Here is a 56449-nt window from a genome sequence, read left to right as displayed (position 1 = left end):
GATCGACTCGATGTTGATGCCGCGCTCCGAGAGGATGCTCGCCACCTGGGCCAGCACGCCCGGATGGTCCTTGGCCTGGATGCGCAGGTAGTAGGCGCTTTCGCAGGCTTCAATCGGCAGGATCGGGTGGGCCGACAGCGAGTCTGGCTGGAAGGCCAGGTGCGGCACGCGGTTTTCCGGGTCGGAGGTCATGGCGCGGACCACGTCGACCAGGTCGCCCACCACCGACGACGCAGTCGGCTCCATGCCGGCGCCAGCGCCGTAGTACAGGGTCGAACCGGCGGCGTCGCCGTTGACCATGACCGCGTTCATCACGCCATTGACGTTGGCGATCAGGCGGTCGGCCGGGATCAGCGTCGGGTGCACGCGCAGCTCGATGCCTTCGGCGGTGCGGCGGGCCACGCCCAGGTGCTTGATGCGGTAGCCCAGCGCTTCGGCGTAGTTCACGTCAGCGGTGGTCAGCTGGGTGATGCCTTCGGTGTAGGCCTTGTCGAACTGAAGCGGGATGCCAAAGGCGATGGACGCCAGGATGGTCAGCTTGTGCGCGGCATCGATGCCTTCGACATCGAAGGTCGGGTCGGCTTCGGCATAGCCCAGCGCCTGGGCTTCGGCCAGCACGTCGGGGAAGGCCCGGCCTTTCTCACGCATTTCGGTGAGGATGAAGTTGCCGGTGCCGTTGATGATGCCGGCCAGCCAATTGATGCGGTTGGCCGACAGGCCTTCGCGGATCGCCTTGATCACCGGGATGCCACCGGCCACGGCGGCTTCGAAGGCAACGATGACCCCCTTCTCGCGCGCCTTGGCAAAGATCTCGTTACCGTGCACGGCGATCAGCGCCTTGTTGGCGGTGACCACGTGCTTGCCGTTCTCGATGGCCTTGAGCACCAGGTCACGGGCCACGGTGTAGCCACCGATCAGCTCGATGACAATGTCGATCTCCGGGTTGCTCGCAACGTCGAACACATCAGCGGTAATGGGGGTACCGGTAATCTGGCAGTTCGGGTTCTGCGAGCGCATGGCAATCTGTGCCACTTCAATACCGCGCCCGGCACGGCGGGCAATCTCCTCGGCGTTGCGCTGAAGTACATTGAAGGTTCCGCCACCGACGGTCCCCAACCCACAGATGCCTACTTTGACCGGTTTCACTGTGAACTCCCCATTGAACGGCCGGCGCCTTCACCGACCGTGAAACATGCCGTCACCCCATGACGACGGCGTATTGAATTGATTACTTGGCCGCTTGCTGCTGGCCGTCCAGAGCCAGTTTGGCTACTTGTGGTGCGGGCTGATATCCCGGAATCACATGACCGTTTTCAAGCACGATGGCCGGCGTGCCGTTGACGCCGATCTGCTGGCCCAGCTGGAATTGCTTGCTGACCGGGTTGGCGCACTTGGCAGCCTTGATTTCCTTGCCTTCGACCATCTTGTCCATCGCCGCACGGCGGTCGCTGGAACACCAGACTGCCTGCAGCTGCTCGTCACCCGGCGAGCCGAGGCCCTGACGCGGGAAGGCGACATAGCGCACTTCGATACCGCGGCGGTTGAGCTCGGGCACTTCGGCGTGCAGCTTGTGGCAGTACGGGCAGGTGGTGTCGGTGAAGACGGTGATGTGCGACTTGGTCTCGCCCTTGGCAGGGTAGACAACGGTCTCGGCGGCAGGAATGCCGTTGATGAGCTTGGCAACACCCTGACGCTCGGTCTTTTCGGTCAGGTTGACCGGTTTGCCGTCCTGCAGCTGATACAGGTAGCCCTGCATGACGTATTGGCCATCGGCACTGGCATACAGCACACGGCCGCCCTGCAGCTTGACTTCATAAAGGCCATTGAGCGGGCTGCTGCCGACGCTTTCCACCGGCACTTCGAGTTCGAGATTCTGCAACGACTTGCGGATGGCCTGCTCGGCGCTGGCATTGCTGTCAGCCGCGGCAACGGCAAAGGTACTGGCCAGCGCCAACACGGCGGCGGCGAAAATCTGGGTCACGCGCATGGGGAACTCCTGGAGGCGGACAGGGGCCGGAGGGCGTCACCTGCAAAAAAATCGCGGCGACCGTGCGGCCCTTGATGCAAACCGCCCAAGCCTACCACATCACGCTGCTGATGAAGGGGCCTGCAAGGACCGGTCGGCGGAACATGAAAAACATTCATCCACGCGGATGGTGCTGGGCGTGCAATTGCTGCAGCCGTGCCTTGGCTACATGGGTGTAGATCTGCGTGGTGGAGAGGTCGCTGTGGCCCAGCAGCATCTGCACGACGCGCAGGTCGGCGCCGTGGTTGAGCAGGTGGGTGGCGAAAGCATGGCGCAGGGTGTGCGGCGATAGCGGCTTATCGATGCAGGCCACGCGCGCCTGATGCTTGATGCGGTGCCAGAAGGTCTGGCGGGTCATCTGCTCGCCGCGCTGACTGGGGAACAGTACATCGCTGGGGCGGCCGTTGAGCAGTTCGGCGCGGCCATCACGCAGGTAGCGCTCCAGCCAGACCACCGCCTCCTCGCCCATCGGCACCAGGCGCTCCTTGCTGCCCTTGCCCATCACCCGCAGCACGCCCTGGCGCAGGTTGACCTGGTCGAGGGTCAGGCTGACCAGTTCGCTGACGCGCAGGCCGCAGGCGTAAAGGACTTCGAGCATGGCGCGGTCACGTTGACCAATGGCTTCGCCCAGGTCCGGTGCCTGCAGCAGGGCTTCGACGTCGGCTTCCGACAGAGATTTGGGCAAGGGCCGACCGAGTTGCGGCATGTCGACCTGCAGGGTCGGGTCGACCGCCACCAGCTTTTCCCGCAACAGGTAACGGAAAAAGCCGCGCAGGCCTGAAAGAAACCGCGCAGTGGAGCGTGGCTTGTAGCCTTGGTCGAAGCGCCAGGCCAGGTGGTCGAGGATCAGTTCGCGACCGGCTTCCGGCAGCGCTACCGAATGCTCCTGGAGCCAGCCGTTGAACAGGGCAAGGTCGCTGCGGTAGGAGGTGCGGGTGTTGTCGGAAAGGCCTTTTTCGAGCCACAGGGCGTCGAGGAACTGGTCGATCAGGGGGTGGTCTAGGGCGGGCATGCGAGGCTGCTGGGAGTTGGAAGTCGGTCTAGTGTTTCACAGCCGCTTGTGGGTTGTCTGTACTGGCCTCTCGCGGCTAAAGCCGCTCCCACAGGGATATCACCGCCTGCGGGACCTGTGCTATCCCTGTGGGAGCGGCTTTAGCCGCGAAGAGGCCAGTACAGGCGAAAATCAGGCCTGGGGCAGGACCGGCACCGGGCGCTTGTCCTCGTCGATGGCGACAAAGCTGAATACCCCGTGGATCGCCCGCTCGCGGCCATCCAGGTACATGTTCTCAACGAATACATCCACCTGCACCTGCAAACTGGTATTCCCTACCTTGACCACCGTGCCCACCAGTTCGACGATCGAACCTGCCGGGATCGGGTGCTTGAAGTCGATGCGGTCGGTGGACACGGTCACCAGCGGCAGCCGGCAAAACCGCGTTGCGGCGATGAACGACACTTCGTCCATCCAGGCCAGCGCCGTGCCGCCGAACAGAGTGTTGTGGTGGTTGGTGGTGTTGGGGAACACCGCTTTGGTCACGCGGGTCACCGACAACTCGGTGCGGCGCTGGATTTCCTGGTCTCGGCTGCTCATATCCATCACGTTTACAGGTTTCAGAACGCAAAAAAGCAGCCCGAAGGCTGCTTTTTTCTCGCTAGGCGGCCTTGGCCACCGGGCAAACTGTACTCAGGACAGTTTTTCCTTGATGCGAGCGGCTTTGCCGGACAGGTCGCGCAGGTAGTACAGCTTGGCTTTACGCACGTCACCACGACGTTTCACGGCCAGGCTGTCGATCTGCGGGCTGTAGGTCTGGAAGGTACGCTCAACGCCTACGCCGCTGGAGATCTTGCGCACGGTGAAGGCGCTGTTCAGACCGCGGTTACGCTTGGCGATAACGACGCCTTCGAACGCCTGCAGACGGGAACGATCACCTTCCTTCACTTTAACCTGGACGACGATGGTGTCGCCTGGTGCGAAGGTCGGGATTTCCTTGTTCATCTGCTCGGCTTCGAGCTGCTGGATGATCTTGTTGGTCATGCTGTGCTCCTAAGATGGATACGTGATCCACCATCGATACGTTTAACTATCGTCCCGCTCGCGGAGATATTCCTCGAGCAGCTTCTTCTCTTCTCCAGAAAGCGAGCGACTTTCCAGAAGATCGGCGCGTCGTTCGAAGGTCCTACCAAGGGACTGCTTCATCCGCCATCGCCGGATATGTGCATGGTTGCCACTTAGCAACACGTCGGGAACACGCTGATCCGCATACACCTCAGGCCGGGTGTAGTGCGGGCAATCCAGCAGACCGTCGGTGAAAGAGTCTTCCTCCGCCGAGTCCACATGCCCTAAAGCTCCGGGCAGCAGCCGTGTAACCGCATCGATCAGTACCATGGCCGGCAGCTCGCCACCGGAAAGCACATAGTCACCAATCGACCACTCCTCATCGACATGAGCCTCGATAAAGCGCTCGTCGATGCCTTCATAACGACCGGCGATCAGGATCAACGATTCCTGTTCGGCCAGGCCTTTGACCGCCTGCTGAGTCAGCTTGCGGCCTTGTGGCGAAAGGTAGATTACCTTCGCCGCTGCTCCGGTCGCTTGCCTGGCGCTAACCAGGGCGTCTTCCAGAGGCTTGATTTTCATCACCATGCCCGGACCACCGCCAAACGGCCGATCATCCACGGTATGGTGGCGATCTGTGGTGTAGTCCCGCGGGTTCCAGCAAGTCACCTGAAGCAACCCCTGTTTCACCGCGCGGCTGGTAATGCCGTACTCTGTGATGGCCGAGAACATCTCGGGGAACAGCGTGATGACGTCTACGCGAAGGTTACCCATCGGTTAGAAGTCCGCGTCCCACTCAACCCGCATCACGCCTGCTTCCAGGTCGATGTCGAGCACGCATTGCGCCGTGTAGGGCAACAGACGCTCGCGATCATCCAGGCTGCCTGCGCAGGGTTTGACCACCATTACATCGTTCGCACCGGTCTCCAACAGGTGATCGACCTTGCCGAACAGCTGTTCGTCCTGGTTGATGACCTTCAGACCCACCAACTGGTACCAGTAGTACTCGTCGGCAGCCAGGTTGGGCAAAAGGCTCCGCGCAATGCAGATTTCGTGACCACTCAGAAGACGGGCTTCATCACGATCATCGAGGCCTTTCAGCTTTACGACCAGGCCCTTTTGGGAGCCACGACCGCTGACCAGCTCGACCTGCTTTACCTTGCCTTCGTGCCGAAGCGTCCAGCGCGGATAATCCAACAGGTTTTCAATCGGATCGGTAAAGGAATACACCTTCACCTCGCCGCGAACGCCGTGAACCGAAAAAATCTTGCCAACGACGATCAGGTCGTCAGCCTTTTCTGGCGTCGCGTTCATACTTCTCAGGCAGCAGCCTTGGCAGCGTCCTTCAGCAGCTGAGCAACGCGCTCAGACGGCTGTGCACCCTGGCTCAGCCAGTAGTTGACGCGCTCTTGGTTGACCGACAGTTTGACTTCGGCGCCAGCAGCGATCGGGTTGAAGAAACCTACGCGCTCAACGAAACGGCCGTCACGGGCGTTACGCGAGTTGGTCACGGTCAGGTGGTAGAATGGGCGCTTTTTCGAGCCGCCACGGGCCAGACGAATGGTTACCATGTGAACATCGTTCCTATAGTCGGTGCTGCAGTTCATACAGCAGCTGGTACTGCAAATCTGAATGCCAAATAGGCACACGGGTGCCCAAAAGGCCGCATATTCTCGGGGAATACACGGACATTTGCAAATGCCTTTTTCGGCAGAGCCCTGCCCTACCGCCCAGATTTGCCGGTTAAGCCACGCAATCCGTGGCCGTTGCCCCGCCGGAGCGGGGGTTCCGGGCGCCCGCTCATCCAGGAGCAGGCGCCCAAAATAGGGGTTACAGCTTCGGCATGCCGCCGCCCGGCAGCATCCCGCCCAGGCCGCGCATCATCTTGGCCATGCCGCCCTTGGCAGAAAACTTCTTCATCATTTTCTGCATCTGCTTGTGCTGTTTGATCAGGCGGCCGATGTCCTGCACCTGGGTGCCAGAGCCAAGGGCGATGCGGCGCTTGCGAGAACCGCTGATCAGGTCAGGGTCGCGTCGCTCGGCCGGGGTCATCGAGTTGATGATCGCTTCCATCTGCTTGAACTGCTTCTCGGCCGCGCCCTGGGCGTTGCCCATCTGCGACAGGTTGACCCCGCCGATGCTCGGCAGCTTGTCCATCAGGCCGCCCAGGCCGCCCATGTTCTTCATTTGCTGCAGCTGGTCGCGGAAGTCTTCGAGGTCGAAGCCCTTGCCCTTCTTCAGCTTCTTGGCCAGTTTGTCGGCCTTGGCCTTGTCGATGGTCTGCTCGGCCTGCTCGATCAGGCTGAGCACGTCACCCATACCGAGGATGCGCGAAGCGACACGGTCCGGGTGGAAGGGCTCGAGGGCTTCGGTCTTCTCGCCCATACCGATGAACTTGATCGGCTTGCCAGTGATGGCGCGCACCGACAGCGCGGCACCGCCACGGGCATCACCGTCGACCTTGGTCAGCACCACACCGGTCAACGGCAGGGCCTCGCCGAACGCCTTGGCGGTGTTGGCGGCGTCCTGGCCGGTCATGGCGTCGACCACGAACAGGGTCTCGATCGGCTTGACCGCTGCGTGCAGGGCCTTGATCTCGTCCATCATGTCGGCGTCGATGTGCAGGCGACCAGCGGTGTCGACAATGACCACGTCGATGAACTTGAGCTTGGCTTCGCGAATCGCCGCTTCGGCGATGGCCACCGGCTTCTGGCTGATATCGGACGGGAAGAAGGTCACGCCGATGTCGCTGGCCAGGGTTTCCAGCTGCTTGATCGCCGCCGGGCGATAGACGTCGGCGGAAACCACCATCACGCTTTTTTTCTTGCGCTCCTTGAGGAAGCGCGCCAGCTTGCCGGCGGTGGTGGTCTTACCGGCGCCCTGCAGGCCGGCCATCAGTACCACGGCTGGCGGTGCGGCGTTCAACGCCAGGTCTTCGTTGGCCGCGCCCATCAGGCTTTCCAGCTCGGCCTGGACGATCTTCACGAACGCCTGGCCCGGAGTCAGGCTGCGCGATACCTCGGTGCCGACCGCACGGTCCTTGACGCTGTTGACGAAATCCTTGACCACCGGCAGGGCAACGTCGGCCTCGAGCAGGGCCATGCGCACTTCGCGCAACGTGTCCTTGATGTTGTCTTCGGTCAGCTTGGCCTTGCCGGTGACATGGCGCAGCGTCTGTGACAGGCGGTCGGTCAGGTTTTCGAACATGGTGATCCTTTCAGGCCCAGTAAAAGCCGAGGTTTGTCAGGCGCCCGAGGGGGAAATGCACACCCGCCAGGCACAGCAAGGCGGCGATTATAACGAAGTGCAGCGGCGGCGCACACCTCGCTGCCGATCGGTCTGGATGGCCGGTGGCGTTCTATGCCAAACTCCGTGTCTTTCAGGGCTCTGCAACCAGGACTTATGGTTTCCTCACCCAGCCTCATCCCCAACCTGATCGCCGCCGGCCTATATATAGCTGCAGCCATCTACCAGGGCACCTACCTGGCCCAGGGCCGCAAGGCCGACAAACGCCTGCTCGGCCTGCTCGGCGCCCTCGCCGTGGTCGCCCAGGGTGGCGCACTGTTCTTCCAGTTGATCACCCCGCTGGGGCTGAGCCTGGACTTCTTCAGCGCTGCCAGCCTGATCGCCGTGGCGGTCATCACCTTGACCCTGCTGGCCTGCCTGCGTATCCCGGTTGAAAACCTGCTGGTGCTGCTGTTCCCGCTCGGCGCCGTCACCGCCCTGCTGGCCCAGTTCGCCCCGCCCGGCACGGTGCCGCTGATCGATGAAGAACCGGGCATCCTCGCGCACATCCTGTTGTCGATCCTGGCCTATGGCCTGTTCACCATCGCGGTGTTCCAGTCGCTGCTGTTGCTGCTGCAGGACCGCCAGCTGAAGAACAAGCACCCGTCCGGCCTGATCCGCAACTTCCCGCCGCTGCAAACCATGGAAAGCCTGCTGTTCGGCTTCCTCTGGGCGGGCTGGTGCCTGCTCTCGCTGTCGCTGATTTCCGGCTGGCTGTTCCTCGAGAACCTGTTTGCCCAGCATCTGGTGCACAAGACGCTGCTGGCCTGTGTGGCCTGGGTGGTGTTCAGCGTGCTGCTGTGGGGCCGCACGCGCCTGGGCTGGCGCGGGCACAAGGCTATCCGCTGGACCCTGGCGGGTTTCTGCCTGCTGATGCTGGCCTACTTCGGCAGCAAGCTGGTCCGCGAATTCATCCTGCATATCTGACGGCCGCCCATGGACACCCTGCCGTACGCACCGCTACTCGGCATTCTGACACTGGCGCTCCTGTGGTCGGCGCTGTTCACCGCCGTCGACGCTGCCCGCCTGCAGCTCAATGGTGCGCTGCGCAACGGCGATGACGCCGCGCCGACGCTGCCAGCCCAGGCCCTGGTGCTGTGCGCCAGCCTGGGCAAGCTGCTGGTGCTGGGCCTGGCATGCCTGATCGGTCAACGCCAGAGCGGCGAACACGGCTTCTGGCTAGCGGGCCTGGGCGCGGTGGCAGCGCTGCTGGTGTTTGCCGAATTCCTGCCGCGGCGCCTGGCCCGGCGCAACCCGCAGGCCTTCATCAGCCTTGGCCTGAGCCTGCGCCCGTTCCCGCTCGCCCTGCTGCAACCGTTGGCCTGCCTGTTCGATGGCATCGCCAAGCTGATGCTGCGACCGTTCCGCGCGCAGCCCACGGCAGTGGCCTTGCATCCGCAGGAAGACGACGTCTTCGACGAAGACGATGAGCACGAGGCGCCGCGCTACGGCCTGCTGGACGGCTTGCAGTCGCTGGACAAGATCACCGTCAACGACATCCTGGTACCGCGCAACGAAGTCGATGGCATCAACCTCGACGACCCCATCGCACAGATCATCGAGCAGTTGATCGTCAGCCGGCACACTCGACTGCCGGTGTATCACAGCGACATCAACCAGGTCGAAGCGATCCTCAACACCAAGCTCATCAGCCACTTGCTGCCCAAGGCCGAGCTGACCCTGGAGCAACTGCTGGGCGCCTGCTACGAGCCCTACTTCGTGCCAGAAAGCACGCCGCTGCAGATGCAATTGCTGAACTTCCACAAGCAGCAGCGGCGCCTGGGCGTGGTGGTGGACGAGTATGGCGAGGTGCTGGGTATCGTCACCCTTGAAGACATCCTTGAAGAAATCGTCGGCGAGTTCGAAGACGAGCAGAGCCTGGACAACCCGCATGTGCACCCGCAGCCCGATGGCACTTTCGTCATCGAAGGCAACGCCTCGCTGCGTGAAATCAACCGTAGCCTGGGCTGGCACCTGCCTTGCGACGGCGGCCCGAAAACCCTCAACGGGCTGGTTACCGAAGCCCTCGAAAGCATTCCGGAAAGCGCCGTCTGCCTGAAGATCGGCCGCTATCGCCTGGAAATCCTCGAAACAGAGGACAATTGTGCCAGCAAGGTACTGGTATGGACCGTGACCCGATAGCTATACTCGGGTCACGCTTACCCAGCCCCGCCGTTCCGCCCGCTACCCGCACCCGGCGCCACACGGCCAGTCCGCTGTACTGACACGCCCCGCGGTCCTGCTTCAACACCCCGAACAGTGCCCGCTCCCATCCCTACCCGCCTGGGCTGGTGTCAGATGCGCGAACACAACAACAATACGCTCCGGCGTCCGCCAAGCCGTGCCCACCCTCAACGCCGGCACAGGCCACGGACAAAGGCATGGAGCGGAACAGACTGTCAGGGACCTATCAATGACAACCAGCACCTATGCCGAGGCGCCTGCCGCGCCGGTCAACTCGCCTGCGCGGGTCGCAACTGCCAGCTTCATCGGCACCGCCATCGAGTTCTACGATTTCTACGTCTATGCCACTGCCGCCGCGCTGGTCATCGGCCCGGTGTTCTTCCCCTCCGGGTCGGGCACCGCGCAGATGCTCGCGGCCTTCATCACTTTCGGCATCGCCTTCCTTGCCCGCCCGCTGGGCTCGGCGCTGTTCGGCCATTTCGGCGACCGCATCGGGCGCAAGTCGACCCTGGTCGCTTCGCTGCTGCTGATGGGTGTATCGACCACGCTGATCGGTGTGCTGCCGGGCTATGACAGCATCGGTGTGTGGGCTCCGATCCTGCTCTGCCTGCTGCGCTTCGGCCAGGGCCTTGGCCTGGGTGGCGAATGGGGCGGCGCCGCACTGCTGGCCACCGAGAACGCGCCGGAGGGCAAGCGCGCCTGGTTCGGCATGTTCCCGCAACTTGGCCCATCGATCGGCTTCCTGGCGGCCAACGGCCTGTTCCTGTCGCTGGCAATGCTGCTCAGCGACGAACAGTTCCGTGACTGGGGCTGGCGCATTCCGTTCCTGCTCAGTGCCGCGCTGGTGCTGGTGGGGCTGTATGTGCGCCTGAAGCTTGAAGAGAGCCCGGTGTTCGCCAAGGCAGTCGCCCGCCACGAACGCGTGAAAATGCCGGTGGTCGACCTGTTCGGCAAGTACTGGATGCCGACCCTGCTGGGCGCAGCCGCCATGGTGGTGTGCTACGCGCTGTTCTATATCTCGACGGTGTTCTCGCTCAGCTATGGCGTGACCACGCTGGGCTACAGCCGCGAGACCTTCCTCGGCCTGCTGTGCTTTGCCGTGGTGTTCATGGCCCTGGCCACACCGCTTTCGGCCTGGCTGAGCGACCGTTACGGGCGCAAACCGGTGTTGATCGTCGGCGGCCTGCTGGCGGTGGCTTCGGGCTTCACCATGGAACCACTGCTGACCTCGGGTTCGACCACGGGGGTGGCGCTGTTCCTGGCCATCGAGCTGTTCCTGATGGGGGTGACCTTTGCACCGATGGGGGCGCTGCTGCCGGAGCTGTTCCCGACCCACGTGCGCTATACCGGCGCCTCGGCGGCGTACAACCTGGGCGGTATCGTCGGCGCCTCGGCAGCACCGTTCTTTGCCCAGAAACTGGTGAGCATGGGGGGGTTGAGCTGGGTGGGTGGCTACGTGTCGGCGGCGGCTGTGATCAGCCTGATTGCCGTGCTGTGCCTGAAAGAAACCCGCAATACCGAACTGTAAGCAATTGGGGCCGCTTTGCGGCCCCCTGCAATCTCGGATCAGAACTCGACCTTGACCGCCTGCGAAGCTCGGGTCGCCTTGGCCCGCGCCGCTTCGACCGATTCATCACGCGCCAGGCACACACCCATGCGACGGGTGCCGTTGATTTCCGGCTTGCCGAACAGGCGAATGGCGGTGTCAGGCTCGCTCAGGGCGGCGCCCAGGTTGGCGAAGCTGGTCTGCTGCGACTGGCCTTCCGGCAGGATCACCGCCGACGCCGACGGCCCGAACTGGCGCACCACCGGGATCGGCAGGCCGAGAATGGCGCGGGCGTGCAGGGCGAACTGCGACAAGTCCTGGGAAATCAGGGTCACCAGGCCGGTGTCATGCGGGCGGGGCGAAACTTCGCTGAACCACACCTGGTCGCCCTTGACGAACAGCTCCACACCGAACAGACCACGGCCACCCAGTGCATCGGTAACTGCCTTGGCCACGCGCTGCGACTCAGCCAAAGCTTTCGCGCTCATGGCTTGCGGCTGCCAGGACTCCTGGTAGTCACCCTTCTCCTGACGGTGGCCCACCGGTTCGAGGAAGGTGGTACCGCCGACATGGCGCACGGTAAGCAAGGTGATTTCGTATTCGAAGTCGATGAAGCCCTCGATGATCACCCGGCCCTTGCCGGCACGGCCGCCTTCCTGGGCGTAGTCCCACGACTTCTGCAGGTCGGCATCGCTGCGCAGCAGGCTCTGGCCCTTGCCCGAGGAGCTCATGACCGGTTTGACCACGCAGGGGTAGCCGACGTCGGCCACGGCCTTGGCGTAGTCTTCGAAGGTGTCGGCGAAGTGGTACGGCGAGGTTGGCAGGTCCAGCTCTTCGGCCGCCAGGCGGCGAATGCCTTCACGGTTCATGGTCAGCTGGGTGGCGCGTGCGGTCGGCACCACGTTGAAGCCTTCGTTCTCCAGTTCGACCAGCGTGGCGGTGGCGATGGCTTCGATTTCCGGAACGATGTAGTGCGGCTTTTCCGCCTCGATGATCGCCCGCAGGGCAACGCCATCGAGCATGTTGACCACGTGGCTGCGGTGCGCCACCTGCATCGCCGGGGCATTGGCGTAGCGGTCGACGGCGATCACCTCGACGCCCAGGCGCTGCAGCTCGATCACCACTTCCTTGCCCAGCTCGCCACAGCCGCAGAGCAGCACACGGGTCGCGGTTGGCGACAATGGGGTTCCGATACGGGTCATTTCAGGTCCTCGAAGGCGTCCGGGGCCGCGCCAGGCTTTGGCACGGCCCGCTGAAAAAGGACCGATATTCTACACCATCAGCCCGCGACAGCGGCCCGCCGTGCACGAAATGCCATGGCCAGCCAGACGGCCGTGACACCGGCGAACTTGGACGCCATGGCGGTGCCGATCACCGCTGGCGTGAGCGCACCGATCATGCCGAAGAAGATGAACGTGTCCACCGGAATGCTCAGCGCCGAGCTCAGCCACAGGCGGTCACGCAGCGGCCGGCGGGTGATGCTGAACACCAGCCAGTCGATCAGCTCGGAGACGAAGAACGCGGTGGCGCTGGCCAAGGCAATGGCCGGCTCCGAGGTGGCGTACGAAAGCACCAGGGCCAGCAGCATGGCAATCAGCGCGCCGTGGCCAAAACGGGTTTGCACCATGTCGCGCAGAATGAACACCAGGCCGCCCCAGCAGGACCAGATGACGTCCAGGTGCGGGGCGCTGGAGAACGCGTAGTTGATCAGCACTACGCTACTGATATAGGCGATGAGATAGAACATGGGCAGGTTGTCTGTGAGCAAGCCCGACAGATTACCGCTGGCTTCTTCGCGGGTAAAGCCAGCGCAAGATCAGGCCCCGATAATCAATCCTGCAGCCACTGCCCGCTCATGGCACAGCTTGAGCACCGCCCGTCGCTCGGTATTGTCCATCCGCCCCCAGCGGCCGATCTCGGCCACGGTGCGTTGGCAGCCGGTACAGATATCCTGCTCGTCCAGTGCGCAGATGCTCACACACGGGGAAGCCACCGGCCGCTCTGCTGCAACTTCACTCATCGTCGGCCACCAGTTCCCGCGCATAACGCTCGGCATTGTGTACATAGTGCGCGGCGCTGGCTTCGAGCATGCGCATCTGCTGTTCGGTCAGCTCGCGCACCACCTTGCCCGGCGAGCCCATCACCAGCGAGCCGTCGGGGATTTCCTTGCCTTCCGGGATCAGCGCGTTGGCGCCGATGATGCAGTGCTTGCCGATACGCGCGCCGTTGAGGATGACGGCGTTGATGCCGATCAGGCTGTAGTCGCCGACCGAGCAGCCATGCAGCATGGCGTTGTGGCCGATGGTCACGCCCTTGCCCAGGGTCAGCGGCGAGCCCATGTCGGTGTGCATCACCGTACCGTCCTGGACATTGCTGTCCTGGCCGATGTCGATCAGTTCGTTGTCACCCCGCAGCACCGCACTGAACCACACGCTGGCACGGGCCTGCAGGCGCACTTTGCCGATCAGGGTGGCGTTGGGTGCGGCCCAGCTGGTGGGGTGGCATTCGACCCGATGGTCGCCCAGGCGGTATTTCATGTTTGCTCCTCAGGGGTTCACGCAGACGGCGGGGGGTACCGCTCAAATTTCGATGTAGCGCTCGGGGGGTTGATGCAGGCTGATCCCTGCGTCATACAACAGGTTGACCAGCTCGACGATCATGATCGCCGACAACCCCCAGATCTTGTACTCGCCGTAGCGGTAGCTGGGCACGTACCAGCTGCGCCCCTGGTAATCGATACGGTGGGTGTGGTCACGCGGGTCCTGGCGGAAGAATTCCAGCGGCACGCTGAAGACTGCCGCGATTTCGGCATCATTGGCGCGATATTCGACGAAATCCGGGATCAAGCCGACGAACGGGGTCACTTTCAGGCCGTGCAGGGAGATCAGCGGGCTGAGCGGGCCGACCACTTCCACCAGGCCGGGCGGCAGGCCGATTTCTTCTTCGGCTTCGCGCAGCGCGGTAAACACCAGGTCCGGGTCTTCAGGGTCGCGTCGGCCCCCGGGAAAGGCGACTTCACCGCCGTGGGTCGACAACCCCTTGGCACGCAGGGTCAAGACCAGCTCGGGCGCTTCGCTGCGGGTGATGGGCAAAAGTACCGCCGCCTCGGGGAACCGTCGGTCGGTTTCCAGTGAAGCGGGTTGGTGGTTGCTCATACGGCGAAGTAGCTCGTCCAGCATTGCGCACTCTCGTTTCCAAGGCCTGCCTTGCATGATGCACCAAAGCCGCGAAGCACCCAAGCCCCGTGCGCTTGCGGCAGCCCCGCCTGACGCGCCAAGATAACTTCGTCAAGAGGGAAGAAAAGCATGAAATTTTGCAGCGCGTGCGGCCAGCCAGTCATTCAGCAGATACCCGTGGGCGACAGCCGCCTGCGGTTCGTCTGCGAATCTTGCCAGACTATTCACTACCAGAACCCCAACATCGTCGCCGGGGTGTTGCCCACCTGGGGCAGCCAGGTGCTGCTGTGCCGTCGCGCCATCGAGCCGCGCCGCGGCTTCTGGACGCTACCGGCGGGCTTCATGGAAAACGGCGAGACCCTCGACCAGGCCGCCCGTCGCGAAACCGACGAGGAAGCCTGCGCCCGGGTCGGCGACATGGCCCTGTACCAGCTGTTCGACCTGCCGCACATCAACCAGGTGCATGTGTTCTTCCGTGCCGAGCTGGCCGACCTGGATTTTGCCGTCGGCGTCGAAAGCCTGGAGGTGCGGTTGTTCGAGGATCACGAAATCCCGTGGGGCGAGCTGGCTTTCCGCACCGTCACTCGCACACTAGAATGCTATTATCGCGACCGCATCAGGCAGCACTACCCGATTGGCCATGAATACCTGCCGCCGATGAATGTTTCGCCCACCACTTAAGCTCGCAGGTACTGCTTCATGCGTTGGTTGTTCGCCCTTTTCTGCCTTTGCGTTACCACGGTGTCCCAGGCGGCCTTCACCGAAGTCATCATTCGCAAGCCGCAACCGCCGGTGCCGGCCCAGTCGCAATCCCAGGCGGCCATGCAGCCGCTGATCGACAAGGTGCTGGTGATAAAGTCCGAGCGCCGCCTGCAGCTGATCAGCCGCGGCGAACCGCTGAAGACCTACCGCATCTCCCTGGGCAAGCAGCCCAAGGGGGCAAAGGAACGCGAGGGCGACAAGAAGACCCCTGAAGGCCTGTACTGGCTGGACTGGCGCAAGGAAAGCGACCGCTTCAACCTGGCCATGCACATCACCTACCCGAACATCAGCGATGCCGCCCGCGCCAACCGCGAAGGCTGGAGCGCTGGCAGCATGATCATGATCCACGGCACGCCTATCGACGAGAACTACCCCGAGTGGTACTTCCACACCCTCGACTGGACCGACGGCTGCATCGCCATGCGCAACCGCGACATGCAGGAAGTCTGGGACCTGGTCCGCGATGGCACCCTGATCGAAATTCGTCCTTGATAGTCCTACATTCAGATTGAGCTTGTAGGACGTTTCATACTTCAAATACACACCTGCCCTACATCTTGCTTAGGCCAGGGACTGCATCCAGCCGACGGCTTGAATTCTTAGCATCCATGCAAACGAGTACGTAACCCGTACGCCATTTGCGAGGGTGCTTAATGCAATGCCGACCCCTTCATGCCGCCAGCAGGGCGCTCGCCGGTTGCCTGGCTGGCATGCTGATCGCCCACACGGTGCTGGCTGACGACCCCGCCAGCCTGCAACTGCGCGACCAGCAGCAATCCCTGCGCCATTTCGAACAGCAACAGCGGCTCAAGCGCTGGCAACAGCCGCCGGCACCCGAGCGCAATGAGCAGGCCGCCGCCCAGCCGGTCGCCGATCAGTGCTGGGCTGTCTCCGGCCTGCGCATCGTCGGCAACCGCCAACTTGCGGACCAGGCGCTCGAGCCCGCGCTGCGCAAGTGGCTGCTGCCCTGCATGGGCATCAACGATATCAATAACCTGCTCAGGGGCATCACCCAGCTGTACGTCAGTGCTGGATTTCCGACCAGCCGTCCCTACCTGCGCCGGCAGCCTGGCGATGACGCACCACTGGACATCGTCATCGTCGAAGGCTTCGTCGAATCCATCGAGTTCGACGACCCCGAGCTGCCTTTGTTTTTGCCAGGCGCCTTCCCGGGCGTACTAGGCGAGCCCCTTTACCTACCCGCCCTCGAGCAAGGCCTGGACCAACTCAATCGTCTGCGCGCCTATGACGTGAGCATGGATTTGCTGCCCGGCGAACTGCAGGGCGGTACCCGGGTTGTGCTGCAACCGCGCAAGATCGGTTCACGCTGGCACCTGGATAGCCGCCTGGATAACCGTGGCAGTGAACTGACCGGCCGCCACCGCCTTAACCTCGGCCTCGGCATGGACAGCCCGCTGGGGCTCAATGACGACCTGCGCGTGTCATTGCTCTCCAGTGTCTTGCACGCCCCCGGCAAGGTGCAAGGCATCACGCTGTACTACAGCGTCCCTTATGGCCCCTGGACCTTTGCCCTCAACGCCAGCCAACTGAGCTACGATGCGCCACTGCCGCACAGCCGGCAGACCAGCGACGGCAGCAGCAGCTACCAAGGCCTGAGCGTCGAGCGGGTGTTGTGGCGCAACCAGCAAGGCCTGCTCAGCGCCAGCACGCGGCTGGACCGCAAGCAACTGGTCAACCGCAGCGCTGGCGCCGTCATCACCCAGCAGAGCCCGACCCTCACCAGTGTTGAGGCTGGCATCAACCTACTGTGGCTGGAAGGCGGGCTATGGAACGGGTACCTGGGCATTGTCCAGGGCCTGGACTGGTTCGCTGCCGACGAGGGGCCATTAGGCGCCGAAAGCCTGCGCCCGGATTTTCGCAAGTACCGCGCCAGCCTGCTGCACCTGCGCCAGGGGCCGCCTGACAGGCCTTGGCGCTGGCAAAGCGAGCTGGCCCTGCAGTACAGCGAACATGCGTTGCCCGCCATCGAGCAGTTACTGGTCAGCGACGACTCGACCGTAAGGGGCTTTCGCCTGAGCACCTACTCCGGCGCCAGCGGCGCGACCTGGCGTAATACCTTGAGCCAGCCGCTACCGGCGAGCTGGGCCCATCCCCTGCAGATACGCCCTTACCTCGGCCTGGATGTGGGCTGGACCCGGCACTCCACTGGGAAGCCTTCGCAACGCCTGGCCGGCACAGCCGCCGGCATCGAACTGAGCCTTAAAAACGCCCGGCTGCGCCTTGACTACCAACGCGCCCTCTACACCAGCGACCTGCCCCGCTCCCGCCTGGAGCCTGGCTTCTGGGTACTGGAGTGCACCCTGAGCATCTGATTCACCCACAACAAAGAGAACGAGAACATGCAGACACTCTCGCCGTTACCGTCTACCCGCCCGGATACCTTGCGCTGGGCCATCTTCCTCGCCTTGCTCGGCCCCGCCAGCGCTTTCGCGCAGGGTGGGCTGGAGGCCGCCAGCGGCCCGGCAGGCACGCCGATCATCAACAACGACCATGGCGTGCCGGTGATCGACATCGTTGCGCCCAATGCCAGTGGCCTGTCGCATAACCAGTTCCTCGACTACAACGTCGCCCGCCCCGGTGTGGTATTGAACAACGCCCTGCAGCAAGGTCAGTCGCAACTGGCCGGCGCATTGGCCGCCAACCCGCAGTTCCAGGGCCAGGCAGCGTCCACCATTCTCAACGAGGTGGTCAGCCGCAACGCCTCGCTGATCGAGGGCCCGCAGGAAATCTTCGGCCGCCCGGCCGACTACATCCTCGCCAACCCCAACGGCATCACCCTCAATGGCGGCAGCTTCATCAACACCACCCGCGCAGGCTTCGTGGTTGGCACACCCGAGTTGCAGGATGAACAGCTGCGTCAACTCAACACGCTCAACGCCGCTGGCACGTTGCAGGTGCTCAAGGGTGGCCAGAGCAATGCCGAGGGCGCGCTCGAGCTGATTGCCCCCAAGGTGGACCAGCACGGCTTGCTCATGGCCAAGGGTGACCTCAACGTGACCGTTGGCCGCAATCGCATCGCTCTGGCCGATGGCCAAGTGCTCGAACACCTGCCGAGCACCCCGTCGAGCATCGACGCCAAGCTGTTCGGTGCCATGCGCGCCGGGCGCATTCGCGTGGTGAGCACTGCCGAAGGTGCGGGCGTGCGCATGGGCTCGAAGGTTATGGCCGACAACGGCATCGCCATTCACTCCGCCGGCTCATTGGACATCCGCGGCGACGCCGACACCCCGGCCAAACTGCACAGTGAACACGGTGCCCTGCTTCTGACCGCCGCCGATGACCTGGCATTGAGCGCCGTCGATGGCAAGGCCGAGCGTATCGAGGCCAAGGCCGGCAAGAAACTCACCCTGGACGCCAAGACCCGCGAAACCATCAACCACGACCGCGACAGCTGGAACAAGAAGTTTCTGTTCATCACCCGCGAAACCTATAGCGAAGAAAGCACTACCACCGAGCGCCAGCAACGGGGTGTGCACTTGCAGGGCAGCGACAGCATTGCCTTGCAGTCCGGTGCCGACATGCGACTGGTCGCCGCCGAGCTGAAGGCAGGCGGTGACATGACCCTCGACAGCGGTGCCAACCTGGACCTCGCGGCCGGCATCGACAGCAAGCAATTCAAGCAACAGGTGCGTCACCGCAAGGACCTGTGGCGCGGCGACAGCGATACCGACCAGTACACCGAAACCGCACAGCCCGGCACGCTGAGCGCCCAACGCATGACAGTCAGGGCCAAAGACACACTCAAGGTCGAGGCCAGCAACCTGCATAGCCGCGGCGACATGGATCTCAACGCCAGGCAGGTCGAGGTCGGCACCACCGCCCTGCAGCACCGCAGCAACGACGGCAACTACCGGGGCGACCTGGTCTCCGGCACCTTCTTTGGCAATCGCAAGGGCAACGACACCGAGGGCCAGCGCGTTGCCGGCAGCAGCGTCACTGCGGATGGCAAACTGAATGTCCATGCCGACCAGGTCAGCATCAAGGGCAGCACCGTGCACGGTCAAAAAGATGCCGTGCTCTACAGCGAAAAGGGCGCGCTGGCGATCGAAGCGGACCATGGCAGTAGCCGTTTCACCGAGCGCAAGAGCGACAGCAAGCTGTTCGGCCTGTTCGGCAGTGATCAGCAGAGCACCAGAGCTGAACAGCAAGTGCTGGTCAGCGATGTCAGTTCGTCCAGCAACCTGCGCCTGGCCAGTGCCGAAGAGCTGCGCATCCAGGGCGCCAAGGTCGAGGCCGGCGCGCACTTGCAGGTCGAAGCCAAGGGCGATCTGCTGATCGGCAGCACACAAGCGGTCAACGAAAGCGAAAGCCGCGATCAGCAACGGGGTTTGACTGCCAGTGCACGGCAAACCCAGCAAGCCGAAGACGGCAAGCCGGAGTCTCGCCAGTATGCGGCGGGCGTGGCCTATGAAGTGGTCACCGGCAGTGAAAAAGTGCGCGAAACCACCCAAGTCGCCAGCGAGCTGAAGGGGGCTACGGTTGGCCTGAGCAGCGAGGGGCACCTGCAGGTCAACGGCTCCAAGGTCCAGGCCGCTGCGGGCGACCTCGATGTGAAGGCCAGGCAAGTGACGCTCGGCGCCACCCGCAATGAGCGTGAATCGACCACCAGCACTGGCCAGAGCGGCGGCGGTTTGACGGTCACCGGCGGCATCGATCGCCTGGGCAGCCTGTTCGAAGGCCATCACAACCGCACCGTGGTGACCGAGCACGACAGCAAGGCCCAACGCAGCGAACTGCAGGCCAGTGGCAACGTCAGCGTCGATGCTGACGCGCTGGTGACCGAAGCGGCACGCGTCACTGCCGGGGATACCCTCAAGGTGAGCGCCAGGCACATCGACAACCGTGCTGTGCTCGATACCCATGAACGCGAAGAACTGCGCAGCGAGTGGTCCGGCAGCCTCGGCGCCAGCGTCGAATATCGCGACCTGACCCGGCCGATCGAGCGGCTGGTGCTGGGCGAGGAGGCCGCGCGCTTCCAGCAGGCATCGCCCGAAGACGCCATGGTGGCCCCCAGCATCGGTGCCGACATGACCGTGGAGCACCTCAAGCGCCTGGAAAACCAGCGTCGAGGCTTTGCTCAGGTCAGCGAGCTGTCTGGGGCACAGGTCGAGGTCAAGGCCGAGGTCATCGATGACCAGGGTACCGCTTGGCGTGCCAACAGCGGCCAACTGAAGATCGATGCGCAACAGCACAGCATGCGCGCCGCCGAAAACACCCGGGAGGACAGCGTGGAGCGCCTGGCCTTTGGCGGTGACCTGCGCGTCGACACCAGCTCCGGCAGTGACCTGAACGCCCGCGGCGCGGGCAAGGGCGGGTCGCTGGACAAACAGGCAACGGCCAGCACCGCAGTACCCGGCAGCCTTTATGGCCAACAGGGTATCCAGGTCCAGCTGGGTAGCGATGGTCGATATGAGGGCACACGCATCGAGGGTGGCGAAGGTGAGGTGGTCATCCACAGTGAAGGCAACCTGTCGCTGACCCAGGCCAACGACCGCACCGAGGAGTTGACCCGCCAGCTGGACGGCAATGCGTGGGCCAAAGTTGGCAACCGCCCCGGCAGCACCGGCTTCGATGCCCGTGGCTACCTTGACCACGCGCAGCTGCAAACCGTGCAAACCAAGGCGCAAGTGGCACAGATCGACGCCAAGGGGGACGTCCGCCTGAGCAGCGCGGGTGATCTGCTGCTGGAGGGCACCCGTATCGGCAGTCGTGAAGCCAAGGTGGGCGATATTCGCCTGCACAGCGATGGCCTGCTGCAGGTCAAGGCAGGCAGCGACACCCAGCAGGCCAACGGCGGCAAACTCGGCGGTGGCCTGGAGCTGGCAGCCAAGATGGGCGAGACCAAAGGCGGCGGCATCGGCGGCCATTTCACCCATGGCACGCAGGACGAAAAGGCCCGTCAGGCCGTCGATGCCCAGTTCGCCAGTACCGGCAAGCTGACCCTCAGCAGCTCGGCTCGTGAGGACATTGCCCTGCACCTGGAGGGCCTGCAGGCATCCGCCGGGCAAATCGACCTCAACGCGTCCAGCGGCGGCATGCTGATCGAAGCCTCCTCCAATCAGGAGCAGCGCAACAATCTCGAGATCACTGCCGGCGCCGGTTTCAACATGACCGCAGGCACCACCGACACCCGTGGTTTGCATGGCAGGGCCAAAGTCGAGCTGGACAAGCGCGACAACCAGACCTGGAACGCCAGCAACCTGCGCGCCGAAACCCTCGACCTGCAAAGCCGGGGTGATACCCGCATCGAAGGCGCCAGCCTGGAAGCCGGGCGCATCACCGGCGCGATCGATGGCGACCTGCGCATCGCCAGCCACAAGGACAGCGTCGACACCCTGACGGTGAAGGGCGATGCGCGCCTGAGCCAGGAGAAAAACCCGCAGGGCTACGTCAACGCCGCCACCTCGCTGGCCGGGCCACTGGGAGGCAAGGTCAAGGAGAAAGCCGGCTCGGCCTTGAGCAAGGCAGACCCTGGCTTCTCGCCGACCTTCAGCCTTGAGGTGTCGCACGTGCAGCGTGACAGCGTGGGGCAGCAGGCGGTACTCAAGGGCAGCGACGGTATCGAGCTGAAGGTGGGCGGTGATGCCCAGCTGGTTGGCGCGCGGCTGCAGTCAGCCAAGGGCCCGGTCGCGCTCGATGCCAGCTCGGTGAGCCGGGAAACCCTGAGTGGCAACGATTACCGTCGGGATGTGTCGGTCGACGCCTCCAATTCGCCGGTGGACCTGGGCACGGCGATTGCCGAGATGGCCAAGGGCAAAGGCGCGGCGGATGGCGAGAATGCGCTGGACCTGGGGTTGCTGAGGACCAGTGGGCATAGCCGCAGTGAGCAGTGGGTTTCCAGCCTGCAGGGTGGTAAGGCGGAGTAAGGGGCGAGGCGCGGATGTGCCTGCCTTGGGATGTTCAGCGCCAGTGAGATCGAGCGCCGCCCGCGCGGCGCATCGCGAGCTTTGCTCGCTCCTACGTTTGTTTCGGGCCAGTTATTCCTCGGGGATTTGCGCGCGTACGCTTTGGCGCATGGCTCGATATCGCGTCGTACCAACAAGGCGGTCGCGCGCGCCCGTCACAGGCGTTACTGGCCGGAAACAAACGTAGGAGCGAGCAAAGCTCGCGATGCGCCGCGCGGGCGGCGCTCGATCTCATAGGCGCTGAAAATGTCGTGGCAGGCACATAGAGGTCCTGACCCAATCCCCCGCCCTACCAACGCACCTCCCGTTGCCCCGCCAGCGCCTGCGGCCCCAGCCACTGTGCGCCACGCAGCAAAGGCGTCAGCGCCGACTCATTGTGCAAATTGAACGTCACTTGCGCCCTGCGCCTCTCCAGGTCGGCCTCCAACTTCAACTCATGCTGCCCCTGCTGCACCAATAGCCCACGCAAGCGCCAGCCAGCAGAGCAATCCATTTCCACCCAGCCCTGCCCCAACCCCAGCGACCACGGCTCACTCAAGGCCAGATCCGTCACGCTCACCCGCCCCTCGCTGCTTCGACACTTGCGCCCCGAACCCTGCATGCGCAGCGCGCCTTGCCACTGCCCGGCCAGGCGGTAATCCGCCAGCACCGTCGCTTGCGAGGCCAAGGCCAAAGCTTCCAGTCGCCAGCGCCATGGCCAGCCTTCGGCGCGCACCTGCCAGCCTTGACCCTGAAAACCGAGCTGTGCGTTGGCCTGCATGCGCCATGGCTGCACCACCCAACGCAGCGGCCCAAGCGGCCCCAGTTGCCGGGCCTGGCCTTGCCACACGCTGCCGCTGACATCACGTGCCGGCAGCCCAGCGCTGCGCATCACCCAGGCAGCCGGTAACTCGACCAACAGGGTCAGCGTGAATACCAACCCGCACCACAGCAGCCCGCGACGGCTCATGGTTGCATCACCAACTCAAAGCGCAGTCCCTTGGCATCCTGCTCCAGCCCCCACTGCAATGGCTGCGCCCCTTCCGCACGCAGGCTCTGTAACCAGCCCTGCAACACGCGCTCGTCCGCTACCTGCCCCCGCAGTTGCCAGCTTTCCCCTTGCACATCGACATCAGCCAGTTCGATTTGCCGCGACTGGGCTGACTGGCGCAGGCGCTCCAGGCTCACGACCGGGCCGCCTTGCACGCTGGCGGCCTGCACTGCCAGCTCACGCCACTGGCTGAGCTCTCGCCATTGCGCCAGGCCTTCGCGCACGGCCAGGAAGGCCAGCAGCAAGCCAATCAGCCCCCATGCAGACCACAGCCGGTGACGCTGCATCCAGTCCCGATTCATGAGGCCGCTCCCAAATCGAACACCACCTGCCGATCCTGTACCTGCACGGCGGCGCCAACTGCTCTGGCCATTTCGGCCCATGGCGGTGCGGCGCCATCGCCGTCCAGGCGCAGGTGCCAGCGTTGCCCATCGAAACGCACGGCGTGCAGCCGCCAGGCGGGATGCTGGCGCAGCCAGGCTTGCAAGCGTGCCTGCAGGTCTTCGAGTTGCCGCTCGCGCAATTGTTGTTGCAGCTGGCTTTCCCGCAGGCCCCTGAGTGCCTGCGCCGCATGCCGGGGGCTGGCCTGTTCACCGGTGACCGCCATTACCTGCGCACGCCAGGTCTGCACCTGGCGCCATTGCTGGGTCAGCCACAGGCCGCCCCATGCACTGGCCAACACCAGGCACGCCGCAAGCAAGCGCAGCTGCTGCCGCGACACACCCGGCAGCGACGGCTGACGGGGGTGATCGAGCAGGCTGGGCAGGTTGTCGAGCGGTGCCAAGGCACTTGGCCAAGTGCCGGACATCACCCTCCGGGACAAACCCGACCAAGGTTGCCGGGGCAGCTCACCCAAGGCAGTGGGCCAGGCCAACCAATGCTCCGGTTCGCCCTCCTCCTGCCCTTTGCACAGCACCATTTCCGGCGTGCGCTGCCACTGCCATGCACTGCCCGGCTCGGGTGTCGGCAGCAACTGGAACTCAGCCCAACAGCTTTCAACCTGCAGCCCCCATTCGGCACATTGCTCGCGCCACGGCTCCAGCAACTGCCGCTCTACCGCCACCAAGCTCAAGTGCCCCGCCTGACGCGACAGGCAGGCACACAGGATCTCATCCGGGCTCTGCAGCAAGCGGTCCTCGAGCAATATCGGCCACTCGTCGCGCTTCAGACCCGGTGGTGCCGCCGACTGAAACAGGCTGCAGCCTTCGCCCGGGACGATCAGTGCCACCCGTGCCTGCAGGTCCGCCGGGGGCTTGCCCTGCCCTTGGCGATGGGCGCCACCCGCTTCGACGAGCAGCCAGTCCCAGACCTCACCCGGGCGCAGCAACAACCACGGTCGCGCCGCCGCTCGACGCCAGTCAAATTTCATGAGCGCCCCCAGGGTAGAACAAAGGTGCAAACATACGGGGCTCCATCACGCTGCAATTCCAGGCGCACGCCACGGCCGGGGTGCGCGGGTTGGTCGGAGGGCCAGGGCAGCCAGCGGCCACCCTGGTGGTAAAGCACATTGATCGCGCTGACCTGCGGCAGTTGCTCGCGCAATGCCCAGCGCGGCTCGCTGGCGGCGTAGAGTTCAGCCGAGCTTTCCAGCAGCAGGCGTTGGCCACGCGCATCGAAACGCAGGCGCTGGCGTTGCAGGCGCGAACCGCCCTCGGCCTCGGGCAAGGCGGCGGCGGCCACCCAAAGCAATTGCTGGCGGTCGGCCTGCCAGTCTAGCCAGCGACTGGTCAGGGGCAGGCGCTGCTCGTACAGTTGGCGCAGCACCGGGCTGTCGAAACGCCGCTCCAGGGCCAGGCAGAACTCCAACACGCTGGTTTGCTGGGTGTTCACCTGCAGCCGCTCGTGTACCTTGAGCCAGCCATTGACCAACGCAGACAGCATGACCCCGAGCAGCGCGGTCAGGGCCATGGCCACCATCAGTTCGATCAGGGTCAAACCTGCCTGGCGCCCATTCATATGGGAGCGGAATCTTGTGGGAGCGGGCTTGACCCGCGAAGCAGGCGACGCGGAGCCTGGCACCGGCTTTGCCGGTGTTCGCGGGGCAAGCCCGCTCCCACAGGAACCGCAGCAGCCTTTGGAAAATGCAGGGTTCATGGGCGCTCCAGAAACAGCGTGTACTGCCCTAGGGGCAGGCGCTGGTCGCGGTCGGCATACAACTGCAATTCGCCACGGCGCAGTCCGCGCACACCGGTGCGGCGCAGCTGCATCTGCCAATGGCAGGCCTGGCCGCCCTGGCTGAGCACACCCTCGACCTGGTCATTGGCCGGCCAGTATCGCTCGACGGTGAAGCGCGCCTGCAGCTCGCGAGCACACAGCACGCCCAAACGATGCTGCTGCACGTTGTCCTGCACCGCCAGGCGCTGGCGCAACACCTGGCTGGTGATGACCGCCAGCACCGCGGCGATCGCCAGGGCCACGGTCACTTCCAGCAAGGTGAACCCGCGCTGCCTGCGTTTCATGGTGCGATCGCCACACGCAGCTGGCCGTCGCGGCCCCACTCCCAACGCTGGCTGCCGCCGGCCCAGCGCCAGCGCACCGAGCCCGGCTGCGCCCAGCCATGCGGGGTAAACAGCACACGCGGCTGGGCGCTGGCCGGCCAGTCCGGACGCAGGCCTTTTGGCCAGTCAGCCGGGGCGCCTGCCTCGACCACCCAGCCCTCGCCGTCACGGCGCACGAACTCAGGCCGCTGGCCAGTCCAGCGCAATCCGCGCAGCTGCCCGGCGTGCCGGGCCAGCGCGGCCTGGGTGCGGGTTTCCGTGGCCAGGCGCTGCAGCGCCTGATCGACGCTGGACTTGCCGCTGTCGAGCCAGGCCACCGCCATACCGCTCATGAGCCCGGCGATGGCCAGTACCACGAGCAATTCGAGCAGGCTGAAGCCGCGCTGGCCTGGCATGTCAGAGGGCCCAGTTGCCCAGATCGGCATCCTGGCCTTCGCCACCGGGCACGCCATCGGCACCCAGCGAATACACATCGACCCGCCCGTGTTCACCTGGCATGCGGTACTGATACGGGGTGCCCCAAGGGTCTTCCGGCAGGCGGCGCACGTAGCCGTCGCTACGCCAGCTGCGTGGCAGCGGTTCCTGGGTCGGCTTCTTTACCAGGGCGGCCAGGCCCTGTTCGTTGCTGGGGAAGCGCAGGTTGTCCAGGCGATACATGTCCAGCGCTTGCTCCAGGGTCGCCAGGTCGGCCATGACCTTCTGTTTCATGGCCTTGTCCTGGTTGCCCAGCACGCTGGGCGCGACCACGGCGATCAGCAGGCCGATGATGAAGATCACCACCATGATTTCCATCAAGGTGAAGCCACGCTGGCGGTTGCGTCGTTGCTGCATCGAAGTGCTCCTTGTGTTCACAATTGCAGGCCCTGGTTGAGTTGCATGATCGGTAACAGCACCGCCAGCACGATGAACAGCACCACGGCGCCCATCACCAGGATCATCAGCGGTTCGAAAAGCGCCATGGCGGTGTCCACCTGGCGGGCGAAGCCGCGCTCCTGGTCGTCGGCCACGCGTTCGAGCATGTCGGCCAGGGTGCCGCTGGCCTCGCCGCTGGCGACCATGTTCACCAGCAGCGGCGGAAATTGCTGGCTGACATCCAGGGCCCGGTGCAGGCTGGTGCCGCCCTGCACCTGCTGGCGCACCTGCTCCATGGCCAGGCGAATGCGCCGGTTGCCGACGGTCTCGGTGGCCACCTGCAGGGCTTCGAGCAGGGCCACGCCACTGCTGCAGAGGATCGCCAGGCTGCGCGCCAGGCGGGCGCTTTCCAGCACCTGCAGCAGCACGCCGAGACGCGGCAGGCGCAGCAGCAGCTCATCGCGGCGCAGGCACCAGTGCGGCTTACGCAGCAGCCAGCTGCCCAGCACAGCGGATACCAGTGCCACGCCCAGCAACCACGGCCCTGCCTGTACCAGGCCCTGGCTCAGCCCGATCAGTAGCGAGGTGATCAGCGGCAGGCTCTGCCCTGCGTGGGCGAACTGCTCGGTGAGTTTGGGCACGACGAACGTCATCAGGCCAACCACCACCGCCAGCGACACGCCCATCAATACGCAGGGGTAGATCAGCGCGGTGCGCGCCTTGTGTTGTTGGCGTTGCACCTGTTCGAGGTGATCGGCCAGGCGGGTCAGCACCTGGGCCAGGCGGCCAGAGCGCTCGCCAGCCTCGACCAGCGCGCAGTACAAACCGGTGAACGGCGCGCCTTGCCGGGCGAGGCTGCGGGCCAGCCCGAGGCCCTCGGCGAGCGAGCCGCGCAAAGCCACCAGCACGGCATGCAGGGCCGGTTCGCGCAGCTGCCGTTCCAGCGTGGCCAGGGCATCGACCAAGGGGATACCCGCGCCGGTCAGCGTCGCCAACTGACGCGTCAGCTCGCACAACTGCGCACGGCTCAGGCGCTGGCGGCGCGGTTGCCGGCTACCGGCCTCATGGCGCTGCAGCTGGCGCGGGAACAGGCCCTGCTCGCGCAGCAACTGGCGCGCATGGCGTTCGCTGTCGGCCTGCAGGCTGGCCTTGTGGGTCTTGCCGGCAAGGTCGACGGCCTGGTAACGGAAGGTCGGCATCGGTCAGCCCTGTACCACGCGCAGCACTTCGGCCAGGCTGGTGTCGCCGCGGGCCAGGCAGTCGCTGGCCATCGCCACCAGGCTTTGCCGGCGCTCGGCCAGGTAGCCCTGCATGGCCAGTTCGCTGGCGCCGTCGTACAGCAGGCCGACCAGGCCGGCGTCCAGCTCGATGAATTCGTATAGCCCAAGGCGCCCGACATAGCCACTGCCCTGGCACTGCTCGCAGCCAACCGCGTGATAGCTGCTGTGCAGCGACGCCAGCTCTGGCCACAGGGCGCGTTCGGCCGCTTGCAATGGCTGCGCAACGGCGCACTGGCACAGGCGCCTGACCAGGCGCTGGGCCAGTACGCCGCGCAGGCACGAGGCGATCAGGAACGGTTCGATGCCCATGTCGCGCAGGCGCGTGACGGCGCCCACCGCGCTGTTGGTGTGCAGCGTCGACAGTACCAGGTGGCCGGTCAGGCTGGCCTGCACGGCGATCTGCGCGGTTTCCTGATCGCGGATCTCCCCGAGCATGATCACGTCCGGGTCCTGGCGCAGAATGGCCCGCAGGCCGCTGGCGAAGGTCAATCCGGCGCGCGGGTTGATGGCGGTCTGGCCAATGCCGGCAATGGCGTATTCGACCGGGTCTTCGACGGTGAGGATGTTGCGGCTGCCGTCGTTGAGGCTGTTGAGGCTGGCGTACAGCGTCGTGGTCTTGCCCGAGCCGGTCGGGCCGGTGGACAGCACGATGCCGTTGGGCCGCGCCAGGCAGCTGCGCAGGCCCTGCAGCACGGCGGCAGGCATGCCCAGGTTGGCAAGTGCCAGCAAGCTGGCCTGCTTGTCGAGCACCCGCATCACCACGCGCTCGCCATGAATGCCGGGCAACGTCGACACCCGCACGTCCACTTCCCGGCCGGCTGCGCGCAAGGTGATGCGGCCATCCTGGGGCTGGCGCTTTTCGGCGATATCCAGCCGCGCCATGACCTTGATCCGCGACACCAGCATCGCCGACAGCGCCCGCGGCGGGCGCAGCACCTCGCGCAGGTGGCCGTCGACGCGCAAGCGCACCACCAGGCTCTGTTCGAAAGTTTCGATATGGATGTCCGACGCACGCAGGCGCAGCGCCTGGCCGAACAGGCCGTTGATCAGGCGGATCACCGGGGCTTCGTCATCGCTTTCGAGCAGGTCTTCGATGCGCGGCATGTCGCTCATCAGGCTGTCCAGGTCGACCTGTTCACCAATGCCTTCGATCAGCGCTTCGGTTGCACCTGCACCTGCCTCATAGAGCTGGCCGAGACGCTCATCGAACGCCGCAGGCTCCAGGTACTCGAGCACCACCGGCCGGCCGTGCACGCGCAGCAATTCCTGCAACTGGTCGCTGTCGGCGTCGCGGCGCAACCACAGGCGCCAGCCTTGCCCGGCCGGTGCCATGGCCAGCCCGGCCTGGCGGGCCAGGCGATAAGGCAGCATCACCAGTTGCCACCTTCGAGGCGCGCGCGGCTGGCGGGGAACACCTGCAGCAACGGGGTGCCTTCGGCCAGGTCCGGCAACTGCAACGGCGTGGTCTGCTGCAGGGTGCGGTACTTGTCTTCGCTGAGGCCGGCCAGGCTCGGCCCGTCGCGCAGGATGCGCGGGCGGATGAACACCATCAGGTTCTGCTTGGTGTTCTTGCTGGCGTCGGACCGGAACAGCCGGCCCAGGTAGGGGATGTCACCGAGCAACGGCACCCGCTGGTCGCTGGTGCTGAGCTCGTCGCTGATCAGGCCGCCGAGGATGACCAGGCCGTTATCCTCGACCATGACCTTGGTCTTGATCTCGCGCTTGTTGGTGATCACGTCGCTGGCGGCACTGGAGTCGGCGATCGACGAAACCTCCTGGACGATATCCAGGCGCACGCTGTTGTCGACGTTGATCTGTGGCTTGATGCGCAGCTTCACCCCCACTTCCTTGCGCTCGATGGTCTGGTAGGGGTTGGCGTTGTTCTGGGTCACCGAGCCGGTCACGAAAGGCACCTCCTGGCCCACCAGGATCGAGGCTTCGGCGTTGTCCAGGGTCAGCAGGGTGGGCGTCGACAGCAGGTTGAAACCGCTCTTGCCCTTGAGTGCGTTGATCAGCATGGCAAAGTTGAAGCCGCCGCCGATGTGGCCAAGGCCGACCGTGGCACCGCTGGTGGACGACAAAAGATCGCCCAGTGCCTCGTTGTCGCCACTGGCGGCGGCACCTGCGATGTTGGCGATGTTCACGCCGTTGCTGCCGAAGTTGACGATGCCGGCGCCGAACTTCTCGTCGGCGAACAGCCACTGCACGCCCAGTTCCTGGGCCTGGGTATCGGACACCTCGGCGATGATCGCCTCGACCACCACCTGGGCACGGCGGATGTCCAGCTGCTCGACGATCGAGCGATAGGCCGCCAGTTCGCTGTCGGGGCCGACCATGACCACGGCGTTGGTGCCCTCTTCGTATTCCAGGCGGATGCCGGAGTCGCTGGCAGCCGCCATCACCGGCCGCTCCTTGCCCTCCCCTTCGCCAGCCGCTTCGCCGGGTACCGCGCCTTCCTGGCTGAGGCCGCGCAACACCTTGACCACTTCGGCGGCATTGGCATGGCGCAGGTACATGACCTGGGTGTTGCTGCTGTGCTGGTTGTCGCTGGGGCGGTCGAGCTGGCCGAGCAATGCTCGCACGCGCTCGGTACTGCCACGGACCAGCAAGGCATTGCTGCGCGGGTCGGCGACCACCTGGGTGCTGTCCGCACCCTGTTCGCGGGCCAGCAGGCGGGTGAGCAACTGCGCGGTGTCGGCAGCGCTGGCATGGCGCAAGGGCATGACCTGCAGCGGCTCGTCGCTCACCTGGTCGAGCTGGCGCAGCAGGCTGTCGATCCGTTCAAGGTTGCTGCGCCAGTCGGTGACCACCAACAGGTTGGCTGCCGGATACGGCGTGATCACACCGACCCTGGGGTCGATCAGCGGCTTGAGGATGCCAAGCATCTGCTCGCTGGCGGCATTACGCACATTGAACACCCGGGTGGCCACGCCATCGCTGCCTGCGCCCGGTTTGCCAGCGGGTTCGACCGGCACCGGCTCCAGGCGCGCGGCCTGGTCGGGGACGATCTTGACGCTGCCGTTGGGCAGGTCGACTGCCGCATAGCCCTGGGCACGCAGCTGGGCGAGGAAGATGTCGTAGATGGCATCGGCGTCGTGGCGGTCGACGGTGCGCACGGTGACCTTGCCCTTGACCCGCGGGTCGACGATGAAGGTGGTGCCAGTGATGCGCGACACGCTGTCGATGAACTCGCCCAGTTCGGTGTCGACGAAGTTCACCTCGTAAAGCGGTGTGCCGTTTTCATCGAAGGTTTCCGGCTCTTGCGCCCAGGCGAGAGACAGGCTCAGGCTCAAGGCTGTGGCCACGCAGTATCTGGCAAACATCATTCATCCTTGCCGCTTGAAGCCGGTCACGGCAGGGCGTGGCGGCCAGGGCAGGCGTTCGCGCCGCCCCTGGTTGTCGAAAATCAGGCCATCGGCATCGATGTCCTGCAACACGATACCCGGCGCCAGGCGTTGGCCACGGCCGAGGGTGCGAACCTGCTGGCCATAGCGCAGCACCACCACGCTGGCCGACAACGGCTGGGCCTTGAGGCCGCCGAGGTACTGCAACGGCAGGCGGGTGATGGCAATCGCGCCGTCATCGACCGCGGGCTGCCAGTGCCCGATCAGCAGGCCAGGTAGCGGTGTGGTGGCGGCCTGCGCCGGGCTGGCCGGTTGCGGCTGGCGCCCAAGTTGCAACACGCACTGGGCGGCCAGCCAGCCGGCCAGGGTCAGCAGGCCGCCAGTCATCAGGCGTGAAGCCCGGCTCACGAAACGGCCTGCCGCGGGTGCCATCCCGGGTGCCCCTGCACGTAGCGCACCTCGGGCAATGGCAACGACGCCAGTTGCCAATCGGCCTTTTGCCGCGCCAGCCAGGCCTCGACCCGCTGCCACAGCGGCTCGCCCGCCGGGGCTTCGAATTGCAGGCCAAAGGTGCGGCACAAGCCCTGCACCGCGTCGATACCGCTCACACGCTTGCCTTGCGGGCTGTAGCTGACACGCCAGGCCAGGCCCTGCCAACGCGGCAGGTCCTGGCTGTTGTCGAGCAGCAACGGGTCGCCGAACAGTTGCTCGGCCGCGTTCTCCAGCACTTGTTCAACTTGCCGGGCCGGGGCCTCGACGACGGGGGCCGGGTAGCCACCGGTCAGGCTGATCAAGTGCTCGCGGGTGATCGCCTCGCCTGCCGCCAAGGGGTAGTCGTAGCGCAGGCCCGGCAGCAGCACCGGCAGGCTGCTGTCATCGGCCAAGGCCTGGTGCAGCAGGCGGTCCCAGCTACCGCCACGGGTATCCCGCCGCCACAAGGCCTGGGGCGCACGCGCCAGTGGCTGGTCGAGCCACGCCGCATGGCCGGCCCGTTGCTCGCGCAGCTCACCCTGCAGTTGGCTGGCGCGCATCTGTGCAGCAGGCGACAGGTAGCGTGCAAAGGCCGGGAAGAACTGCCCGTCGAACTGCCATTGCCCAGCGACCTGCTGGCAACGCAGACGGAATGCGCCGCTGCCGCGGCAGCCGGCAAACAGCACAGGCACCCGACGGCCGCTGGCCTGGGTGGCTTGAACCGGTACCGGCCACAGGTCCTGACCACGAGCACAGAGCAGCACATCGGCTTCGACCAGTCGCTCGGCCAGCCACAGGCCCGGCCCGGTGCCGACATCGGCCATCGCCACGACCAGGTCGGCCTCGCGCCGCGCCTGCTCGAAGGTCGGCAGCAGTGACTGGTACCACTGTTTGAGCGAGCCCTTCTGGTCTTGCGCATAAGGGTCAGTGACACCGACCACGGCGATCCGGGCACCGCCGCGCTCGAATACCTGCAGCGGCTCCAGGCCCAACGATTGGCGCTGCTCGTGCGCCAACCCGGCAGCCAGGGTGACAGCACCAGACTGGCGGTAGAGCGCCGCGCTGCGCTGGGGCCAGAGCACGCGTTCATCGCTGCTGACCCGCGCTTCGCTGCCCAACAACTGACTGCCCTGCACGCCACTCTCGCCTTGGGTGAGGTAGGCCAGGCCGCTACCGTTCCAGCCTTGGCCGTTCTCCAGGGTCAGGCTGTTGCCCGGCCCGGCTTCGTTACGCAATTGCTCCAGCAGCGCACCCAACACGGCGTAACCGCCCAGGGTTGCGCCCGCGGTCTGGTTCGCATCGAGCAACGGTGCCAATTGCGGGTGAGCCAGGCTGGCACTGGCACCGGTCATCCACGGTGCCCGGCCCAGCTGGCTGACGGGGCCCAGGCGCGTGGCTGGCACGACCGGCAAACCGGGCTGGCGCGCATCGAGGGTGTCAGCGATGTACAACAGGTCCACAGTGGCGCTGCCACCACGTTGGCCTGGTAATGCAGAACAGGCGCCGAGCAACGGTGCCAGCGCACCGACACCCATCCAGCTGATCAATTCGCGCCTGTTAACACTACTTGCCATCGGGCCCGCCATCCTTATCCGAGTTCTCGTTGGGCCCCGGATGTTGCGGCGTTGGCATGACAGTTTGATGTCAGAAATCCGACAGACATTCCAAATTGATCTGTCTGTTTTTGAAATAAGAACTTACAGTTTTAAAAACCCGTTCATATTTCTGCCAATGAATCATCACAGTAGCGCCCTAAAGTCGCGGTTTCCTCTAACTCAGCCACTACAAGGACACCCTGATGAGTCGAGATACCGGCGATAACCTGGACCGCAACCAGAGCGGCAACCTGCCGATGGCCAGCGTGATGGACGCCTACCTGAGCCGTCGTAGCGTGATGCGCGGCAGCCTGGGCGCCGCCATCGCCATGATTGCCGGTACCGGCCTGACCGGCTGTTTCGACAGTAGTGGCGGTTCCGATGATGATCCAGCTCCGCAACCGCCGGTAACCGAGCCGACTGAACCGGAAGCCCCGAAACTGGCCCTGGGCTTCCAGTCCATCGCCGGGTCGCGCACCGACGCCTGCGTCGTCGCGGCGGGTTACAGCGCCTACGTGCTGGCGCCTTGGGGCACGCCGCTGAACAGCAACGCCAACCCGTGGAAAGCGGACGGCAGCAACACCTCGACCGACCAGGCCAATGCCATGGGCATGCACCATGACGGCATGCATTTCTTCCCGATCAACGGCAGCTCCGAAGACGGCCTGCTGGCGATCAACTTCGAGTACATCGACACCGCGGCCCTGCACCCCAACGGCCCGACTACCGATGCCAGTGGCAAGCGCCCGGTCGAAGAAGTGCGCAAGGAAATCAACGCCCACGGTGCCGGTGTGGTGCGCCTGCAGAAGGTCAACGGCCGCTGGCAGGTGGTCGACAACGACCCGCTCAACCGCCGCTTCACCACCGCTTCGCGCATGGAGCTTACCGGCCCGCTGCGGGGTACCGACCACGTCAAGACCAAGTACTCGGTCGATGGCACCCACTGCCGCGGCACCAACAACAACTGCGGCAATGGCTACACCCCGTGGGGCACCTACCTGACCTGCGAAGAGAACTGGCCGGGCATCTTCGTCAACAAGGGCACCCGCCCCGAAGACCAGCGCCGCATTGGCGTGGGCACCTCCAGTGGCCAGTACAAGTGGGAAAGCGCTGCCGGAGACAGCAGCGAAGTGGCCGATGAGTTCGCCCGCTTCGATGTCACCGTCAAAGGCGCCAGCGCCACCGACGACTACCGCAACGAAGCCAGCACCTATGGCTACATCGTCGAGATCGACCCGTACAACAGCAACACCCTGGCCACCAAGCGCACCGCGCTGGGCCGCTTCCGCCACGAAGGTTGCTGCCCGGGCCTGCCGGTGGTCGGCAAGCCGCTGGTCTGGTACATGGGTGACGACTCCAACAACGAGTACCTGTACAAGTGGGTTTCCACGGCCGTCTGGGACGCCGCCGACGCCAACCCGGCCGACCGCCTGGCCACCGGGGCCAAGTACCTGGACCAAGGCAAGCTGTACGTTGCCCGCTTCAATGCCGACGGCACCGGCGTGTGGCTGCTGCTCGACGTGAACACTGCCACCACCGCCGGCAGCACCCTCGGTGCGCTGTACGGCGACCTCGCTGGCATCATCCTCAACACCCGGGGTGCCGGTGATGCCGTAGGCGCCACGCCGATGGACCGCCCGGAGTGGACCGCCGTCAACCCGCTCAACGGTGATGCCTACCTGACCCTGACCAACAACAGCGCACGCACCCCGGAAAAGGTCGATGCAGCGAACCCGCGCGGCCCGAACCGCCACGGCCACATCATCCGCTGGCACGACAGCGACGACCAGCTGAGCTTCACCTGGGACATCTTCGTGTTCGGTGCCAACGCTGCCGGTACCGCCGACATCAACCGCTCCGGCCTGACCGAACTGAACCAGTTCGCCAGCCCTGACGGCATGAGTTTCGATAGCCGTGGGGTACTGTGGTTCGAGACCGACAACGGCGAAACCACCCTCACCGACTACACCAACGACCAGCTGCTGGCGGTAATCCCCACCGACCTGGTCGATGCGAGCGGCAAGCAGGTGCCGATCAATGCCCAGAACCAGACGGCCCTGCGGCGCTTCTTCGTCGGGCCGAACGGTTGCGAGGTAACAGGCATCAGCTTCACGCCGGACAACAAGACCCTGTTCATCAACATCCAGCACCCGGATAACTGGCCGTATACCGACAAGGCGACCGATGCGACACCCGCAGGGACCAAGGTGAGGCCACGGGCTACGACGGTGGTGATCCAACGCGATGATGGGGGCGAGATCGGTACTGCCTGATCGAACGGTGCACTGGGGCCGCTTTGCGGCCCCGGCAATCCCAAGCCTCACCAGGCAATCGGCTCACGACTGCGAACCCGAACTTGCTGCGCCGGCACCCGTGCATGCCACTGCACCACCCCTAACGCCTCCACCTGAAACTCACTGCGCATCACCCTGCCCTGCTCCTCGAATGACAGCTGTAACAGGTAGTGCCCACTGTTAAGCAGCAGCCCCTCGCTCAGCCGCTCGAACGTCTCGTCATCCACCGCCCCCAGCGCCTGGCGCAACGCTGCGGCATCCTCATACCCCGAGGCCGGTCGGCCACTGATGATCCGGCTTAGCAACGCACGCGGGTAACGCCCCTCATACAGCGCATCGAGCAACGGCAGCTGCTCCAGCCCCAAGGCATTCGCATTCAGGCGCCAGCCTGTGGTCTGCGGCAAGGCGCACAGCATCGGATAGCGGCGCTGGCGGGAAGCGTCCGGCTCCAGCAGCAGGTTCAGCTCGCTGGTATCGAGCATTGGCTGGTTGGCCGCCAGACGCGGAGGCTGCTGGCGCAGGTACTGGGCGCTTTCGGCACCCTGCAGGCGGGCATCGCTGTCACTGTCCAGCCAGTCGGCCAAGGCATCGACCAGACGTTCGGCGGCCATGTCGTCACCCAGCAGGCGCTTCAGTTGGCGCTCTGCGCGCTCGCCGTCGGCCCCCAGCAGCGCATTCACGTTGAAGCAGGTGTGCTGGTCCCGCACCCGCAGCTGCGCCTGGCCGGCGCCAAAATCGTACTTCAACGGTTGCCCGCGCAGGGCCTGCCAGAACAACGGGCTGAGCCGCCAGGCCGGGTCACGCAGGGCCTGTTCGGCATAGGCCAGGCCAGCCTGCTCCATGGCTCGCACCTGCACCCGCTGACGCAACAGCTGCACCTCATCCACCTGACGGCGGCCATCTTCTACCAGCCAGGCCATGCCGGCGGCGAGCATGGCCAGCACCACCATCACCATCAGCAGTGCCGCACCCTGCTGTCGCTTGCCGTACATCCGCGCGCATCCTTTTCGTCGATGAGGGCGCCAGTCAACACGCCAGTTGTTGCAGTCAGGTTGCAACGGCCCTGCAGTCATCTGGGTGTCATCTGTGCGCGGCAGGATTGGCTTTCATTTTCATGACCTTACAGGAGTGGTCGAAATGGGTGGCATCGGTATCTGGCAACTGCTGATCGTACTGCTGATTGTGTTCCTGCTATTTGGCACCAAGCGCCTCAAGGGGCTGGGCAGCGATGTCGGCGAAGCGATCCAGGGCTTTCGCAAGTCCATGGGCGGCGATCATGACGTCAACGCCCCGGGAGCCGCTCAAGTGCAACAACAGCCACCGGTAACCGCTCAGGCTGCACACCAGCCGCAAGCGGATCGCCAAGCCTGATGTTCGAGGTAGGTTTCAGCGAGCTCTTGCTGGTAGGGATCGTCGCACTGCTGGTGCTGGGCCCGGAGCGCCTGCCGATTGCGGCGCGCGCCCTGGGCCGCGGCCTGGGCCAGGCGCGCCGGGCCATGAACGGTCTGCGCGCGCAGATGGAGCGCGAGCTCGACATGCCCAACCTGGACAGCACGCCCTTGCAGCGCCTGGAGCAGGAAATCCGCCAGGGCATCAGCCTCACGGCAGAACCGGTGAATGGCAGCTTACCCAGTACCAGCGCCCGGGAGAGCACCCCATGAGCCTTGCCATGGACCCGGCGGCACGCATGCCACTGACTGACCACCTGCGCGACCTGCGCAAGCGCCTGGTGCGCTGCCTGTTGCTGCTGGCCGTGGTGTTTGCCGGGCTGTTCCCCTTCGCCCAGCAGCTATACACGCTGATTTCGGAACCCCTGCGCCGCTTTCTTCCGGAAGGCGCCAGCATGATCGCCACCAGCGTCACCTCGCCGTTTCTCACACCTTTCAAGCTGACGGCGATGTGCGCACTGTTCGTCGCCATGCCGCTGTTGCTGCATCAGGCCTGGGGGTTTCTCGCCCCTGGCCTGTACCGCCGCGAGCGGCGCATCGCCCTGCCGTTGCTGGTGTCGAGCATCGTGCTGTTCTATGCCGGCATGGCCTTCGCGTTCTACCTGGTGTTCCCGATGATGTTCGGCTTCTTTGCCAGCGTGACACCCGACGGCGTGGCGATGATGACCGACATCAGCCAGTACCTGGACTTCATCCTGGCGCTGTTCCTGGCGTTCGGCCTGGCCTTCGAGATCCCGGTGGCGACCTTCATCGTGGTCTGGGTGGGGTTGGCCGATGTGGCCACGTTACGGCGCAGCAGGCCCTACGTGATCGTAGGCTGCTTTGTGGTGGGGATGATTCTGACGCCGCCGGACGTGTTTTCGCAGACCATGCTGGCGGTGCCGATGTGGGTGCTGTTCGAGGTGGGGTTGCTGGCGTGTGCCTGGTTGAAGCGGCCTGAACAGACCCGGGAAATCGTCGCTGGCTGATAGGGCCTCTTCGCGGGTAAACCCGCGAAGAGCCACGATGCGGTCTAGAACTCGGCGAGCCGCCAGACTTCATAGGCCGGCGTTTCGTACGGGTGGCTCTGCTTGAGGGCGGTGACAACCTGAGGGATCAGGTCGTCAGCCACCACCAGCTCCACCTTCCACTCCTCGACCACCTCGACCTGGCCGGTTTGCCCGAGAAACGGCTGGCTGCCGTCCAACGGCCGAAACTGGCCCTGGCCCAAGGTCTGCCAGGCACAGTGGTCGTAGTCGCCGATACGCCCGCCACCGGCGGCGAACACGGCGGCCTTGACCGCTTCAACGTGGCTGGCCGGGACGAAGAAGGCGAGCTTGTACACGCCTTAGTTCACCCACACGCGCGCATTGCGGAACATACGCATCAGCGCGGCGTCTTCCTGCCACTCATCCGGGCGCCAGGAGTTCTGCACGGCGCGGAACATACGCTCCGGGTGCGGCATCATGATGGTCACGCGGCCGTCGCGGTTGGTCAGGCCGGTGATACCACGCGGCGAGCCGTTCGGGTTGGCCGGGTAGGCCTCGGTGACCTTGCCGTGGTTGTCGACGTAGCGCAGCGCCACGCAGCCGGAAACGTCGGCTGCCAGCAGTGCCTCTTCGCTGGCGAACTCGGCATGGCCTTCACCGTGAGCGATGGCGATCGGCATGCGCGAACCGGCCATGCCCTGCAGGAAGATCGAGTTGGACTTCTGCACCTCGACCATGGCCACGCGCGCCTCGAACTGCTCCGAGCGGTTGCGCACGAAATGCGGCCAGTGCTCGGTGCCCGGGATCAGCTCGTGCAGGTTGGACATCATCTGGCAACCGTTGCACACGCCCAGGGCGAAGCTGTCGCTACGCGCGAAGAAGGCCTGGAAGGCATCGCGGGCGCGGCTGTTGAACAGCGCCGACTTGGCCCAGCCCTCACCCGCGCCGAGCACGTCACCGTAGGAGAAACCACCACAGGCGACCAGGCCCTTGAAGGCTTCGAAGTCGACGCGGCCGGCGAGGATGTCGCTCATGTGTACGTCGATCGCGGCAAAGCCTGCGCGGTCGAAGGCGGCAGCCATCTCGACCTGGCCGTTGACGCCCTGTTCGCGCAGGATCGCCACTTGCGGGCGCACGCCCTTCTTGATGTAAGGCGCGGCAACGTCGTCGTTGACGTCGTAGCCCAGCTTGACCGACAGGCCAGGGTTGTCTTCTTCCAGCAGCAGGTCGAATTCCTGGTCGGCGCAGTCGGCGTTGTCGCGCAGGCGCTGGATCTGGTAGCTGGTTTCGGCCCACTGGCGCTGCAGCATGCGACGGTCGTCGTCGAACAGCACTTCGCCATTGAGGCTGATGGACACTTCACCGTTGTTGATCGGCTTGCCGATCACCGCAACGCACTCTTCGCCCAGGCCAGCAGCGCTGAACTGTGCCAGTACGTCCGGAGTGGCATCCTGGCGAACCTGGATGACCGCACCCAGCTCTTCGTTGAAGAGGATGGCAGCCACGTCGGCCTTGCTGTCGGTCAGCGGGTCGAGTTGCAGGTCGAGGCCGCAATGGCCGGCGAAGGCCATTTCCAGCACGGTGGTCAGCAGGCCGCCGTCGGAGCGGTCGTGGTAGGCCAGCAGGTGGCCATCGGCGTTCAGGCCCTGGATCACGGCGAAGAACGCCTTGAGGTCTTCGGCGTCGTCGACGTCCGGTGCCTGGGCGGCGATCTTGCCGTAGGTCTGGGCCAGGATCGAGGCGCCCATGCGGTTCTTGCCGCGGCCCAGGTCGATCAGGATCAGGTCGGTCTCGCCCTTGTCCATGCGCAGTTGCGGGGTCAGGGTCTGGCGAATGTCGGTAACCGGGGCAAAGCCGGTGATGATCAGCGACATCGGCGAGGTAACGCTCTTCTCGACGCCCTCTTCGCTCCACTTGGTCTTCATCGACATCGAGTCTTTGCCGACCGGAATGGTGATGCCCAGCTCCGGGCACAGCTCCATGCCGACCGCCTTGACGGTGTCGTACAGGCGCGCGTCTTCACCTGGGTGGCCGGCGGCGGACATCCAGTTGGCCGACAGTTTGATGTCGGACAGCTTATCGATGCGCGCAGCAGCCAGGTTGGTGATGGTCTCGCCGATTGCCATGCGGCCGGAAGCCGGGGCATCCAGCAGGGCCAGCGGCGTGCGCTCGCCCATGGCCATGGCTTCGCCGGTGTACACGTCGAAGCTGGTGGCGGTGACGGCGCAGTCGGCCACCGGGACCTGCCAAGGGCCGACCATCTGGTCGCGGGCTACCAGGCCGGTGATGGTGCGGTCGCCGATGGTGATCAGGAAGCTCTTGCTGGCCACGGCTGGGTGGCTGAGCACCCGCTGCACGGCAGCGTCCAGGTCCAGCTGGCTCGGGTCGAAATCATCGCCCAGTTCGGCTTCGCGGGTGACCGAGCGGTGCATGCGTGGCGGCTTGCCCAACAGCACGTCGAGCGGCATGTCCACCGGGGTGTTGCCGAAGTGGCTGTCGCTGACGGTCAGGTGCGGCTCTTCAGTCGCTTCACCGACCACGGCGAACGGGCAACGCTCACGTTCGCAGATGGCCTGGAAGCGCTCGAAATCGACGGCGCTGACGGCCAGCACATAACGCTCTTGCGATTCGTTGCTCCAGATTTCGTGCGGGGCCATGCCCGGCTCGTCGTTGGGCACGTTGCGCAGTTCGAAGCGGCCGCCACGGCCACCGTCGTTGACCAGTTCAGGGAAGGCGTTGGAAATGCCACCGGCACCCACGTCGTGGATGAAGGCGATCGGGTTCTTGTCGCCCAGCTGCCAGCAGCGGTCGATGACTTCCTGGCAACGGCGCTCCATTTCAGGGTTTTCGCGCTGCACCGAGGCGAAGTCCAGGTCTGCCGAGCTGGCACCGGTGGCCACCGACGAGGCGGCGCCGCCACCCAGGCCGATCAGCATGGCCGGGCCACCGAGCACGATCAGCTTGGCGCCGACGGTGATCTCGCCCTTCTGTACGTGGCCTTCACGGATGTTGCCCATGCCGCCGGCAAGCATGATCGGCTTGTGGTAGCCGCGCACTTCTTCACCGTGCGGGGTGTCGATGGCCTGCTCGAAGGTACGGAAGTAGCCGGTCAGGGCCGGGCGACCGAATTCGTTGTTGAACGCGGCGCCGCCCAGCGGGCCTTCGATCATGATGTCGAGGGCGTCGACGATGCGCTCAGGCTTGCCGTAGGCCTGCTCCCATGGCTGTTCGAAGCCCGGGATGCGCAGGTTGGACACGGTGAAACCGGTCAGGCCGGCCTTTGGCTTGGCGCCACGGCCGGTCGCGCCTTCGTCGCGGATCTCGCCACCGGAACCAGTGGAGGCGCCGGAGAACGGGGCGATGGCGGTCGGGTGGTTGTGCGTCTCGACCTTCATCAGGATGTGCACCGGCTCCTTCACCGCGCCGTACTGGCGGGTTTCCGGGTTCGGGAAGAAGCGGCCGGCAACGCTGCCGACGATCACCGAGGCGTTGTCCTTGTAAGCCGACAGCACGCCCTCGTTGTGCATCTGATAGGTGTTCTTGATCATGCCGAACAGGCTCTTTTCCTGAGCCTGGCCGTCGATGTCCCAACTGGCGTTGAAGATCTTGTGGCGGCAGTGCTCGGAGTTGGCCTGGGCGAACATCATCAGTTCGATGTCGTTCGGGTTGCGCTTTAGCCCCTGGAAGGCGTTGACCAGGTAGTCGATCTCGTCTTCGGCCAGGGCCAGGCCCAGGTCGATGTTGGCCTGGGCCAGGGCGGCGCGGCCACCGCCGAGGATGTCGACCGACGTCATCGGCTTGGGCTGGGCATGGCTGAACAGGTCGGCGGCCTGCTCCAGCTTGGCCAGCACGCGCTGGGTCATGCGGTCGTGCAGTTCGGCGGCGATCAGCTCGGCGTCGGCCTCGCTCAGGTTGCCAGCCACGTAGTAGGCGATGCCGCGCTCCAGGCGCTGAATCGACTGCAGACCGCAATTATGGGCGATGTCGCTGGCCTTGCTGGCCCACGGCGAGATGGTGCCCAGGCGCGGCACGACCAGGAACAGGCGGCCGGTCGGCTCCTGTACCGGCACGCTCGGGCCGTATTTGAGCAGACGGCCCAGCACCTGCTGCTGGTCGGCGGTCAGCTCGCCGTCAACGTCGGCGAAGTGGGCGAATTCGGCATACAAACCAGTAACAGCGGGGACTTTCTGGCTCAGTTGCTCGAGTAATTTACCGTGGCGAAAGGCAGAAAGGGCAGGAGCGCCGCGCAGGATCAACATCGTCGGGACAGCCTCAGGAAGGGGTGTGCTTAGAGGCCGTGCATTCTAGCCTAATTCGATGGCTTTCGGCACCCGCTCTAAGCCATGGCTGCCGGGCGGCTGAACCGGACTTCGGGGTCAAATTTTCGCAGCGTGGCCGCCTTGACGCCAGCCCCCAACCACACAACCCGCTACCAGACAAGCTAACAGTTGTCGAGATATGGCTGTGCCGGTCCTTTGCGTATACTGCAACCTATGTTCGCCCACACTGCTTTGCGCCAGCGTTGCGCCAGATGGCTAATCGCAACCGGACTCTTTCTGCTACTCGGTGCCTGCGTTGAAAAACCCAGCACCCTCGAGCGCGTGAAGGAGGACGGCGTGCTGCGCGTCATTACCCGTAACAGCCCGGCCACCTACTTCCAGGATCGCAACGGCGAAACCGGCTTCGAGTACGAGCTGGTCCAGCATTTCGCCGACGACCTCGGCGTCAAACTGCAGATCGAGACCGCCGACAACCTCGACGAACTGTACGATTCGCTCGGCAAACCTTCCGGCCCGGTGCTGGCGGCTGCCGGCCTGGTCAGCAGCGACCGGCGCAAGGCCCAGGTCAAGTACTCGCACCCTTACCTGGAAGTGACCCCGCAGGTCATCTACCGCAACGGCCGCCCGCGCCCCACCGACGCCAAGGGCCTGGCCGGCAAGAAGATCATGGTGCTCAAGGGCAGTAGCCACGCCGACCAGCTGGCCGAACTGAAAAAACAGTATCCGGGCCTGGAATACGAAGAATCCGACGCCGTTGAAGTGGTCGACCTGCTGCGCATGGTCGACGAAGGGCAGATCGACCTGACCCTGGTCGATTCCAATGAACTGGCGATGAACCAGGTGTACTTCCCCAACGTGCGGGTCGCCTTCGACCTGGGCGACACCCGCGACCAGCGCTGGGCGGTGGCGGCGGGTGATGACAACAGCCTGCTCAACGAAATCAACGAATTCCTCGACAAGGCGCAGAAGAACGGCACCCTGCAGCGCCTGAAGGACCGTTATTACGGCCATGTCGACGTGCTCGGCTACGTCGGCGCCTACACCTTCGCCCAGCACCTCCAGCAACGCCTGCCCAAGTACGAGAAACACTTCAAGAGCTACGCCAAGGTCGAACAGGTCGATTGGCGCCTGCTGGCCGCGATCGGCTACCAGGAATCGATGTGGCAGCCTGAAGTCACCTCCAAGACCGGTGTGCGCGGCCTGATGATGCTGACCCAGCGCACGGCCCAGGCCATGGGCGTGTCCAACCGCCTGGACCCGAAGCAGAGCATCCAGGGTGGCGCCAAGTACTTCATGAAGATCAAGGAAGAACTCGACGACAGCATCCAGGAACCGGACCGCACCTGGTTCGCCCTGGCCGCCTACAACGTCGGCACCGGCCACCTGGAAGACGCCCGCACCCTGGCCAAGCGTGAGAAGCTCAACCCGAACAAGTGGCTGGATGTGAAGAAGATGCTGCCGCGCCTGGCGCAGAAGCAGTGGTACCGGCAGACCAAGTACGGTTATGCCCGCGGTGGCGAGCCGGTGCACTTCGTGGCCAACATCCGCCGTTACTACGACATCCTCACCTGGGTGACCCAACCGCAGCTTGAAGGCCAGGTGGCCGAAGGCAGCCTGCATGTGCCAGGGGTGAACAAGGACAAGCCGGCTGACCAGTCGCCGCCGATGTAAGCCTGTCCTGGCCTCTTCGCGAGTAAACCCGCCAAGAGGCCGGAACAGGCTAGCCCTTGGCTCGGCGGGCCTTGAAGAAGTCGCTCAGGATCTGCCCGCACTCCTCTGCCAGCACCCCGCCCTCCACCATCACCCGATGGTTGAGAAAGCCCTGCCCGAAGAACTGCCCCTGGCTCTGCACGATGCCAGCCTTGGGCTCCAGTGCGCCATACACCACCCGCATCACCCGCGAATGCACGATCAGCCCCGCGCACATGCTGCACGGCTCCAGCGTCACGTACAGCGTGCTGCCCGGCAGCCGGTAGTTGCAGGCCGCCTTGGCAGCGGCGCGAATGGCGACCATTTCGGCATGGGCGCTGGGGTCACTGTCGACGATCGGCCGGTTGAAGCCCTGGCCGATCACCTGGCCATGCTGCACCAGCACCGCGCCAACCGGCACCTCGCCCATGGCCGCGCCCTCGGCGGCCAGGGCCAGGGCCAGGCGCATGAATTCCTGATCGCGGCTGCGGTCGATGATCTGCGGGCGCATCAGACCACCGCGATCGCGGCCATCAGGCCGGTTTCCATGTGGTCGATGACATGGCAGTGGAACATCCAGGTGCCCGGGTTATCCGCCACCAGTGCGACCTGGGCACGTTCGTTCTTGCCCAGCAGATAGGTGTCGGTGAAGTAAGGCTCGGGGATTTGCCGGCGATTGGAGCCGATCACCTTGAAACTCATGCCGTGCAGGTGCACCGGGTGCTGGTACTGGGTCATGTTCTTCAGCTCGAAGATGTAGCTCTGGCCCTTCTTCAGCGTGGCGATCGGCCGGTCAGCGCAGGTTTTGTCAGTGATGTCCCAGGCCTGGCCGTTGATCTGCCACATGCTCGACGGTTTGTCTGGATTGCTGTCAACCGAGACGCTCGCCGCCCATTCGAAATTGAAGTTGAGCTTCTCGGCATTCTCCAGGTCCGGCTCGGCGATCGGGTTCGCCGGCAGTGCCTTGGGCCATTCGCCGGGAGCTTCGGTACTGGCCACCGAACGCAAGGTGCCCAGGCGCACGAAACCGTCGCGCAGGGAAACTTCCTCGCCCGCTTCGGGAATGCGGATGGCCAGGCAGATGCGCATGCCCGGGCCCAGCCAGTATTCCTCATCCAGCGCCCGCGGGGTCACCGGGTTGCCATCGAGGGCATAGATTTTCGCCTCGCAGTTGCCCTTGAGGTTGAGGCGGTAGGTCCAGGTGTTGTCCAGGTTCAGCACGCGCACGCGCACCACCTGCCCGGCTGGCAGCTCGGTGATCGAGTCGGCCTGGCCATTGATGGTGATCAGCCGCCCGGCAGTACCGTTGCGTGCGGCCTCGCGGGGGATGCTGAAGGGCAGCCAGCCGCCCTGCTCGTCGACGTGCCAGTTCTTCAGGCTCAGGGTGCGTTCGTGCCTGAACCCGGTCGGCTCGCGCTCCTCGACGATCAGCGGACCGACCAGACCCCGCCCAAGCTCTTCGGAACTGCTGACATGGGGGTGGTACCAGAAGCTGCCGGCATCCGGCACGCGGAACTTGTAGTCGAAGTACTCGCCCGGCTTGACCGGCAACTGCGAAACGTAGGGCACGCCGTCCATTTCCAGCGGCAGGCGGATGCCGTGCCAGTGGATGGTGGTTTCCACCGGCAGGTGGTTGATGAAGCGCACCCGCAGCCAGGTGCCCTGGCGCACCCGCAGCTCGGTGCCCGGCGCCGAAGGGCCGAAGGCCCAGGCCTCGGTCTTGTACCCCGGCACCAGCTCGACGTCCAGCGGCGCAGCGATCAGTTCGTAGTCATGCCCGGCGTTATCGTCCTCGACCTTGCCCAGCCAGTAACGCGCCGCGCCACCGGCGCCCAGGCCAACCACAACCAGGCCGGTCAGGCCCTTGAGCATTTGTCGACGGGTGAAGGACATCGGTGCGGGTACCTCGCGTTCTGCGCAATCAAGCTGCCAGGCTGGGGCTGGCTATGAAGGGCGAATACGATACACCTGCAAATGGGAAATATTAAGTGAAGTCTCTCTATACCCTGATGCCAGGAGCGCCGCAGAGATAGTTGAACCATTGCCGGTCGTGCTCAGAAGGGGCGCGCATGGCAGCCTGCAGCAGCGCGGCGTCAAGCATCACGTCCAGATTGTCGAGGCGCGCGGCAATCGGCGGGTGCGTGTCGAAGGGATGGGGCATGGTCAGCCCGAGCACGTCCTCGTCCAGGTGCAACGGCGTGCGCTGCAGCGACTGGGTCAGCGCCGCAAGCAGCCCTTCGCCACCGCGTTCCAGCAACAAGGCGTCGACCACCCTGCCCAGGGCGATCGCCCGCAGCAGCGCCTGAACGAACAGCTTCGGGCCATGCACCTCGGCCCCGGCTCGATCCGCCAACAATTCCTGCGCGCGCCCCCAATGATGCACTGCGACCTGAAAGTGATGGAGAAACTGCCCGGCCATCCACACGACTGGCCGGGCCACCCAGTCCACGGCCCGCTCGGCGACGACCATGGCCGAGAACTGTGCGCACATCAAGCTGAAGCATGCATTGATCTCGCTGCCCTGCTCCGTGTCGCGGCTACGGAAATGGCCGAGCTCATGACCGATGATCGCGGCAGCCTCTTGCTGGCTCAGGACGTTGAGACACGGCAATGACAGGTACAAGGTTCGCCCGCTGAGCATCGCCTGGTCGGGCTGCAGCACAATCGGCACGCTGGTGACGAAAAAGCCCTGGTCGATGCCGACCACGATATGGTCCGGCACTGGCGCGTGCAACTGCGCAGCCAGGCCTTCGACCCACTGCCACAGCGCCGGAGCCCCCTGCCGCCCGAGCTCCCGGCCGAGAAAGCTCGCGCTCGACAGCCCCATCCGCGGCCACTGCTGGCGCATTCGCCACAGGGTACGCAGGCAGACGGCCAGGACTGACGCCAGCGGCAATACCACGACCAGGACGGTCAAGCCACCCTGCGCAGCGTGGCTCAAGCCGGCGCTGGTTTCATAGAGCAGTACAAGGCACAGCGAGCCTGCGAGCAGGCCCATGTAGGCGCTCAGCCAACGCCCCAGCACCCGCCAGCTGGCCGTCATGCGCTGATGCAGGTAATGCGCCGAGCGCAACGCGCGCCAGGCGTCGACCCTGAGCCTGAGCCAGGCGCCAACGCCGGCGACCAGAGCGCCCAGTGCCAGCCAGCCGCTGAAGCTGGCCATCCACTTGCGCATGCTCAACCAATGACGGTCGTTGTCGAGTTCGTCCAGCTGCCGCTGCAGCACCTCGCGCGTGTCGACGCGCCCGGCAAACTGCTTGCGTGCGGCCCAAGGCAGCGCCTGCAGCAGGGTATCGCTGGGTGCCGCCAGCCATTGCCGGGTGATGCGCGCCTGCTCTTGCGCCGTCTCGGCCCGCCAGTGCTGCACAGTGGCCCAGCCGAACAGCGCCAGCGGCAAGAGCAACATGACCAGCCCCCAACCCAGGCGCTTCATGGAGCCTTTACCCCCACGCGTGCCACGCCCGGAAACAGCTGTGCCAGGGTGTGCCTGGCCTGCGCGGCCTGCAGGTACGCATAGAGCAGGTCCACCAGCGCCTGCAGGTCAAGGCGACGCCCGTTCACTACGGGTGTGCACAGCCACAAACGCACGCGCAAGCCACCGGCTACGGTGATTGCGTCAGGCGAGGCCAGCCCTTTGAAACTGGCCGGAAGCAGCGCGGGCGCGAGGCTGGACGCCGCCATCGTGAAAATCAGGCGGGTGCTGAAATAACCCTGCTCGACCTCGAAGCCGTCGAACGCATGCAGAGGTGTCGGTGCCTGGGCATTGGCAAAGCACAGGGTATCGGGTGTCACGCTCAATACCCGCTTGCCCTGCCGGCGGCACAGCGCGGCGGCGCAGGCCAGAACGGCCAGGCCCACAGCGACCAGGCCAAGGCCGCAGCCCGAAAGCAGCCACAGCACGCCACCGCTGGCCTGAGGGCCAAACAGCAACGCCAGCCAGACCAGCCAGGCGCCCAGGGCGCAAAGCAACAGAGCGGTCATGGCGCACGCCAGCACCTTGCCGTGCGAACGCTCCAGCAGATCGAAGCTGTCGCGGGGGCCGTCGGCCTGTGCCTGCAGGTACGCCAGATGCGCTTCGCGCTCGGCGTTATCCATCTGCCTGCATCAGCTCCAGTTGCCGCTGCGCGTGGGCCGCATCACGGTAGGCCGCCAGCATTGCGAGCACTTCCTCGTTGTCCAGCTTGCGACCATTACAGGCCAGGCCAGCGGACATGATACGGATTTGCGGCCGTGGTTTTTTCAGTGCCATCGCCTGATTGCCGAAGAACTGCAGCTTGACCACACGATGCTTCGGCAGCGCGGCTTCGCTGCTCATTTCCAGCGTCTGCACCATCACCAGGCCTTCATCCTTGACCGCGATGTCCTCGACTTCGGCCATATCGACCGGGGCGTCCAGCGTATCGACGAACAGCTGCCGGCGAGTCAGGCGCATGAACACCTGGGTGCCGGCGTTGCGGTGCTGCCAGGTCACCGCGGCGGCAATGCAGACGATGAACACACCTGCGGCGACCGCCCCCATGCGTTGCAGATTGAAGGTGACGCCCAGAAGGATCAGGGCGCCCACCAGGAATATCGGCCCCCAGACCTTGTAACGGCGGGAATTGGTGAACTCGCTTTGCGGCGGTACGCGCTCGATCACCTGCTTGAGTTCGGCGATGACCCGGTCGCGCTGGGCAGCACGGGATTGCTCATAGTCTTCGCCGAGCGAGCCGGAGAGGTCTGCGAGCGGATCGGTAGGTTTATCCATGATCAATCTTCCCCCCTGTTCACTGCTGCTTGGCCAGGTAATCGGTCAGGAATGCCTGGGCATTGCCTTGACGCGACAGCCCTTCGGAATAGCCAACCTGTACCGGTTGCGGCTCCCCAGGCAGGTACAGCTCGCCGCCCCAGCCGCCCTGAACGACCAGTACCACGAACTTCTTGCCATCCACCGTCGTCGAGTAACGCGTGTCCTTTGCGGTCTTCTCGACCTGCATCTTCTGGATACGCATGTCCCAGTCGTGATCAGCGCCTTCGATCTGAACCAGTGCTTCATTGGCAGCGCGCTCGCCAATGCGCAGCGTCCACACCTTGACGCCCTCCGTGCCCATGTAGGCAACAACCTGTTCGGCCACCACCGGCCGTTGTTCCGCATGGGCCTGGCCCAGGCAGAAAACCAGCGACGCCACCAGCAGGGCAGCCCATTTGCGATAAGCGAACATCTTTTCGATCCTGTTGCGAAAACGATCGACCATTGAAAACGGCACCGTCGGCACTGCCAACCCCCGTGACCGGTTCGCACAAAAGATGGCCCTCCGCGCACAACGGTTGTTGCCGAAAATGTGCACGCGTTACCATTTGCGCTCATGCCGCCGCCAACCAAGGATGCTTAGCGCTCATGCCATCGAACAGCCCCTACCTGGACACCGACTTCTGCTTCGACAGCCCAGGGTCGCTCGCCGAGGCCGGTGTCCTGGACAGCCGCAAGGCGCAGATACTGGGCAGCGCCACCGGGCACTATCGGGCGCAGACGGTGCACGCCGGGTTGCAATACTTCGATTGCAACCTGCAATTCCCGGAGCCGTTGCAGATCGACAAGGTGCTGCCGCAGAGCCTGTGCATCGTGCAACTGTTCGATGGCGCCTGGCAGCACAAGGTCGATGGCACTATGAACCGTTACGCACCCGGCCAATTGCACCTGTTGGGCCTCGGCGAGAGCCTGGAGGCGCAGGACCAGTTGCCTGCCGATAGCCATGCGCGCATGGCGGGCGTGCGTATTGCCGGTGATTACCTGCATGAACTGGCCCGGGACGAAGCACAGCTGATGCCCCTGCTGGCCTTGACGGCAGAGGGCATGCAGTTCGATCAGTTGCCACACTGCCCTGCAGTCAGCCGCCTGCTGCAGCAGCTGTATCTGTCCCCTTACACTGGCGGGCTGCGGCGCCTGCACTGCGAAAGCCTGAGCCTGGCCATCGTGCTGGAACTGGCCCGCTACCTGATCGGCCCTGCGCACGCCACGCACAAGCCGGATCGTGGGCTACGGGACCTGGCGATCGAAGCGCGCCGCCTGCTCGACGCGCAGCTAAGCGCCCCGCCCACCGCTGCCAGCATTGCGCGCCAGCTGGGCGTGGGCGAGACCACCTTGCGCCGGGCGTTCCGCGACGAATTTGGCCGGCCTATGCTGCAGTATGTGCGGCAACAACGCCTGGAACTGGCCCGCAGCCTGTTGCTGGAGCGGCGCTGGCAGGTCTCGCAGGTGGCCTACCAGGTCGGCTATGCCAACCCCGCCAACTTCTGCCATGCCTACAAGGCCCATTTTGGCCACCCTCCAGGCAGTGAATAGCTTCCCCGGCGCAAAAGAAAAGGGCCTGCAATGCAGGCCCTTCTCGGTCAGCGGCGGGTAGGGATCATTCCCACTCGATGGTCGCTGGCGGCTTGCTCGACACGTCGTAGGTGACGCGGGAGATTCCGTCGATTTCGTTGATGATACGGCCGCTGACGGTTTCCAGCAGCTCGTACGGCAGGTGCGCCCAACGTGCGGTCATGAAGTCCACGGTCTCGACGGCACGCAGTGCCACGACCCAGGCGTAGCGACGGCCGTCGCCAACGACGCCGACCGACTTGACCGGCTGGAACACGACGAACGCCTGGCTGGTCTTGTGGTACCAGTCCGCCTTGCGCAGTTCTTCGATGAAAATGTGGTCGGCGCGACGCAGGATGTCGGCGTATTCCTTCTTCACTTCACCGAGGATACGCACGCCCAGGCCCGGGCCCGGGAACGGGTGGCGGTAGACCATGTCGTACGGCAGGCCCAGCTCCAGGCCGATCTTGCGCACTTCGTCCTTGAACAGTTCACGCAGCGGCTCGACCAGCTTGAGGTTCATTTCCTCCGGCAGGCCACCGACGTTGTGGTGCGACTTGATCACGTGGGCCTTGCCGCTCTTGGCGCCAGCCGACTCGATCACGTCCGGGTAGATGGTGCCCTGGGCGAGGAACTGAATGTTCTCCAGCTTGCTGGCTTCGGCATCGAACACGTCGATGAAGGTGCGGCCGATGATCTTGCGCTTCTTCTCCGGGTCGGCTTCGCCTTCCAGGTTGTCGAGGAACTGCTTTTCAGCGTCGGCGCGGATGACCTTGACGCCCATGTTCTCCTTGAACATGGCCATCACCTGGTCGCCTTCGTGCAGGCGCAGCAGGCCGTTGTCGACGAATACGCAGGTCAGCTGGTCGCCGATGGCACGGTGCAGCAGCGCGGCAACCACCGAGCTGTCAACGCCGCCGGACAGGCCCAGCAGGACGTTGGCCGAACCGACTTGCTCACGCACCTGGGCGATGGCGTCTTCGACGATGTTGGACGGAGTCCACAGGGCTTCACAACCGCAGATGTCCTGCACGAAGCGCGACAGGATGCGACCGCCCTGCTTGGTGTGGGTCACTTCCGGGTGGAACTGCACGCCGTAGTAGCCACGGGCGTCGTCGAACATGCCGGCGATCGGGCAGCTCGGGGTGCTGGCCAGCACGTGGAAGTTGCCCGGCATCTGGGTGACCTTGTCGCCGTGGCTCATCCACACGTCCAGGCCCAGCACACCGTCATCGTCGACGTGGTCTTCGATACCGTCGAGCAGGCGGCTCTTGCCGACCACGTCGACGCGGGCATAACCGAACTCACGCAGGTCGGAACCTTCGACCTTGCCGCCCATCTGCTCGGCCATGGTCTGCATGCCGTAGCAAATGCCCAGTACCGGCACGTTCAGGTCGAACACCGCCTGCGGGGCGCGTGGGCTGTTGGCTTCGTGGACCGACTCGGGGCCGCCGGCGAGGATGATGCCGCGTGGGTTGAATTCGCGGATCGCTTCATCGTCCATGTCGAACGGGTGCAGCTCGCAGTACACGCCGATTTCGCGCACGCGGCGGGCGATCAGCTGGGTGTACTGGGAACCGAAATCGAGGATCAGGATACGGTGAGCGTGAATGTCGAGGGCCATGACTCAATCTCGTCAGTGGAAATCGGAAACGACGCGGGGCTGTTCGTGACAGCCCCGTTCGGTTATTGCTTGAAGCCTCAGCCTACGCGGTAGTTAGGGGCTTCTTTGGTGATCTGCACGTCGTGCACGTGGGATTCGGCCATGCCGGCACCGGTGATGCGCACGAACTCCGGCTTGGTACGCATCTCTTCGATGGTCGCGCTGCCGGTGTAGCCCATGGACGAACGCAGGCCGCCCATCAGCTGGTGGATGATCGCGGCCAGGGCGCCCTTGTAAGGAACGCGGCCTTCGATGCCTTCCGGTACCAGCTTCTCGGCGCCGGCCGAGGAGTCCTGGAAGTAACGGTCGGACGAGCCTTGTGCCTGTGCCATGGCGCCCAGCGAGCCCATGCCGCGGTAGGCCTTGTAGGAACGGCCCTGGAACAGCTCGACTTCGCCCGGTGCCTCTTCAGTACCGGCGAACATCGAACCCATCATTACGCAGGAAGCACCGGCCACGATGGCCTTGGACAGGTCACCGGAGAAGCGGATGCCACCGTCGGCGATCAGTGGCACGCCAGTGCCTTCCAGCGCAGCGGCGACGTTGGCGATGGCGCTGATCTGCGGCACGCCGACACCGGCAACGATACGGGTGGTGCAGATCGAGCCTGGGCCGATACCGACCTTCACGGCATCAGCGCCGGCTTCAGCCAGGGCCTTGGCCGCAGCGCCGGTGGCGATGTTGCCGCCGATCACCTGTACTTGCGGGTAGTTTTCCTTGACCCAGCGCACGCGGTCGATCACGCCTTTGGAGTGCCCGTGGGCGGTGTCGACCACCACCACGTCAACGCCGGCAGCTACCAGGGCGGCAACACGCTCGCCGGTGTCCTTGCCGGTGCCGACCGCAGCGCCAACGCGCAGGCGACCCTGGTCGTCCTTGCTGGCCAGCGGGTAGGCCTTGGCCTTTTCGATGTCCTTGACGGTCATCATGCCCTTGAGGTTGAACTTGTCGTCAACGATCAGGACCTTTTCCAGGCGGTGCTTGTGCAGCAGCTCGCGGACTTCGTTCTTGTCGGCGCCTTCGCGGACGGTGACCAGACGCTCTTTCGGCGTCATCACTTCGCGGACCTTGGCGTCCAGACGGGTTTCGAAGCGCACGTCACGGGAGGTGACGATGCCGACCAGGTCACCGTTCGCCAGCACCGGAACGCCGGAGATGTTGTTCAGGCGGGTCAGGTCGAACAGGTCGCGGACGGTGGCGTCGGCGTCGATGGTGATCGGGTCCTTGACCACGCCAGCCTCGAACTTCTTGACCTTGCGCACTTCGCCGGCCTGCTGTTCGATGGTCATGTTCTTGTGGATGATGCCGATGCCGCCTTCCTGGGCCATGGCGATGGCCAGGCGCGCTTCGGTCACGGTATCCATGGCAGCGGAAACCAGCGGAATGTTCAGCTCGATGCCACGGGTCAAACGGGTCTTGAGACTGACTTCATTGGGCAGTACCTCGGAATAGCCAGGTACAAGGAGGATATCGTCGAAGGTCAGGGCTTCTTGGCTGATACGCAGCATCGCGGGGGCTCCCGGGCGGGAAAAATGGAAGCGCGCCATTATACTCATCCACGGCGCGCCGCTCAATGCAAAATAAGGGCCTTCGGTCAGCGTGATGGCAGATTCACCTGCACCACTGCCACCGGCTGGTCGAGCCAGTCGGCGAAGCTGTCGAGAAAGGCCTGGGTAAACCCGGCCTCGCCCCAGTTGTTGAAGATGAACCCAAGGTTGGAAAAGGCACATGGCTGCAGGTAAATGAAGCCATTGATGTCGTCTTCATGGCCGCACAGCGGGCAGGTGAAGTTGTCGCTTACCGCCGGCATCCACTCCTCCAGGCTCTCGAACAGTGGCTCGCCGACCTCGCGCCGGCACTCCGGGCAGCCGGCCTCCTCGAGAAAGCCCTCGGTCGGGGTATAGATGCAACGCTTGAGCATCACTTCCAGGCCATTGACCTGCTCGCCGAACGGCAGCTTGTCAGGGTGCAGGGCGACCTTGCGCGCGCCCTCGGCCAAGGCATGGCCCATGCGGTTGCCGGTGCGCCCGCAGGTGGTCAGTTGTTCTTCGACGATCTTCTCGCGCACCAGCCAGCGCAGGATGGCCCGCGAACGGGCTTCATGCGAGGGCACGGTGGACAGCTTGGGGACGATGATGCTCTGGGTGTTCATGAACGAAGCGGGCCTGCGGACTGCGGTAATCCTGCAATTCTACCGCTCAGCTGCTCAGGTAGCGACCGATCAGCGCCAGGCCGCTGGCCAGCACCAGCCAGGTGACCAGGCGCACGAAGGCTTCGCGGGACAGCTTCAGGGTCAATCGACGGCCTGCCCAGAGGCCGATGAACATGACCGGCAACAGGCAGACCGCGAGCAGTAACAGGCTGGTGTCGGCGTAGACGCCGGCAATCAGGAACAACGACAGGCGCACGAGGGTGCTGCAGCTGATCAGGGCGCTTTGGGTCGCGCGTACCTGCTCTTTTATCTCCAGCCGGGCGCTCAGGTAGATGGCATAGAGGAAGCCGCCACTGCCGAACAAGGCACCGAACAGGCCGCCAACCGTGCCCATGGGCACCGCCCAGAAGCCCGACAAGCTGGCCGGCCGTACCTTCACCGCCAGGCCGTAGATCGCATAGGCAGTGACGAACAGGCCCATCAGCAGCAACAGCAGGTCGGACTTCAGATGCAGCAGGAACACCACGCCCAGGGTGCAGCCCACGGCCATGCAAGGCAGCAGGCGCAATAATTCGCCGCGCACCACGTCGCGGCGTGACGGCAGCAGGTTGCCGAAGGCGGCGACGAAGTCCAGCAGCACCAGCAGCGGGATGATCCGCGACAGGGGCATGAAATGGATCAGTACCGGGCCGGCCACCAGCGCGGTGCCGAAGCCGGCGATACCGAAGACGATGTAGGCCGCGGCGATGGCGAGGAGGATGGGGAGCCAGTCATAGGGGGTCAGAGAAAGCTGGGTGAGCATCTTGCCGGAGTCCTTGGGGCTTTTGGGGTGTTATTTCGAGAGATCGGGTTGTGGCGAACAGGTGCATGCCTTGGAAGTTATAGCGTCTGTGAGATCGAGCGCCGCCCGCGCGGCGCTTCGCGGGGCAAGCCCGCTCCCACAGTCTGTTTCGGGCCAGTCACTCCTGTGAGGTCTCCACTGCCCGCCCTGTTTGTCCCCTTTGATATCTAAGGTGGCACAGTAGCTTTTCATCTGTCTTCAGTCATGCACCAAGGCTGGCGCCGGTACTAGCACAGGACATATTGGCCCGAAACAAACTGTGGGAGCGGGCTTGCCCCGCGAAGCGCCGCGCGGGCGGCGCTGGGTCTCACAGGCGCTGAAGATATTACGACAGGCACTTGGCGCCCCCTACCCCGCCCCTTATCATGCCCGACATGATCAAAGACCCTTTCGAACGACTCGGCCTGGACCGTGAGGTCCTCACCGTCAGCCAGCTCAACGGCCGCGCCCGCGTGCTGCTTGAAGACGTGTTCCGCAGCGTCTGGGTGGAAGGCGAGATTTCCAACCTCGCCCGCCCGGCCTCCGGCCACATGTACTTCACCCTCAAGGACAGCGGCGCCCAGGTGCGCTGTGCGCTGTTCCGGCAGAACGCTACCCGCGTGCGCCAGGCACTGCGTGACGGTCTGGCGGTGCGTGTGCGCGGCAAGGTTTCGCTGTTCGAGGGGCGTGGCGACTACCAGTTGATCCTCGATACCGTCGAACCGGCCGGTGATGGCGCCCTGCGCCTGGCCTTCGAGGCGCTGAAGGAAAAGCTCGGCGCCGAAGGACTGTTCAGTGCCGAGCGCAAGAAACCGCTGCCGGCCCATCCGCAACGCATCGGCATCATCACTTCACCCACTGGCGCGGTGATCCGCGACATCATCAGCGTGTTCGGCCGCCGCGCGCCGCAGGTCGAGCTGAACCTGATTCCCACCGCCGTGCAGGGCCGTGAGGCGATCAACCAGATCGTCCGTGCCTTGCAGCAGGCCGACCGGCTGGGCTTCGACGCGCTGATCCTGGCCCGGGGTGGCGGCTCGCTGGAAGACCTCTGGTGCTTCAACGAAGAAGCCGTGGCACGCGCCGTGGCCGCTTGCGTAACCCCCATCGTCAGCGCCGTCGGCCACGAGACCGATGTGTCGATCAGCGACTTCGTCGCCGACGTGCGTGCGCCGACGCCTTCGGCTGCCGCCGAACTGCTGGCCCCCGACAACAGCGGCCTGCAGCAGCGCCTCGACGGCCTGCAGCGGCGCCTGCTGCTGCGCATGCAGAACCGCCTGGCCCACGACCGCCTGCGCCTGGACGCACTGACCCGGCGCCTGCGCCACCCCGGCGAACGCCTGCGCCAGCAAGCGCAACGCCTGGATGACCTGGACATGCGCCTGCGCCGCGCCTTCATGCTCAGCCTCAACCAGCGCCGCGAGCGCCTGGCGCGGCTCGATACGCGCCTGGCCGCGCAACACCCGGGGCGCACCCTGAAACTGCTGGAGCAACGCCTGGACAGCCTCGCCGAACGCCTGCCACGGGCCATGCGCGAGGTGCTCAAGGACCGCCGCCAGCGCTTCCAGGCCCAACTGCAGACGCTGCAGGTGGTCAGCCCGCTAGCGACCCTGGCACGTGGCTACAGCATCCTTCTCGACGAGCAGGGCCAGGCCATCCGCAGCGCCGGGCAGACGCGCAACGGCCAGCGCCTGACCGCCCGCCTGAACGAAGGCGAGTTGCAGGTCCGCGTCGAAGACAATCACCTGACCCCGGTCACCCTCTCCT

The 56449-nt window shown here is 64.8% G+C and carries 52 protein-coding genes and 1 pseudogene (2 of these 53 cut by a window edge); 14 read left to right on the top strand and 39 right to left on the bottom strand.

Annotated elements, in window-relative coordinates; genetic code table 11:
- From ACQKPS_RS09580 to ffh, 9 genes are all read right to left on the bottom strand, one after another.
- Window positions 1–1146: the 5' portion of a homoserine dehydrogenase gene (locus tag ACQKPS_RS09580; protein ID WP_099815331.1), read on the bottom strand. It extends 159 nt beyond the left edge of the window; the window shows 1146 of its 1305 coding nt (coding positions 1–1146); it begins with the start codon at window positions 1144–1146; its stop codon lies off the left edge, out of view.
- 82 nt (window positions 1147–1228) lie between these two features.
- Entirely contained in the window at window positions 1229–1987 is a 759-nt protein-coding gene (locus tag ACQKPS_RS09575) for a thioredoxin fold domain-containing protein (protein WP_110639411.1), read from the bottom strand.
- A gap of 154 nt (window positions 1988–2141) precedes the next feature.
- On the bottom strand, window positions 2142–3038 hold the full coding sequence (gene xerD / locus ACQKPS_RS09570; RefSeq protein ID WP_254483512.1) for a site-specific tyrosine recombinase XerD: 897 nt from the start codon (window positions 3036–3038) through the stop codon (window positions 2142–2144).
- 171 nt (window positions 3039–3209) lie between these two features.
- Window positions 3210–3617, bottom strand: a complete 408-nt coding sequence (locus ACQKPS_RS09565) for an acyl-CoA thioesterase (RefSeq protein ID WP_054887023.1) — start codon at window positions 3615–3617, stop codon at window positions 3210–3212.
- A gap of 93 nt (window positions 3618–3710) precedes the next feature.
- Window positions 3711–4061, bottom strand: coding sequence for a 50S ribosomal protein L19 (gene rplS / locus ACQKPS_RS09560; protein WP_054887024.1), 351 nt, complete (start codon window positions 4059–4061; stop codon window positions 3711–3713).
- Between the two features lie 42 nt (window positions 4062–4103).
- Window positions 4104–4856, bottom strand: coding sequence for a tRNA (guanosine(37)-N1)-methyltransferase TrmD (trmD, locus tag ACQKPS_RS09555; protein ID WP_003252146.1), 753 nt, complete (start codon window positions 4854–4856; stop codon window positions 4104–4106).
- 3 nt (window positions 4857–4859) lie between these two features.
- Window positions 4860–5396, bottom strand: coding sequence for a ribosome maturation factor RimM (gene rimM / locus ACQKPS_RS09550; protein ID WP_054887025.1), 537 nt, complete (start codon window positions 5394–5396; stop codon window positions 4860–4862).
- A 5-nt stretch (window positions 5397–5401) separates the two neighbouring features.
- Window positions 5402–5653 (bottom strand): 30S ribosomal protein S16, encoded by a 252-nt coding sequence (gene rpsP, locus ACQKPS_RS09545; RefSeq protein ID WP_003259424.1) that lies wholly within the window; start codon window positions 5651–5653, stop codon window positions 5402–5404.
- 259 nt (window positions 5654–5912) lie between these two features.
- On the bottom strand, window positions 5913–7289 hold the full coding sequence (ffh, locus tag ACQKPS_RS09540) for a signal recognition particle protein (protein WP_054887026.1): 1377 nt from the start codon (window positions 7287–7289) through the stop codon (window positions 5913–5915).
- Window positions 7290–7484: 195 nt separating this feature from the next.
- Between ffh and ACQKPS_RS09535 the strand changes: the two genes are divergently transcribed.
- The 3 genes from ACQKPS_RS09535 (at window position 7485) to ACQKPS_RS09525 (ending at window position 11079) form a co-directional block, all read left to right on the top strand.
- Window positions 7485–8294, top strand: a complete 810-nt coding sequence (locus ACQKPS_RS09535; RefSeq protein ID WP_254483508.1) for a cytochrome C assembly family protein — start codon at window positions 7485–7487, stop codon at window positions 8292–8294.
- A 9-nt stretch (window positions 8295–8303) separates the two neighbouring features.
- Entirely contained in the window at window positions 8304–9509 is a 1206-nt protein-coding gene (locus ACQKPS_RS09530; RefSeq protein ID WP_427603771.1) for a transporter associated domain-containing protein, read from the top strand.
- 271 nt (window positions 9510–9780) lie between these two features.
- Window positions 9781–11079 (top strand): MFS transporter, encoded by a 1299-nt coding sequence (locus ACQKPS_RS09525; protein WP_254483504.1) that lies wholly within the window; start codon window positions 9781–9783, stop codon window positions 11077–11079.
- A gap of 38 nt (window positions 11080–11117) precedes the next feature.
- On the opposite strand, the gene purT is transcribed toward ACQKPS_RS09525, so the two are convergent.
- The 5 genes from purT to ACQKPS_RS09500 form a co-directional block, all read right to left on the bottom strand.
- Entirely contained in the window at window positions 11118–12299 is a 1182-nt protein-coding gene (purT, locus tag ACQKPS_RS09520; RefSeq protein WP_103445466.1) for a formate-dependent phosphoribosylglycinamide formyltransferase, read from the bottom strand.
- A gap of 77 nt (window positions 12300–12376) precedes the next feature.
- Window positions 12377–12844 (bottom strand): VUT family protein, encoded by a 468-nt coding sequence (locus ACQKPS_RS09515; RefSeq protein ID WP_254483502.1) that lies wholly within the window; start codon window positions 12842–12844, stop codon window positions 12377–12379.
- Window positions 12845–12913: 69 nt separating this feature from the next.
- Window positions 12914–13117, bottom strand: coding sequence for a DUF1289 domain-containing protein (locus tag ACQKPS_RS09510; protein WP_254483500.1), 204 nt, complete (start codon window positions 13115–13117; stop codon window positions 12914–12916).
- Window positions 13110–13634: a gamma carbonic anhydrase family protein gene (locus tag ACQKPS_RS09505; protein ID WP_427603768.1), complete on the bottom strand. Its 525-nt coding sequence runs from the start codon at window positions 13632–13634 to the stop codon at window positions 13110–13112. Before ACQKPS_RS09505 ends, ACQKPS_RS09510 begins: the two co-directional genes overlap by 8 nt.
- A 42-nt stretch (window positions 13635–13676) precedes the next feature.
- Entirely contained in the window at window positions 13677–14276 is a 600-nt protein-coding gene (locus ACQKPS_RS09500) for a CoA pyrophosphatase (RefSeq protein WP_110637286.1), read from the bottom strand.
- Between the two features lie 126 nt (window positions 14277–14402).
- Here ACQKPS_RS09500 and ACQKPS_RS09495 point away from each other — a divergent pair, with 126 nt between their 5' ends.
- The 4 genes and pseudogenes from ACQKPS_RS09495 to ACQKPS_RS09480 all read left to right on the top strand — a co-directional run bounded on the left by ACQKPS_RS09495 (window position 14403) and on the right by ACQKPS_RS09480 (window position 21922).
- On the top strand, window positions 14403–14954 hold the full coding sequence (locus ACQKPS_RS09495) for an NUDIX hydrolase (RefSeq protein WP_427603766.1): 552 nt from the start codon (window positions 14403–14405) through the stop codon (window positions 14952–14954).
- A 153-nt stretch (window positions 14955–15107) separates the two neighbouring features.
- A pseudogene (locus tag ACQKPS_RS09490) lies at window positions 15108–15527 on the top strand (L,D-transpeptidase family protein); the annotation flags it as partial.
- Between the two features lie 161 nt (window positions 15528–15688).
- On the top strand, window positions 15689–17368 hold the full coding sequence (locus tag ACQKPS_RS09485) for a ShlB/FhaC/HecB family hemolysin secretion/activation protein (RefSeq protein ID WP_254483494.1): 1680 nt from the start codon (window positions 15689–15691) through the stop codon (window positions 17366–17368).
- Between the two features lie 27 nt (window positions 17369–17395).
- Window positions 17396–21922: a hemagglutinin repeat-containing protein gene (locus ACQKPS_RS09480; RefSeq protein ID WP_427603764.1), complete on the top strand. Its 4527-nt coding sequence runs from the start codon at window positions 17396–17398 to the stop codon at window positions 21920–21922.
- Between the two features lie 328 nt (window positions 21923–22250).
- Here ACQKPS_RS09480 and ACQKPS_RS09475 read toward each other — a convergent pair whose 3' ends face one another.
- The 12 genes from ACQKPS_RS09475 to ACQKPS_RS09420 form a co-directional block, all read right to left on the bottom strand.
- Complete coding sequence (locus ACQKPS_RS09475) at window positions 22251–22910, bottom strand: hypothetical protein (RefSeq protein WP_427603762.1); 660 nt, start codon at window positions 22908–22910, stop codon at window positions 22251–22253.
- Window positions 22907–23293, bottom strand: a complete 387-nt coding sequence (gene gspM, locus ACQKPS_RS09470; RefSeq protein WP_427603761.1) for a type II secretion system protein GspM — start codon at window positions 23291–23293, stop codon at window positions 22907–22909. Before gspM ends, ACQKPS_RS09475 begins: the two co-directional genes overlap by 4 nt.
- On the bottom strand, window positions 23290–24360 hold the full coding sequence (locus tag ACQKPS_RS09465) for a GspL/Epsl periplasmic domain-containing protein (protein ID WP_427603759.1): 1071 nt from the start codon (window positions 24358–24360) through the stop codon (window positions 23290–23292). Before ACQKPS_RS09465 ends, gspM begins: the two co-directional genes overlap by 4 nt.
- A complete protein-coding gene (locus tag ACQKPS_RS09460; protein WP_427603758.1) occupies window positions 24357–24947 on the bottom strand; it encodes a PulJ/GspJ family protein in 591 nt (196 codons plus the stop codon). The genes ACQKPS_RS09465 and ACQKPS_RS09460 overlap by 4 nt, the downstream gene beginning before the upstream one ends.
- A 134-nt stretch (window positions 24948–25081) precedes the next feature.
- A complete protein-coding gene (locus ACQKPS_RS09455) occupies window positions 25082–25450 on the bottom strand; it encodes a type II secretion system protein GspI (RefSeq protein WP_254483483.1) in 369 nt (122 codons plus the stop codon).
- Complete coding sequence (gene gspH, locus ACQKPS_RS09450; RefSeq protein ID WP_283723884.1) at window positions 25447–25884, bottom strand: type II secretion system minor pseudopilin GspH; 438 nt, start codon at window positions 25882–25884, stop codon at window positions 25447–25449. Before gspH ends, ACQKPS_RS09455 begins: the two co-directional genes overlap by 4 nt.
- A gap of 1 nt (window position 25885) precedes the next feature.
- Complete coding sequence (gene gspG / locus ACQKPS_RS09445) at window positions 25886–26320, bottom strand: type II secretion system major pseudopilin GspG (RefSeq protein ID WP_054886254.1); 435 nt, start codon at window positions 26318–26320, stop codon at window positions 25886–25888.
- A gap of 17 nt (window positions 26321–26337) precedes the next feature.
- Entirely contained in the window at window positions 26338–27540 is a 1203-nt protein-coding gene (gspF, locus tag ACQKPS_RS09440) for a type II secretion system inner membrane protein GspF (RefSeq protein WP_427603755.1), read from the bottom strand.
- Window positions 27541–27543: 3 nt separating this feature from the next.
- Entirely contained in the window at window positions 27544–28992 is a 1449-nt protein-coding gene (locus ACQKPS_RS09435; protein ID WP_254485529.1) for a GspE/PulE family protein, read from the bottom strand.
- Window positions 28992–30926, bottom strand: a complete 1935-nt coding sequence (gspD, locus tag ACQKPS_RS09430) for a type II secretion system secretin GspD (RefSeq protein WP_427603847.1) — start codon at window positions 30924–30926, stop codon at window positions 28992–28994. The genes ACQKPS_RS09435 and gspD overlap by 1 nt, the downstream gene beginning before the upstream one ends.
- A gap of 21 nt (window positions 30927–30947) precedes the next feature.
- Window positions 30948–31373, bottom strand: a complete 426-nt coding sequence (locus tag ACQKPS_RS09425) for a pilus assembly protein PilZ (protein WP_254483479.1) — start codon at window positions 31371–31373, stop codon at window positions 30948–30950.
- On the bottom strand, window positions 31370–33010 hold the full coding sequence (locus ACQKPS_RS09420; RefSeq protein WP_427603753.1) for a lipoprotein UxpA: 1641 nt from the start codon (window positions 33008–33010) through the stop codon (window positions 31370–31372). The genes ACQKPS_RS09425 and ACQKPS_RS09420 overlap by 4 nt, the downstream gene beginning before the upstream one ends.
- 224 nt (window positions 33011–33234) lie before the next feature.
- Here ACQKPS_RS09420 and ACQKPS_RS09415 point away from each other — a divergent pair, with 224 nt between their 5' ends.
- On the top strand, window positions 33235–35304 hold the full coding sequence (locus ACQKPS_RS09415; RefSeq protein ID WP_283723889.1) for a PhoX family protein: 2070 nt from the start codon (window positions 33235–33237) through the stop codon (window positions 35302–35304).
- A 47-nt stretch (window positions 35305–35351) separates the two neighbouring features.
- On the opposite strand, the gene gspK is transcribed toward ACQKPS_RS09415, so the two are convergent.
- A complete protein-coding gene (gene gspK, locus ACQKPS_RS09410; protein ID WP_254483475.1) occupies window positions 35352–36317 on the bottom strand; it encodes a type II secretion system minor pseudopilin GspK in 966 nt (321 codons plus the stop codon).
- 145 nt (window positions 36318–36462) lie between these two features.
- On the opposite strand from gspK, the gene tatA reads away from it, so the two are divergent.
- From tatA to tatC, 3 genes are read left to right on the top strand one after another with little or no spacing between them, the layout of a single operon-like run.
- Window positions 36463–36696, top strand: a complete 234-nt coding sequence (gene tatA / locus ACQKPS_RS09405) for a twin-arginine translocase TatA/TatE family subunit (protein ID WP_254483474.1) — start codon at window positions 36463–36465, stop codon at window positions 36694–36696.
- The gene (tatB, locus tag ACQKPS_RS09400) at window positions 36696–36986 is read left to right on the top strand and encodes a Sec-independent protein translocase protein TatB (RefSeq protein ID WP_427603750.1); all 291 of its coding nucleotides are present in this window, start codon (window positions 36696–36698) and stop codon (window positions 36984–36986) included. The genes tatA and tatB overlap by 1 nt, the downstream gene beginning before the upstream one ends.
- Window positions 36983–37741, top strand: a complete 759-nt coding sequence (tatC, locus tag ACQKPS_RS09395; protein ID WP_427603748.1) for a twin-arginine translocase subunit TatC — start codon at window positions 36983–36985, stop codon at window positions 37739–37741. The genes tatB and tatC overlap by 4 nt, the downstream gene beginning before the upstream one ends.
- Before the next feature lie 44 nt (window positions 37742–37785).
- On the opposite strand, the gene ACQKPS_RS09390 is transcribed toward tatC, so the two are convergent.
- Together ACQKPS_RS09390 and purL are read right to left on the bottom strand one after the other, a co-directional pair.
- The gene (locus tag ACQKPS_RS09390; protein ID WP_254483471.1) at window positions 37786–38097 is read right to left on the bottom strand and encodes an NGG1p interacting factor NIF3; all 312 of its coding nucleotides are present in this window, start codon (window positions 38095–38097) and stop codon (window positions 37786–37788) included.
- Between the two features lie 3 nt (window positions 38098–38100).
- Window positions 38101–42000, bottom strand: coding sequence for a phosphoribosylformylglycinamidine synthase (purL, locus tag ACQKPS_RS09385; protein WP_254483470.1), 3900 nt, complete (start codon window positions 41998–42000; stop codon window positions 38101–38103).
- A 234-nt stretch (window positions 42001–42234) separates the two neighbouring features.
- Here purL and mltF point away from each other — a divergent pair, with 234 nt between their 5' ends.
- A complete protein-coding gene (mltF, locus tag ACQKPS_RS09380) occupies window positions 42235–43692 on the top strand; it encodes a membrane-bound lytic murein transglycosylase MltF (RefSeq protein WP_254483469.1) in 1458 nt (485 codons plus the stop codon).
- Window positions 43693–43741: 49 nt separating this feature from the next.
- Here mltF and tadA read toward each other — a convergent pair whose 3' ends face one another.
- From tadA to ACQKPS_RS09350, 6 genes are all read right to left on the bottom strand, one after another.
- Window positions 43742–44221 carry a tRNA adenosine(34) deaminase TadA gene (gene tadA, locus ACQKPS_RS09375; protein ID WP_254483468.1) on the bottom strand — a complete coding sequence of 160 codons (480 nt, stop codon included), beginning with the start codon at window positions 44219–44221 and terminating at the stop codon, window positions 43742–43744.
- Entirely contained in the window at window positions 44221–45603 is a 1383-nt protein-coding gene (locus tag ACQKPS_RS09370) for a multicopper oxidase family protein (protein ID WP_254483467.1), read from the bottom strand. Before ACQKPS_RS09370 ends, tadA begins: the two co-directional genes overlap by 1 nt.
- A gap of 106 nt (window positions 45604–45709) precedes the next feature.
- Window positions 45710–47143, bottom strand: a complete 1434-nt coding sequence (locus ACQKPS_RS09365) for a M48 family metallopeptidase (protein WP_427603745.1) — start codon at window positions 47141–47143, stop codon at window positions 45710–45712.
- Window positions 47140–47805, bottom strand: a complete 666-nt coding sequence (locus tag ACQKPS_RS09360) for a hypothetical protein (RefSeq protein ID WP_427603743.1) — start codon at window positions 47803–47805, stop codon at window positions 47140–47142. Before ACQKPS_RS09360 ends, ACQKPS_RS09365 begins: the two co-directional genes overlap by 4 nt.
- Window positions 47798–48457: a hypothetical protein gene (locus ACQKPS_RS09355; protein WP_254483463.1), complete on the bottom strand. Its 660-nt coding sequence runs from the start codon at window positions 48455–48457 to the stop codon at window positions 47798–47800. Before ACQKPS_RS09355 ends, ACQKPS_RS09360 begins: the two co-directional genes overlap by 8 nt.
- Before the next feature lie 19 nt (window positions 48458–48476).
- The gene (locus ACQKPS_RS09350; protein ID WP_283723895.1) at window positions 48477–48911 is read right to left on the bottom strand and encodes a hypothetical protein; all 435 of its coding nucleotides are present in this window, start codon (window positions 48909–48911) and stop codon (window positions 48477–48479) included.
- 176 nt (window positions 48912–49087) lie between these two features.
- Between ACQKPS_RS09350 and ACQKPS_RS09345 the strand changes: the two genes are divergently transcribed.
- The gene (locus tag ACQKPS_RS09345) at window positions 49088–50032 is read left to right on the top strand and encodes a helix-turn-helix transcriptional regulator (RefSeq protein WP_427603741.1); all 945 of its coding nucleotides are present in this window, start codon (window positions 49088–49090) and stop codon (window positions 50030–50032) included.
- A 64-nt stretch (window positions 50033–50096) separates the two neighbouring features.
- On the opposite strand, the gene guaA is transcribed toward ACQKPS_RS09345, so the two are convergent.
- The 4 genes from guaA to ACQKPS_RS09325 all read right to left on the bottom strand — a co-directional run bounded on the left by guaA (window position 50097) and on the right by ACQKPS_RS09325 (window position 54667).
- The gene (gene guaA, locus ACQKPS_RS09340; protein WP_054886234.1) at window positions 50097–51674 is read right to left on the bottom strand and encodes a glutamine-hydrolyzing GMP synthase; all 1578 of its coding nucleotides are present in this window, start codon (window positions 51672–51674) and stop codon (window positions 50097–50099) included.
- A 77-nt stretch (window positions 51675–51751) separates the two neighbouring features.
- Window positions 51752–53221, bottom strand: coding sequence for an IMP dehydrogenase (gene guaB / locus ACQKPS_RS09335; RefSeq protein ID WP_054886233.1), 1470 nt, complete (start codon window positions 53219–53221; stop codon window positions 51752–51754).
- Window positions 53222–53307: 86 nt separating this feature from the next.
- Window positions 53308–53865 carry a sugar ABC transporter ATPase gene (locus ACQKPS_RS09330; protein WP_254483459.1) on the bottom strand — a complete coding sequence of 186 codons (558 nt, stop codon included), beginning with the start codon at window positions 53863–53865 and terminating at the stop codon, window positions 53308–53310.
- A 46-nt stretch (window positions 53866–53911) separates the two neighbouring features.
- On the bottom strand, window positions 53912–54667 hold the full coding sequence (locus ACQKPS_RS09325) for a sulfite exporter TauE/SafE family protein (RefSeq protein ID WP_427603739.1): 756 nt from the start codon (window positions 54665–54667) through the stop codon (window positions 53912–53914).
- A 413-nt stretch (window positions 54668–55080) separates the two neighbouring features.
- Here ACQKPS_RS09325 and xseA point away from each other — a divergent pair, with 413 nt between their 5' ends.
- Window positions 55081–56449: the 5' portion of an exodeoxyribonuclease VII large subunit gene (xseA, locus tag ACQKPS_RS09320; protein ID WP_427603737.1), read on the top strand. It continues 11 nt past the right edge of the window; 1369 of the gene's 1380 nt are visible here — the first part of the coding sequence; the start codon lies at window positions 55081–55083; its stop codon lies off the right edge, out of view.

Origin of the sequence: Pseudomonas sp. NPDC086566, assembly GCF_050280885.1 — a bacterium.
Lineage (GTDB): Bacteria > Pseudomonadota > Gammaproteobacteria > Pseudomonadales > Pseudomonadaceae > Aquipseudomonas > Aquipseudomonas vlassakiae.
Note: the sequence above shows the minus strand (reverse complement) of the source record. Positions and strands in the feature narration are given on the sequence as shown.

What these genes read in the sequence shown, in the direction of transcription:
- tatA (WP_254483474.1), top strand. Translation starts at nt 36,463, where the DNA reads ATGGGTGGCATCGGTATCTGGCAACTGCTGATCGTACTGCTGATTGTG.
- ACQKPS_RS09360 (WP_427603743.1), bottom strand. Translation starts at nt 47,805, where the DNA reads ATGGATAACGCCGAGCGCGAAGCGCATCTGGCGTACCTGCAGGCACAG.
- ACQKPS_RS09365 (WP_427603745.1), bottom strand. Translation starts at nt 47,143, where the DNA reads ATGAAGCGCCTGGGTTGGGGGCTGGTCATGTTGCTCTTGCCGCTGGCG.
- tatC (WP_427603748.1), top strand. Translation starts at nt 36,983, where the DNA reads ATGAGCCTTGCCATGGACCCGGCGGCACGCATGCCACTGACTGACCAC.
- ACQKPS_RS09325 (WP_427603739.1), bottom strand. Translation starts at nt 54,667, where the DNA reads ATGCTCACCCAGCTTTCTCTGACCCCCTATGACTGGCTCCCCATCCTC.
- rplS (WP_054887024.1), bottom strand. Translation starts at nt 4,061, where the DNA reads ATGACCAACAAGATCATCCAGCAGCTCGAAGCCGAGCAGATGAACAAG.
- gspM (WP_427603761.1), bottom strand. Translation starts at nt 23,293, where the DNA reads ATGAATCGGGACTGGATGCAGCGTCACCGGCTGTGGTCTGCATGGGGG.
- trmD (WP_003252146.1), bottom strand. Translation starts at nt 4,856, where the DNA reads ATGGGTAACCTTCGCGTAGACGTCATCACGCTGTTCCCCGAGATGTTC.
- ACQKPS_RS09505 (WP_427603768.1), bottom strand. Translation starts at nt 13,634, where the DNA reads ATGAAATACCGCCTGGGCGACCATCGGGTCGAATGCCACCCCACCAGC.
- ACQKPS_RS09415 (WP_283723889.1), top strand. Translation starts at nt 33,235, where the DNA reads ATGAGTCGAGATACCGGCGATAACCTGGACCGCAACCAGAGCGGCAAC.
- ffh (WP_054887026.1), bottom strand. Translation starts at nt 7,289, where the DNA reads ATGTTCGAAAACCTGACCGACCGCCTGTCACAGACGCTGCGCCATGTC.
- purL (WP_254483470.1), bottom strand. Translation starts at nt 42,000, where the DNA reads ATGTTGATCCTGCGCGGCGCTCCTGCCCTTTCTGCCTTTCGCCACGGT.
- ACQKPS_RS09515 (WP_254483502.1), bottom strand. Translation starts at nt 12,844, where the DNA reads ATGTTCTATCTCATCGCCTATATCAGTAGCGTAGTGCTGATCAACTAC.
- ACQKPS_RS09495 (WP_427603766.1), top strand. Translation starts at nt 14,403, where the DNA reads ATGAAATTTTGCAGCGCGTGCGGCCAGCCAGTCATTCAGCAGATACCC.
- ACQKPS_RS09480 (WP_427603764.1), top strand. Translation starts at nt 17,396, where the DNA reads ATGCAGACACTCTCGCCGTTACCGTCTACCCGCCCGGATACCTTGCGC.
- gspF (WP_427603755.1), bottom strand. Translation starts at nt 27,540, where the DNA reads ATGCCGACCTTCCGTTACCAGGCCGTCGACCTTGCCGGCAAGACCCAC.
- ACQKPS_RS09345 (WP_427603741.1), top strand. Translation starts at nt 49,088, where the DNA reads ATGCCATCGAACAGCCCCTACCTGGACACCGACTTCTGCTTCGACAGC.
- ACQKPS_RS09565 (WP_054887023.1), bottom strand. Translation starts at nt 3,617, where the DNA reads ATGAGCAGCCGAGACCAGGAAATCCAGCGCCGCACCGAGTTGTCGGTG.
- ACQKPS_RS09485 (WP_254483494.1), top strand. Translation starts at nt 15,689, where the DNA reads ATGCAATGCCGACCCCTTCATGCCGCCAGCAGGGCGCTCGCCGGTTGC.
- ACQKPS_RS09535 (WP_254483508.1), top strand. Translation starts at nt 7,485, where the DNA reads ATGGTTTCCTCACCCAGCCTCATCCCCAACCTGATCGCCGCCGGCCTA.
- purT (WP_103445466.1), bottom strand. Translation starts at nt 12,299, where the DNA reads ATGACCCGTATCGGAACCCCATTGTCGCCAACCGCGACCCGTGTGCTG.
- ACQKPS_RS09530 (WP_427603771.1), top strand. Translation starts at nt 8,304, where the DNA reads ATGGACACCCTGCCGTACGCACCGCTACTCGGCATTCTGACACTGGCG.
- ACQKPS_RS09475 (WP_427603762.1), bottom strand. Translation starts at nt 22,910, where the DNA reads ATGAGCCGTCGCGGGCTGCTGTGGTGCGGGTTGGTATTCACGCTGACC.
- rimM (WP_054887025.1), bottom strand. Translation starts at nt 5,396, where the DNA reads ATGAACGCGACGCCAGAAAAGGCTGACGACCTGATCGTCGTTGGCAAG.
- gspH (WP_283723884.1), bottom strand. Translation starts at nt 25,884, where the DNA reads ATGCCAGGCCAGCGCGGCTTCAGCCTGCTCGAATTGCTCGTGGTACTG.
- ACQKPS_RS09435 (WP_254485529.1), bottom strand. Translation starts at nt 28,992, where the DNA reads ATGCTGCCTTATCGCCTGGCCCGCCAGGCCGGGCTGGCCATGGCACCG.
- xerD (WP_254483512.1), bottom strand. Translation starts at nt 3,038, where the DNA reads ATGCCCGCCCTAGACCACCCCCTGATCGACCAGTTCCTCGACGCCCTG.
- guaA (WP_054886234.1), bottom strand. Translation starts at nt 51,674, where the DNA reads ATGGCCCTCGACATTCACGCTCACCGTATCCTGATCCTCGATTTCGGT.
- ACQKPS_RS09350 (WP_283723895.1), bottom strand. Translation starts at nt 48,911, where the DNA reads ATGTTCGCTTATCGCAAATGGGCTGCCCTGCTGGTGGCGTCGCTGGTT.
- ACQKPS_RS09575 (WP_110639411.1), bottom strand. Translation starts at nt 1,987, where the DNA reads ATGCGCGTGACCCAGATTTTCGCCGCCGCCGTGTTGGCGCTGGCCAGT.
- ACQKPS_RS09460 (WP_427603758.1), bottom strand. Translation starts at nt 24,947, where the DNA reads ATGAATGGGCGCCAGGCAGGTTTGACCCTGATCGAACTGATGGTGGCC.
- tadA (WP_254483468.1), bottom strand. Translation starts at nt 44,221, where the DNA reads ATGCGCCCGCAGATCATCGACCGCAGCCGCGATCAGGAATTCATGCGC.
- ACQKPS_RS09330 (WP_254483459.1), bottom strand. Translation starts at nt 53,865, where the DNA reads ATGAACACCCAGAGCATCATCGTCCCCAAGCTGTCCACCGTGCCCTCG.
- mltF (WP_254483469.1), top strand. Translation starts at nt 42,235, where the DNA reads ATGTTCGCCCACACTGCTTTGCGCCAGCGTTGCGCCAGATGGCTAATC.
- ACQKPS_RS09370 (WP_254483467.1), bottom strand. Translation starts at nt 45,603, where the DNA reads ATGTCCTTCACCCGTCGACAAATGCTCAAGGGCCTGACCGGCCTGGTT.
- ACQKPS_RS09510 (WP_254483500.1), bottom strand. Translation starts at nt 13,117, where the DNA reads ATGAGTGAAGTTGCAGCAGAGCGGCCGGTGGCTTCCCCGTGTGTGAGC.
- ACQKPS_RS09455 (WP_254483483.1), bottom strand. Translation starts at nt 25,450, where the DNA reads ATGAAACGCAGGCAGCGCGGGTTCACCTTGCTGGAAGTGACCGTGGCC.
- gspK (WP_254483475.1), bottom strand. Translation starts at nt 36,317, where the DNA reads ATGTACGGCAAGCGACAGCAGGGTGCGGCACTGCTGATGGTGATGGTG.
- ACQKPS_RS09420 (WP_427603753.1), bottom strand. Translation starts at nt 33,010, where the DNA reads ATGGCAAGTAGTGTTAACAGGCGCGAATTGATCAGCTGGATGGGTGTC.
- ACQKPS_RS09355 (WP_254483463.1), bottom strand. Translation starts at nt 48,457, where the DNA reads ATGGATAAACCTACCGATCCGCTCGCAGACCTCTCCGGCTCGCTCGGC.
- tatB (WP_427603750.1), top strand. Translation starts at nt 36,696, where the DNA reads ATGTTCGAGGTAGGTTTCAGCGAGCTCTTGCTGGTAGGGATCGTCGCA.
- ACQKPS_RS09525 (WP_254483504.1), top strand. Translation starts at nt 9,781, where the DNA reads ATGACAACCAGCACCTATGCCGAGGCGCCTGCCGCGCCGGTCAACTCG.
- gspG (WP_054886254.1), bottom strand. Translation starts at nt 26,320, where the DNA reads ATGCAGCAACGACGCAACCGCCAGCGTGGCTTCACCTTGATGGAAATC.
- ACQKPS_RS09500 (WP_110637286.1), bottom strand. Translation starts at nt 14,276, where the DNA reads ATGCTGGACGAGCTACTTCGCCGTATGAGCAACCACCAACCCGCTTCA.
- guaB (WP_054886233.1), bottom strand. Translation starts at nt 53,221, where the DNA reads ATGCTGCGTATCAGCCAAGAAGCCCTGACCTTCGACGATATCCTCCTT.
- ACQKPS_RS09465 (WP_427603759.1), bottom strand. Translation starts at nt 24,360, where the DNA reads ATGAAATTTGACTGGCGTCGAGCGGCGGCGCGACCGTGGTTGTTGCTG.
- rpsP (WP_003259424.1), bottom strand. Translation starts at nt 5,653, where the DNA reads ATGGTAACCATTCGTCTGGCCCGTGGCGGCTCGAAAAAGCGCCCATTC.